Annotated in this window: 33 protein-coding genes and 2 pseudogenes; 14 read left to right on the top strand and 21 right to left on the bottom strand. The window is 58.3% G+C overall.

The annotated features are described in order from the left end of the window. The 3 genes and pseudogenes from K0F88_RS21450 to K0F88_RS21455 form a co-directional block, all read right to left on the bottom strand. A pseudogene (locus K0F88_RS21450) lies at nt 1–941 on the bottom strand (hypothetical protein); the annotation flags it as partial. A 390-nt stretch (nt 942–1,331) separates the two neighbouring features. After that, nucleotides 1,332–1,418 (bottom strand): annotated as a pseudogene (locus tag K0F88_RS33020) (ESPR domain-containing protein); the annotation flags it as partial. A 322-nt stretch (nt 1,419–1,740) separates the two neighbouring features. Beyond that, complete coding sequence (locus K0F88_RS21455; RefSeq protein WP_219096465.1) at nt 1,741–2,634, bottom strand: EAL domain-containing protein; 894 nt, start codon at nt 2,632–2,634, stop codon at nt 1,741–1,743. Nucleotides 2,635–3,185: 551 nt separating this feature from the next. Here K0F88_RS21455 and K0F88_RS21460 point away from each other — a divergent pair. After that, a complete protein-coding gene (locus K0F88_RS21460) occupies nt 3,186–3,497 on the top strand; it encodes a hypothetical protein (protein ID WP_219096466.1) in 312 nt (103 codons plus the stop codon). An 18-nt stretch (nt 3,498–3,515) separates the two neighbouring features. Here K0F88_RS21460 and K0F88_RS21465 read toward each other — a convergent pair whose 3' ends face one another. The 9 genes from K0F88_RS21465 to K0F88_RS21505 all read right to left on the bottom strand — a co-directional run bounded on the left by K0F88_RS21465 (nt 3,516) and on the right by K0F88_RS21505 (nt 19,466). Further along, entirely contained in the window at nt 3,516–7,166 is a 3,651-nt protein-coding gene (locus tag K0F88_RS21465) for a transporter substrate-binding domain-containing protein (protein ID WP_219096467.1), read from the bottom strand. Between the two features lie 199 nt (nt 7,167–7,365). After that, entirely contained in the window at nt 7,366–11,013 is a 3,648-nt protein-coding gene (locus tag K0F88_RS21470; protein ID WP_219096468.1) for a transporter substrate-binding domain-containing protein, read from the bottom strand. Continuing rightward, the gene (locus K0F88_RS21475; protein ID WP_219096469.1) at nt 11,014–11,640 is read right to left on the bottom strand and encodes a response regulator transcription factor; all 627 of its coding nucleotides are present in this window, start codon (nt 11,638–11,640) and stop codon (nt 11,014–11,016) included. It abuts the gene before it with no gap. Nucleotides 11,641–11,859: 219 nt separating this feature from the next. Beyond that, nucleotides 11,860–12,972: an EAL domain-containing protein gene (locus K0F88_RS21480; protein WP_257605315.1), complete on the bottom strand. Its 1,113-nt coding sequence runs from the start codon at nt 12,970–12,972 to the stop codon at nt 11,860–11,862. A gap of 204 nt (nt 12,973–13,176) precedes the next feature. Then, nucleotides 13,177–15,972, bottom strand: a complete 2,796-nt coding sequence (locus K0F88_RS21485) for an ATP-binding protein (protein WP_257605316.1) — start codon at nt 15,970–15,972, stop codon at nt 13,177–13,179. A 6-nt stretch (nt 15,973–15,978) separates the two neighbouring features. Continuing rightward, nucleotides 15,979–16,605, bottom strand: coding sequence for a response regulator transcription factor (locus K0F88_RS21490; RefSeq protein WP_219096472.1), 627 nt, complete (start codon nt 16,603–16,605; stop codon nt 15,979–15,981). Nucleotides 16,606–16,753: 148 nt separating this feature from the next. Then, nucleotides 16,754–17,947 (bottom strand): EAL domain-containing protein, encoded by a 1,194-nt coding sequence (locus tag K0F88_RS21495; protein WP_219096529.1) that lies wholly within the window; start codon nt 17,945–17,947, stop codon nt 16,754–16,756. Between the two features lie 291 nt (nt 17,948–18,238). After that, nucleotides 18,239–18,469, bottom strand: coding sequence for an Arc family DNA-binding protein (locus K0F88_RS21500; RefSeq protein ID WP_219096473.1), 231 nt, complete (start codon nt 18,467–18,469; stop codon nt 18,239–18,241). A 127-nt stretch (nt 18,470–18,596) separates the two neighbouring features. Further along, on the bottom strand, nt 18,597–19,466 hold the full coding sequence (locus K0F88_RS21505; protein WP_094468157.1) for a LysR substrate-binding domain-containing protein: 870 nt from the start codon (nt 19,464–19,466) through the stop codon (nt 18,597–18,599). A gap of 96 nt (nt 19,467–19,562) precedes the next feature. Here K0F88_RS21505 and K0F88_RS21510 point away from each other — a divergent pair, with 96 nt between their 5' ends. Continuing rightward, on the top strand, nt 19,563–20,468 hold the full coding sequence (locus tag K0F88_RS21510) for a DMT family transporter (RefSeq protein ID WP_219096474.1): 906 nt from the start codon (nt 19,563–19,565) through the stop codon (nt 20,466–20,468). Nucleotides 20,469–20,555: 87 nt separating this feature from the next. Next, on the top strand, nt 20,556–21,989 hold the full coding sequence (locus tag K0F88_RS21515) for a hypothetical protein (RefSeq protein ID WP_141213431.1): 1,434 nt from the start codon (nt 20,556–20,558) through the stop codon (nt 21,987–21,989). A gap of 354 nt (nt 21,990–22,343) precedes the next feature. On the opposite strand, the gene K0F88_RS21520 is transcribed toward K0F88_RS21515, so the two are convergent. After that, nucleotides 22,344–23,057: a FadR/GntR family transcriptional regulator gene (locus K0F88_RS21520; protein ID WP_094468161.1), complete on the bottom strand. Its 714-nt coding sequence runs from the start codon at nt 23,055–23,057 to the stop codon at nt 22,344–22,346. 280 nt (nt 23,058–23,337) lie between these two features. Here K0F88_RS21520 and K0F88_RS21525 point away from each other — a divergent pair, with 280 nt between their 5' ends. Together K0F88_RS21525 and gudD are read left to right on the top strand one after the other, a co-directional pair. Next, nucleotides 23,338–24,684, top strand: coding sequence for an MFS transporter (locus tag K0F88_RS21525; protein ID WP_219096475.1), 1,347 nt, complete (start codon nt 23,338–23,340; stop codon nt 24,682–24,684). Nucleotides 24,685–24,708: 24 nt separating this feature from the next. After that, complete coding sequence (gene gudD / locus K0F88_RS21530; protein ID WP_219096476.1) at nt 24,709–26,052, top strand: glucarate dehydratase; 1,344 nt, start codon at nt 24,709–24,711, stop codon at nt 26,050–26,052. Nucleotides 26,053–26,325: 273 nt separating this feature from the next. On the opposite strand, the gene K0F88_RS21535 is transcribed toward gudD, so the two are convergent. Beyond that, on the bottom strand, nt 26,326–27,198 hold the full coding sequence (locus tag K0F88_RS21535) for a LysR family transcriptional regulator (protein WP_219096477.1): 873 nt from the start codon (nt 27,196–27,198) through the stop codon (nt 26,326–26,328). A 160-nt stretch (nt 27,199–27,358) separates the two neighbouring features. Here K0F88_RS21535 and ampC point away from each other — a divergent pair, with 160 nt between their 5' ends. After that, a complete protein-coding gene (ampC, locus tag K0F88_RS21540) occupies nt 27,359–28,525 on the top strand; it encodes a class C beta-lactamase (protein WP_094468165.1) in 1,167 nt (388 codons plus the stop codon). A 131-nt stretch (nt 28,526–28,656) separates the two neighbouring features. On the opposite strand, the gene K0F88_RS21545 is transcribed toward ampC, so the two are convergent. Together K0F88_RS21545 and K0F88_RS21550 are read right to left on the bottom strand one after the other, a co-directional pair. Beyond that, on the bottom strand, nt 28,657–29,034 hold the full coding sequence (locus K0F88_RS21545) for a DUF6124 family protein (protein ID WP_094468166.1): 378 nt from the start codon (nt 29,032–29,034) through the stop codon (nt 28,657–28,659). Between the two features lie 417 nt (nt 29,035–29,451). After that, nucleotides 29,452–30,015, bottom strand: a complete 564-nt coding sequence (locus K0F88_RS21550) for a DUF4174 domain-containing protein (RefSeq protein WP_094468167.1) — start codon at nt 30,013–30,015, stop codon at nt 29,452–29,454. A 180-nt stretch (nt 30,016–30,195) separates the two neighbouring features. Here K0F88_RS21550 and K0F88_RS21555 point away from each other — a divergent pair, with 180 nt between their 5' ends. Continuing rightward, nucleotides 30,196–30,564: a VOC family protein gene (locus K0F88_RS21555; RefSeq protein ID WP_219096478.1), complete on the top strand. Its 369-nt coding sequence runs from the start codon at nt 30,196–30,198 to the stop codon at nt 30,562–30,564. Nucleotides 30,565–30,583: 19 nt separating this feature from the next. Here the strand turns inward: K0F88_RS21555 and K0F88_RS21560 are convergent, their stop codons facing one another. Together K0F88_RS21560 and K0F88_RS21565 are read right to left on the bottom strand one after the other, a co-directional pair. After that, on the bottom strand, nt 30,584–31,369 hold the full coding sequence (locus K0F88_RS21560; protein WP_219096479.1) for a sulfite exporter TauE/SafE family protein: 786 nt from the start codon (nt 31,367–31,369) through the stop codon (nt 30,584–30,586). Between the two features lie 262 nt (nt 31,370–31,631). After that, nucleotides 31,632–32,381: a hypothetical protein gene (locus tag K0F88_RS21565; RefSeq protein ID WP_094468172.1), complete on the bottom strand. Its 750-nt coding sequence runs from the start codon at nt 32,379–32,381 to the stop codon at nt 31,632–31,634. A gap of 252 nt (nt 32,382–32,633) precedes the next feature. Between K0F88_RS21565 and K0F88_RS21570 the strand changes: the two genes are divergently transcribed. The 3 genes from K0F88_RS21570 (at nt 32,634) to K0F88_RS21580 (ending at nt 35,223) form a co-directional block, all read left to right on the top strand. Further along, complete coding sequence (locus K0F88_RS21570) at nt 32,634–33,782, top strand: aldose epimerase family protein (RefSeq protein ID WP_219096480.1); 1,149 nt, start codon at nt 32,634–32,636, stop codon at nt 33,780–33,782. A 118-nt stretch (nt 33,783–33,900) separates the two neighbouring features. Then, the gene (locus tag K0F88_RS21575) at nt 33,901–34,722 is read left to right on the top strand and encodes an aldo/keto reductase (RefSeq protein ID WP_219096481.1); all 822 of its coding nucleotides are present in this window, start codon (nt 33,901–33,903) and stop codon (nt 34,720–34,722) included. Between the two features lie 30 nt (nt 34,723–34,752). Further along, on the top strand, nt 34,753–35,223 hold the full coding sequence (locus K0F88_RS21580) for a DUF1810 domain-containing protein (protein ID WP_094468175.1): 471 nt from the start codon (nt 34,753–34,755) through the stop codon (nt 35,221–35,223). Here K0F88_RS21580 and K0F88_RS21585 read toward each other — a convergent pair. Beyond that, the gene (locus K0F88_RS21585) at nt 35,188–37,548 is read right to left on the bottom strand and encodes a DNA polymerase II (protein WP_219096482.1); all 2,361 of its coding nucleotides are present in this window, start codon (nt 37,546–37,548) and stop codon (nt 35,188–35,190) included. The genes K0F88_RS21580 and K0F88_RS21585 overlap by 36 nt on opposite strands. A 333-nt stretch (nt 37,549–37,881) precedes the next feature. On the opposite strand from K0F88_RS21585, the gene K0F88_RS21590 reads away from it, so the two are divergent. Continuing rightward, nucleotides 37,882–38,322 carry a CBS domain-containing protein gene (locus tag K0F88_RS21590; protein ID WP_007944798.1) on the top strand — a complete coding sequence of 147 codons (441 nt, stop codon included), beginning with the start codon at nt 37,882–37,884 and terminating at the stop codon, nt 38,320–38,322. A gap of 128 nt (nt 38,323–38,450) precedes the next feature. On the opposite strand, the gene K0F88_RS21595 is transcribed toward K0F88_RS21590, so the two are convergent. Beyond that, nucleotides 38,451–39,074, bottom strand: coding sequence for a glutathione S-transferase (locus K0F88_RS21595; RefSeq protein ID WP_094468177.1), 624 nt, complete (start codon nt 39,072–39,074; stop codon nt 38,451–38,453). Nucleotides 39,075–39,234: 160 nt separating this feature from the next. On the opposite strand from K0F88_RS21595, the gene K0F88_RS21600 reads away from it, so the two are divergent. From K0F88_RS21600 to K0F88_RS21610, 3 genes are all read left to right on the top strand, one after another. Then, nucleotides 39,235–39,756, top strand: a complete 522-nt coding sequence (locus tag K0F88_RS21600) for a DUF3455 domain-containing protein (protein WP_219096483.1) — start codon at nt 39,235–39,237, stop codon at nt 39,754–39,756. 92 nt (nt 39,757–39,848) lie between these two features. Continuing rightward, entirely contained in the window at nt 39,849–40,376 is a 528-nt protein-coding gene (locus tag K0F88_RS21605) for a sigma-70 family RNA polymerase sigma factor (RefSeq protein ID WP_094468179.1), read from the top strand. After that, the gene (locus tag K0F88_RS21610) at nt 40,373–41,092 is read left to right on the top strand and encodes an anti-sigma factor domain-containing protein (protein WP_094468180.1); all 720 of its coding nucleotides are present in this window, start codon (nt 40,373–40,375) and stop codon (nt 41,090–41,092) included. The genes K0F88_RS21605 and K0F88_RS21610 overlap by 4 nt, the downstream gene beginning before the upstream one ends. 6 nt (nt 41,093–41,098) lie before the next feature. Here K0F88_RS21610 and K0F88_RS21615 read toward each other — a convergent pair whose 3' ends face one another. Next, entirely contained in the window at nt 41,099–41,719 is a 621-nt protein-coding gene (locus tag K0F88_RS21615) for an isochorismatase family cysteine hydrolase (RefSeq protein WP_094468181.1), read from the bottom strand. Nucleotides 41,720–41,967: the final 248 nt, after the last annotated feature.

Here is a 41,967-nt window from a genome sequence, read left to right on the forward strand (position 1 = left end):
GTCGCCGACGAGTAAGTGGCGCCGCCGCCCAGGGTGCTGGCCGAGGTGTTACCCAACGTTGTGGTCTGGGTCACCCCATTATTGACGGCAGTATTGGTGGTAAACAGTTGGCTGCCGTTAACTGCATCAGTGCTGGTGCCGTTCAAAGCTCCGGCAGTCAGGTTGGTGATTTTCACCCCACCGGCCGGTGCGCCTGCTCCGCCGGTCGCCCCGAGGGTGATGGCGTTGCCGCCGATCGCGTCATATTTCACCGCGATATTGGCGGTGTTGGTCACGCTGGTACTCAGATTGGCCAGTGCTGCGCCGACGTTGCCGCTAACCAGCGGACCGGTGTTGGCGCCAGTAACGCCAATGCTGTTGGTGGAATAGCTCGGCGCAGTCCATACCCCGGTGGTCGCATTCAGCACCGCGCCGCCGCCCAGGGCGGTCGCCGTGTCCTGCCCGACTTTATTCAGTTGGCTTACATTGACGGCATCCGTCGCACTGGCACCGGCGGCAAGACCGGTAATGCGACGGCCATTGGCGCCGTTGGCGATGTTCACTTCGCCGCCCGCCGTGGCGGTCCCGCCGATCCCGTAGGCAGCCGTACCTAATGTCGCGCCAGTAGCCGATGAGTTCGAGCCAAGCGCCACGCTGTTGATCCCGGTCGAGGTCACGGTAGCGGAGCGTCCGATTGCAACACCGGAAGTGGCCCCCAACTCCACTGTTGATTGGCCACCCAGAGCGATAGAATCGTCGGCTTTGGCCCACGCCCCACGGGTTGTGTTACTGCCGATGGCCACAGCGCCCGCGCCGGACGCTGTGGTGGAGTCGGCCAGTGCAAGCGAAGTAGTGCCGGCCGCATTAGAGGCCGAACCACCGATGGCCACGCCATTGAGACCAGTAGCATTGCTTCCGTAACCCAAAGCGGTGCTTGCAATACCCGCAGCAGTGGTGTCCAACCCTATCGCAGTGGCCCACTTCCCGGCACTGGCAGAATAGCCAAATGCCGCACCACCGACCCCGCTCACGTCGGATAAGCTGCCCCAAACAGTGGCTCCAAGGTTCCCCCCACCGGTTGAATTGCAACCGGCAACGTTTGAAGAAAAGCCGGAGGCGCTAGTTGGATCTACAGGTGTCCCGGTGAAGCTTGTCCGACCCACGACGACACCACTTTCGGGGTCCTTACATGTGGTGTTAGTAGTATTATTAGGAAAATATAGCCATGCGTACCCTGGCTCAGACCATCCAACAGTCAGACTCAAAGCCACCGCCAGCACACTCAGCGCACGCGATTTCCCCTTCAATTCAAGAAGCGGGTTAAACACCCGTTTACGCAGCCCCGCAGGCCCACTCTTGGTCTTCTTGCTGGCAAGTTCCGAAGCAACTACCCAGCAACACATTGACGTGTTCCAGACAACAGAAAATATTTTATTCATCAATGTATTGGCGTCGAGCCAACCTCCGAAACTGCGTCATCCATGGCGTGATGACGTCCGCTTTTAATTCAATCCTTGATATATAAAACCCCGTTTTTAAAACGACGCCCAACCCTGAAAACGACAAGAATCAGCACTTCGCCTTATGTAACAAACAGGGCCCACCCAGGAACTACGAGATTCTATTGTCTCGACTTACCCAGCGAATTAAGTTAGGAAATTTCCTGCTGCCTGTAGGAAATTTCCTGCTAAATCGATATCAAGAAACCTCACAAAAGCTGACAAGGCGAAAACTTTACAAGATGGTTCAATAACTTACGGATCAACTAAGGGCAGCCATTGACTGAAGCTCCAGCCAATTCAATAAATCCGCCGCCATCATTGGTCGCGCACACAAATAGCCCTGCCCTTGAGTGCACCCAAGTTGCAGCAATACCTGACGTTCTTCTTCAGTTTCGATCCCTTCGATCACCACCGTCATGCCCAACGCCTGGCCCAGCGCCAGCGTGCTGCTGATAACGGCGCGGCAACGCGGCTCTTGCTTGAGCCCGCGAACGAATTCAGCGTCGAGTTTGATTTCGTTGAACGGTAACTGACACAAGCGCTGCAGCGATGAAAACCCGGCGCCGAAATCATCGATCGACAGATCACACCCCATCATCCGCAGGCGCACCAGGTTTTCCAGGCTGGTCGACGGCGCTTCGATCAGCCCCGTTTCGGTCAGCTCGAATGTCAGCCCTGAACCGGGCAATTCATGAACGCAGAGCATCGTCTTGATCCGCCCCGCGAGCTCGGCATTGGCCAGTTGCGCAGCCTGCAGATTGAACGCGACGTTCAGCGAGAATCCCTGATTAAGTGCCTGGCGCTGGAGCCGCAACCCTTGATCCAGCTGAAAGAACAGCAAGTCATCCATCCACCCGCACTGCTCGATCACCGGCAGGAACACCGACGGCGGCAATACCCCTTTGAACGGATGGTGCCAACGGGCCAGGGCTTCGACACTGCACACGTCACCGGTCAGCAGGTTGAATTTGGGCTGAAAGTAAGTCTGCAACTGCTGGTCGCTGAATGCGCGGCGCACCTCTTCTTCCGTGGCCAGCACCGCCACTGGCGGCACGACCAGCGCGTCTAAAGGTGAGCCCAGCATGCTGGCCGCCATCGAGCGATGGAAGGCGTTGTCGCCAAATACCGGAACGCGTAACGGGAGCATGGGCATGGGAGCGGCTCACTCTTAAAGGGATGAGCCAATTGTCCGCGCCAGACCTGTGGGTATCTCTAGGAAACTTCCTTCTGAGTGTAGGAAATTTCCCAAGGTGATGATTTGGAGTATTCCGACAGAGCGCTGGTGGATTGTTTGCTCCTTGCGAAATTTCCTACAGACAGGTCACAGCTTCCATCACTAATGTTTAACGCAAGTTAAATTCGGGTATCGGCCCACTTCCCCAAGACAGAGTCCGACGTGATGAAAGAGCGAAAACAACTGCGCATCTTACTCAGGCGACACGAAGAAAACCTTAAATTATTAACCGCGCACAGCGAATCGTGGCGAGACGAAGATCGTGACAGAGGCGCCGCAACTCTCCAGAACCTGACACGACAAATGGAAAGATTGTTGCAGCAACTTAACAAGCGACAGGGGTGCAAACTTTCGGAGTAACCCCGCGCATGACTGACGCAAGCATTAACTTTTATAGAAACGTTTAAACCATGAATAACCCAGCACTTCTCCCACAAAAAACCTCACACGAAAACCCATTGGAGTATGCAGTGAGTGACGAGATCAAACTTCACCCGCGCGAAATCATTGCTGCCGACCTTGAAAAGTATAAAGAGCAGTTTTTTGCAGCCGGGAAAACCATCCAGGACATTCCCCCCGGCCACAGCGGGGTTCATTCAGTACGGCATGCCGCTGGCCATCACAAGACGCAACAAGTCGCCCGCACAAAACTCGCACGAGCACTGCGCGAGCATGCTGAAGCCGGGCGCACGCTCAAGGAGGCTGCCAGAACCATGAGGATGAAAATCGATAAAGCGCGAGTGATCGCCAGAGAAGACGGGATCGTTTTCAACGTCGAATAGCCAATGCCGGGCGTGGACCTACATTGCCGGATCACCAATGCGCTGCTCCAGCGTTTGCGCCAACCGCTCCATCGCTTGCTGCAACGCATCCACCGCCTCTGTCAACACCGTGGAGTCCGCCCCCATACAGGCGGCTTCCAACTGCTCGCAGCACTGGATCAAACGGCTCGCCTTGATGATCCGGGCGCCACCCTTGACCCGATGGGCCAGATCGGAAAGTCCCGGCAAGTCATGCTCGCCGAATAATTTGATCAGCCGCAACATGTCCTCTTCGTTACTGGTGCCCAGATCGCCCAGCAAGTTCTGGATCGCGGCGCCATCGCCACGGGTCAGTTGCTGCAGGCTGGCCAGGTCGATGTCGTCTTCAATCTCGTAAACCTTCCCGCCCACCGCCACTGACTCGGCGCCAGGTTGAACCGAGGCGAGCCGGGCACTCAGGTCCCCGAGACTGATCGGCTTGAACAGGCAATCGTTCATCCCTTCTGCCAGGCAGCGGTCCTTTTCGTCCGGCTGGGCATTGGCGGTGAACCCCAGGATCAGGCAAGGCTCGGCACCCGAAGACCGTTCGTCATCACGAATCGCCCGGGTCAACTCATAACCGTTCATGACCGGCATGTTGCAGTCGGTGATGACCACATCGAAGTGGCCGTTGCGCCAGGCGCGCAGGCCGTGGGCACCGTCCTCGGCATCGCTGACGTCGTGACCGAGGAAGGACAGTTGCTGGGAGAGCAGCAAACGGTTGGCCGGGTAATCGTCGATTACCAGGATGTTGAGCACCCCGGCCTGGGACGCCAGTTCGGACGCCGGCAACTCGGCAGCGGGCATGGGTTTCAAGACAACCAGGTCAAGGCAGATATCAACCTGCGTGCCCTTGCCCGGCACACTGGTCAGGTGCAACTGCCCCTGCATCATTTCACACAGGGTCCGACTGATGACCAGGCCCAGCCCCGAACCGCCCCGCGCCGACTGGTGATGATTGCTGGCCTGACCGAAAGGACTGAACAACTGCTCCTGATCCTTGGCGGAAATGCCGATGCCGGTGTCCTTGACTTGCACATGCAGCGCCAGGCGCTCGCCGCCCGCGCCGGGCACGGCCTGCACGCTCAAACGCACCTCGCCTTCATCGGTGAACTTGATCGCGTTGCTCAGCAGGTTGGAAAGAATCTGTTTGAAGCGCAGCGGATCGATCAGGACATCGCAACTGGCCTTGAGGTCGAAATCCAGCAACAGCCGCAGACCTTTCTGCCGTGCCACCCCTTCGAACATCCGCACCACCGACTCGACCAACTCGCGCAGGTTGGCCCGCTCCGGAGCCAGGGACAGGCGACCGGATTCAATGCGGGCGATATCGAGAATGTCACCGATCAGGTCCAGCAACCCCCGGGCCGCGCCAGAGGCGACTTCGATGGCGAACCGGTCCATGACACCTTGGTCAGCCTTCATCATCGCCAGTTCGAGCATGCCGATCACGGCATTCATCGGCGTGCGGATTTCATGACTCATGGTGGCCAGGAAGGTGGTTTTCGCCCGATTGGCGTCATCGGCACTTTTCTTGGCGTTCTGCAATTCATCGAACAATCGCTGACGGTCGCTGATATCGATCCAGCCGGCGATGATTCCCGCGACCACGCCGTCACTGGTGTGATACGGCAACATCCAGTGATACACCGTGTGTACCACGCCATCTTTGTAGGTGTAGGTACGATCCTGTATCCATCGCGTACCCTCCTCCATCACCCTCAGGTACTCGGCCTGAAAGGTCTGACCATCGGAATGATCGGCCAGTACGCTGTCGCTGATCGGCTGGCCCATCACCGTCTCGCGCGGAACGCCCAGCACGTCCAGGTAAGCAGAGTTACAACTCACCAGGCGCCCCTCACGATCACGGACATAAATCGGGTGAGGCGTGCCGTCGATCAGGACGCGCATGAACTCCATCTGATCATTGAGCGCCAACTCGGCTTTTTCGCGTTTGCACATCAACTGGCGCAAGTAAATGATCCAGCCGACGGCCACCATCAACAACAGCGCGAACAGGACAAACCCCTGAATGACCGCTGTGCGATTGTGCAACCAGCTGCCATTATCGATCACCACGTCGTGGTGCCACCGGCCCGTCAGTTCATCCAGTTCTTCCGGGGGAATGCTTTGCAGGGCCTTGTCCAGGATCGAATACAGCTCCAGCGCCCCACGATCGGTGGCGAAGCCCGTCTGGACCAACTGCGAACCGACGATGCCGGCCATGCGCAGACGATCGCGGTACTCACGCAAAATCAAGTAACGCCCGTTGATCAGCGAATTGATGGCACCGTCCGCCTCCCCTTTGGCCACCAACGCCATGGCTTCGGCCGCCGTCGTTGTCTTGATCAGTTGTATGCCCGGGAATTTCTGGCCGATGAAATCAAGTAGCGCGTTGCCGCGCCTGATGGCCAGTTTTTTGCCGATCATGCCCTCCAGTGTTTTCGCACTGCCCGATTCGTCCCGAGTGATCAGCACAAACGGGTTGGTCAAATAGGGTCGGGTAAACCGCAGCTGGCTTTCGCGTTCGGCACCGGGAATGAACGACGCGATCAGATCGGCCTCACCGCTTCTGATTTTCTCGATCAACGGGTTCATCGAATCGCCGCGCAGCACGTCGAATTTCAAACCGGTGCGCTGGCTGATCTTGGCCAGGACTTCGGCACTGATCCCCCGGAACTCACCCTGCTCATCGAAGAAAGACACTGGGGCGAGGCTATCGTTGACGGCCACGGTCAGACGCGGATGTTTTTTCAGCCAGCGTTGTTCGGCCGCACTGAGCTGAAGTGGATGCAGGCCGGTCATGCTCATGTCACCCGCGCTCCAACGGCGCAGAATCGTCATGCGATCCGTTGTGGGGATCACCGCCAACGCGGCATTGACAATGGGCAGCAGTCGACCACTGCTCTGGTTGACGGCGAAGGAGAAATGCGTGGTGTACACGCCCGGCAGCGTTGCCAGGCGCACCTCATTGAGGAAGTGTTTGCTGACCAGATAGTGAGAACTGATGAGATCACCCAAGAAGGCGTCCGCCTGACCAAACGCCACCGCACCAATTGCGCCCTGAGCCGAAGGGTAAAGCTGCAGCTCAGCCTTGGGATAAGCGGCACTGACGCTGTCTGATGGCTGATAGTGGTCAAGTATGGCCAGGCGACTGTCGGCGAGGTCTGGCGTGAGCACCGGGTCGACGCCTCTGCGGGTGACCAGCACCGACGGGGTGTCCGCATAGGCGCTGGTCAGCGCCAACGCTGGATCTTGCGCATCGCAACCATTGGCAGTGCCCACCAGATCCAGCTCACCGAGTTTGAGGGCCTGGATCACCTCGGCCCGAGAGTCATACCGACGAACCTCGATCTTGATGTGCAACATGGCGGCCAGCAGCGCGGCGTAATCAGCCGTAATCCCCTCGTAATCCTGGCCATTGGTGACGATATCGAAAGGTGGATATTCCGGTGCCGAAACGCCCAGCCTCAGTGAGCCCTTGTCGCGCAACCAACGCCAGTCGGCGTCATCCAGAGGGACGGCATAACGCTCGCCATTCGAACGGCCAAAGAGGTTCAGGGGCTGCACCTCGGCCTGTACTGTCGAAATACCTCCCAATGTGGCGAGCAAAAGCACCGCAAGCAGATAGTTACGCAGGAGAATTTTCATTCAGATCAGACTATTCGCTTGGCGAAGTCGGCAAGACCGAATTCACGTTGGTTTTGTGGTTTTCAGGGACTGACCGTTGCCCGGATGAACGATGCCGAGGGTCCGGACTTGCACTGAGTATCTCTGGAAATTTCCTTTATGAATGTAGGAAATTTCCCAAGGACAGGCGCGCGTTCCTTGGCAGCGCGACCGCCGGGAACTACAGGGCCGGATCGACCAGACGCTGCTCCAGGGTTTGCGCCAACCGCTCCATCGCTTGCAGCAACGCATCCACCGCCTCGGTCAACAAGGCCGAGTCCGCCCCCAGACAGGCGTCCTCCAATTGTTCGCAGCACTGAATCAAGCTGCATGCCTTGACGATTCGTGCGCCACCCTTGACCCGATGGGCCAGACTGGAAAGTCCCGACAGGTCATGGGCGCTGAACAGTTTGATCAGCCGCAACATGTCCTCTTCGTTGCTGGCGGCCAGATCACCCAGCAAACGGTCGATGGCGCTGTGGTCGCCATGCGTCAATTGCTGCAGGCTACTGAGGTCGATGTCGCCTTCAATCTCGTACACCCTGCCGCCAGCCGGCCGTGACTCGATGCCGGGCGGGACCGAGGCGAGTCGGGCACTCAGATCGCCGAGGCTGATCGGCTTGAAGAGGCAGTCGTCCATCCCCTCTGCCAGGCAGCGGTCTTTTTCATCCGGCTGGGCATTGGCGGTAAACCCCAGGATCAAACAAGGCCTGGCGCCCGAAGCCTTTTCCTCATCACGAATGGCTCGCGTCAGCTCATAACCGTTCATGACAGGCATGTTGCAGTCGGTAATGACCACATCGAAGTTGCCGTTGCGCCAGGCACGCAGGCCATGAGCACCGTCTTCGGCGTCGCTGACGGCGTGCCCCAGGTAGCTCAATTGCTGGGAGAGCAGCAAACGGTTGGCCGGATAATCGTCGATCACCAGGATGTTGAGCACCCCCGCCTGAGACACCAGTTCGGCCGCCGGCAATTCGGCGGCGGACAAGGGTTGCAGGATCAGCAAGTCGAGGCGGATATCAATCTGCGTGCCTTTGCCCAGCACGGTGGTCAGGTGCAAGTGCCCCTGCATCATTTCACACAGGGTACGGCAGATGACCAGGCCCAGCCCCGAACTTCCCCGTGCCGACTGGTGATGATTGCTGGCCTGACCGAAAAGACTGAACAGCTGCTCCTGATCCTTGGCGGAAATACCAATGCCGGTATCCTTGACTTGCACATGAATCGCCAACCGCTCGCCGCACACGTTGGGCGCAGCCCTCACGCTCAAACCCACCTCGCCTTCGTCGGTGAACTTGATTGCATTGCTCAGCAGGTTGGAAAGAATCTGTTTGAAGCGCAGCGGATCGACCAGGACATCGCAACACGCCTTGAGGTCGAAATCCAGCGACAGCCGCAGGCCTTTTTGCCGTGCCGCCCCTTCGAACATCCGGACCACCGATTCGACCAGCTCACGCAGGTTGGACCGTTCCGGGGCCAGGGACAGGCGGCCGGATTCAATACGGGCGATATCGAGAATGTCGCCGATCAAGTCCAGCAGCCCCCGTGCCGCGCCAGAGGCGACTTCGATGGCGAACCGGTCCATGATGCCTTGATCAGCCTTCATCATCGCCAGTTCGAGCATGCCGATCACCGCATTCAACGGCGTGCGGATTTCATGGCTCATGGTCGCCAGGAAGGTGGTTTTTGCCCGGTTGGCGTCATCGGCAATTTTCTTGGCATTCTGCAATTGATCGAACAGAAGCTGGCGTTCGCTGATATCGATCCAGCCGGCAATAATGCCGGTGACCACGCCGTCACTGGTGCGATACGGCAACATCCAGTGATACACCGTGTGTATCGAGCCGTCTTTGCGGGTGATGGCGCGATCCTGTATCCATCGTGTACCGTCCTCCATCACCTTCATGTATTCGTCATGATAGATCTGAGCATCGGCACGACTGAGCAGTTCGCTGTCGGTTATCTGCTTGCCCATCACCGTCTCGCGTGAGACGCCCAGCACTTCAAGGTAAGCAGAGTTACAACTGACCAGCCGCCCCTGACGATCACGGACATAAATCGGGTGGGGCGTGCCGTCGATCAGGACGCGCATGAACTCCATCTGATCGTCGAGCGCCAACTCGGCCTTTTCACGCTTGGACACCAATTGGCGCAAGTAAATGATCCAGCCCACGGCCACCATCAACAACAGCGCGAACAGGACAAAACCCTGGATGACCACCGTGCGATCGCGCAGCCAGTTGCGATTATCGATCACCACGTCGTGGTGCCATCGCCCCGTCAATTCATCCAGTTCTTCCGGGGGAATGCTTTGCAGGGCTTTTTCCAGGATCGAATACAGCTCCAGCGCCCCGCGATCGGTGGCGAAGCTGATTTGCGCCGATGACAGGCCGACGATACTGGCCAGACGCAGGCGGTCGCGGTATTCACGCAAGATCAAGTAACGCCCGTTGATCAGCGAATTGATGGCACCGTCCGCCTCCCCCTTGGCCACCAACGCCATGGCATCGGCTGAAGCCGCCGTCTCAATCAACTGAACGCCCGGAAACTTCTGGCTGATGAACTCATGCAGTGCATTGCCGCGCCGCAGTGCCAGTTTTTTTCCAGCCATGTCCTCCAGTCTTTCGGGGCTGCCTGATTCGTCCCGAGTGACCAGCACAAACGGGTTGGTTAAATAAGGGCGCGTGAAACGCAGCTCGTTTGCTCCTTCAGTACTGGGAATGAACGCCGCGATCAGATCGACTTTTCCTTTTTCGATCAGCTTGATCATGTTGTCCGTCGAACTGCTGCGCAGCACATTGAATTTCAAACCGGTACGCTGGCTGACCTTCGCCAGGACCTCGGCACTGATGCCCCGGAACTCCCCTTGCTCATCGAAAAACGATATGGGAGCGAGGCTATCGTTGACGGCTACTGTCAGGCGAGGATGTTTTTCCAGCCATCGTTGTTCGGCCGCACTGATATGAAGTGGATTCAGGTCGGAAATGCTCATGTCACCCGCACTCCAGCGGCGCAGAATCGTCATGCGATCCGTTATGGGGATCACCGCCAGGGCGGCATTAACGATATGCAGCAAACGACGATCGCTCGGCTGTAGGGCAAAGGAAAAATACGTTGCATACACGCCCGGCAACGTCGTCAGACGGACGTCATTGAGGAAGTGTTTGTTAATCAGATACCGGGAGCTGATGAGATCGCCCACATAGGCATCAGCCCGACCGAACGCCACCGCACCGATTGCGTTCTGGGCCGAGGAGTAAAGCTGCAGCTGCGCCTTGGGATAGGCCGCACTGACGGCGTCCGTCGGCTGAAAGTGGTCAAGCATGGCGAGGCGGCTGTCAGCCAGGTCTGGCTTCAATACTTGGGCGCCGCTGCGGGTCACCAGCGCCGATGGGGCCTGCGCATAGGCACTGGACAGCGCCAACGCTGGATCGGCCGCATCGAAGCTGTTGGCAGTACCCACCAGGTCCAGCTCACCGAGCTTGAGTGCCTGGATCACCTCGGCGCGAGCGTCGTAACGAAGAACCTCGATCCTGGTGTGCAACATTGTGGCCAGCAGCGCGGCGTAATCAGCCGTGATCCCCTCATAATCCTGGCCATTGGTGATGATATCGAAGGGTGCATACTCAGGCGCGGACACGCCCAGGCGCAGTGAGTTCTTGTTACGTAACCAACGCCAATCCGCCTCGTCCAGAACGACGACGTAGTTCTCGCCATTCGAGCGGCCGAAAAGGTTCAGGGATTGCGCCTCGGCCTGTGCTGTCGAAACACTTCCCAACTGACCGAATAAAAGCACGGCAAGCAGATAGTTGAGCAGAAGAGTTTTCATTTAGACCAGATTATTGCGCTTGGCAAAGTCGGCCAGATACACCACCGATTTAACGTTGAGTTTTTCGATCAGGCGGGTTTTATAGGTACTGACGGTCTTGTTGCTTAACAACATGGCATCGCCGATTTCCTTGTTGCTCAGGCCTCGGGCAAGTTGCTGCAAAATAATCAGTTCACGATCGGACAGTTCGCGAATCATCTCCATCTCGGTGCATTCGACATCACATTGACGTACCGAATTGCCTGCCAGGTTGGGAAAGTAGGTATAACCGGCCATGAGCGCCTTGATCGCTTTGCTCAATTCGCTCAAATCATCGGTTTTCGAGATATAACCGGCAGCGCCGGCCTTCATGCAGCGCATGGCATAAAAGGACGCTGACTGGGCGGTCAATATCAGGATCTTGCTCGATAGCTTCAATGCGCGAATCCGGCTGATGACTTCCAGTCCGTCAAGGCCAGGCATGGCGATATCCAGCAGAATCAATTCGGGAGCATGTTGACGCGCCAGTTGCACCGCATCGACGCCATTGCCAGCCTCGACGATGACTTCGAATTGCTCACGTTCAAGCAACACTTTTACCGCCGCCCGAATGAACGGATGATCGTCCACAACCAACGCTTTATGCATATGAGCCTCTCTGCAAGACGAACCGGAAAATGACGGCGACTCAAAGGGTCATGCATTTAAAGAGTATGGTACAAATCCCCCGCTAATGTGGCGTGCATCATTCAGAGATACGGCAGCCAAAGCGAAGTCGGCCAGGCCGGGCGATCGTCGTTTTAAAATGGGGGATTGCGGGTTATGCAATTACGGCATGCGTCGCAGCACATTCAAGCAAAACATCGATCAGCTAGTCACCGAGAACCTGTTGCTGGCCGTCTGCTGAAGGTTTAGCCAGTGCAATAAATCCGCTCCCGGCATTGGCCGTGCGCACCAATAGCCTTGCCCATGTGTACACCCAAGTTCGAGCAGCAATTGACGTTGTTCTTCGGTTTCGATCCCTTCGGCTACCACGGCCATACCCAACGCATCGCCCAGCGCCAGGGTGCTGCTGATTACGGCGCGGCAGCGCGGCTCGTGCATCACGCCACGAACGAATCCGGCGTCGAGTTTGATTTCGTTGAAAGGCAACTGACACAGCCGTTGCAGCGACGAAAACCCCGCGCCGAAATCATCGATCGACAGACCGCAGCCCATCAATCGAAGAAGCGTCAGTCTTTCCAGGCTGGCGGACGGCACTTCGAGCAGCCCCGTTTCAGTCAACTCGAACATCAGCCCTGAACCGGGCAAATCATGGACATCCAGAACCATACGGATCCTGGGTATGAGATGGGGATTGGCAAGTTGCGAGACCTGTAGATTGAACGCCACCGTGAGCGAGAACCCTTGCTCAGATGCCTGCCGCTGGAGGTTCAGGCCTTGTTCCAGTTGCATGAAAAGCAGTTCATCGAGCAAACCACACTGCTCGATGGCCGGTATGAACACAGAGGGTGGCATGACGCCTTTGAAGGGATGATGCCAGCGCGCCAACGCTTCGATGCTGCAAACCTCCCCCGTCAGCAGATCGAACTTGGGTTGGAACCAAGTCTGCAATTGCCGCTGGGCAAATGCCTGGCGCACGTCTTCCTCATGGACCAACGCAGCAACAGGTGGCGAGACGGGTACCTCGAAAGAGTTGTTCTTCTGTTTTTCAAGCAATGCCTGCAATGGGCGCAACGGCGAATATTCATTGAAATCACCCAGCAGGACCATCCCCAACGGCGAAACAATCTGTCTCACTGCCCGAAGCACTTCTGCTGGCAGTGGACTGCAGATAATGATCGCCCCCATCAGGCCCGATCGGCCGACGCTTTGCAGTAACTCCAGGTTATTCACCCCCTCGAAGCGCAAGTCGCACAGCGTGATATCCATCGGCCCCACCTGCTCGATAATCGCGAGGGCGTGCACCCAGTCAGCCACTTCGAATATCTCCTGGCAATCTGGCTGCGAACGCATTTTGCCCGAGATCAATCGCTGAAAGTGGGGGGCACCAAGAACGAGGATACGTAACGGACGCATGGGCATTGGCAGGGGCTCACAATCGAAGATGTGAACGCATTGTCGGGACTTGGCCGATGCGGATCTTTAGGAAATTTCTGCTTGAGCGTAGGATTTTTCCGACAATCATCCCGCCACAACTGACAGCTGTTGTACGTCAGCACTCATGTGCAACTCGAGGGTTTGTGCCAATTGCTCCATCGCTTGCTGCAATGCATCCACCGCTTCCGTCAACGATGCCCATTCGCCCCCCATGCAGACTGCTTCCAGCTGCTCGCAACACATGATCAAGCCGTATGCCTTGATGATTCGCGCCCCACCCTTGACCCGATGTGCCAGATCGGACAGCCCCGGCAAGTCATGCTCGCCAAACAGCCTGATCAGACGCAACATGTCCTCTTCGTTACTGACGGCCAGATCACTCAGCAAATGGTCGATGGCGCAGGGATCGCCACAGGTCAGTTGCTGCAAGCTGCTCAGATCGATAGTGCTGCCTGTCTCGAAAACGTTCCCGCCACGGGGTAATGGCTCGGTGCAGGGTTGTACCGAGGCCAGTCGAGCACTCAAGTCCGCAAGGCTGATGGGTTTGAACAGGCAATCGTCCATCCCTTCTGCCAGGCACCGCTCCTTTTCCTCCGGCTGGGCGTTGGCGGTGAACCCCAGGATCAGGCAAGGCTTGGCGCCAGACGATTTTTCCAGATCGCGAATCGCCCGCGTCAATTCATAGCCGTTCATGACCGGCATGTTGCAATCGGTAATCACCACATCGAAGGAACCGTTGCGCCAGGCACGCAGGCCATGAGCACCGTCTTCGGCGTCACTGACTCCATGACCGAGATAGGTCAATTGCTGGGACAGCAACAGCCGGTTGGCCGGGTAATCGTCGATCACCAGAATGTTCAGCGCCCACTGCTGGGCCTCCAGTTCGGTCACCAACACCGCGGCAGCGGGCAAGGGTTGCAGGACGAGCAGATCGAGCGAGATATCAATCTGCGTTCCTTCACCCGGCGCGCTGCTCAGGTGCAACTGCCCCTTCATCATTTCACACAGGGTACGGCTGATGGACAGCCCAAGCCCCGAACCACCGCGCGCCGACTGGTGATTATTGCGGGCCTGAGTGAAAGGACTGAACAACTGCTCTTGATCCTGCGCGCAAATACCGATCCCGGAATCCTGGACCTGCACATGAATCAGCAGCCGCTCGTCACAGTTACCTGGCGCGGCTTGCACGCTCAAGCGCACGCTGCCTTCGTCGGTAAACTTGATCGCATTGCTCAACAGATTGGACAGAATCTGTTTGAAACGCAGCGGATCGATCAGCACGTCGCGACTGGCCTGCGGATCGAAATCCAGCAGCAGGCGCAAGCCTTTTTGCCGTGCCACCCCTTCGAACATACGCGTTACCGATTCCACCAACTCGCGCAAACCAGCCCGTTCCGGCGACAGGAAAAGCCGTCCGGACTCAATTCGGGCGATATCGAGTATGTCGCCGATCAGGTCCAGCAATCCTCGTGCGGCACCTGATGCAACCTCGATGGCGAACCGGTCCATGATGCCTTTGTCAGCCTTCTTCATCGCCAACTCAAGCATGCCGATCACGGCATTCATCGGGGTGCGGATTTCATGGCTCATGGTCGCCAGGAAAGTGGTTTTCGCCCGATTGGCGTCATCGGCACCTTTCTTCGCATTCTGCAATTCATCGAACAGACGCTGACGTTCGCTGATATCGATCCAGCCACCAATCATACCCTTGACCACGCCATCGCTTGAACGATAAGGCAGAATCCAGTGGTAAACCGTATGGACGGCACCGGTTCGCCTTCTCAGGACCCGATCCTGAATCGCCCGGGAACCCTCATCCATCACCCTCAGGTACTCTTCGTGAATGGCCGCGGTGTCGGCATAAAACAGCTGCGGGCTGTCGGTTATTTTTTTGCCGATCACCTTCTCGAGACTGGATCCCACCACATCAAGGTAGACCGAGTTGCAACTCACCAGCCGCCCTTCGCGGTCACGGACGTAGATCGGGTGCGGGGTGCCATCGATCATGGCGCGCATGAATTCCATCTGGTCGTTGAGCGCCAACTCGGCCTTTTCGCGGGTAACAATCAACTGACGCAGGTAAATGATCCAGCCCACGGCTGCCAGTAACAACAGCCCGAAGAAAATGAAACCTGGGACGACTACCGACCGACTGTGCAGCCAGATGCCGTTAACCGCGATCACGTCGTCGTGCCAACGCCCGGTCAACGCGTCCACTGTTTGCGGGGGAATGCTTTGCAGGGCTTTATCCAGAATCGAATGCAGCTCCACTGCCTTGCGGTCGGTGGCGAAACCCACCTGGACGGCCAGTAAACCGAAGGTACTGGCCATGGCCTCCCGCGCTTGCGGGCTTCCCGTCTCGTCCCGATTGATAAGCACATTCGGGTCGGTCAAGTAAGCTCGGGTGACCCGCAACTCTGCGTCCTTTTCACCGCTGGCGTTGAACGCCGCGATCAGATCGGCATCGCCCTGCTTGATCTGCCTGATCAACTCGCCCATCGAATGACCGCGCACCACATCGAATTTCAATCCGGTACGCTGACTGATTTTTGATAGAACATCGGCGCTGATCCCCCGGTACACACCCCGCTGGTCGAAGAAGGACACGGGAACGAGGCTGTCGTTGACGGCCACTTTCACTCGAGGGTGTTTTGCCAGCCAGCGTTGTTCGGCCACACTGAGCCCCAGCGCCGAAACGTCCGGTTGCAGTGGACTCTTGCTGCGCAGCCAGTTCGAGTCCGATTTATGCGAATCGAGGATGAAGCCCTCATCACTGGAACGTCCGGAAAGTTTCAGGGTTTGCGCACCGGCATGTGCTGGCGAAATACTGCCCAACTGGCCGAGCACAAAAACCGCAAGCAGATAGTTACGCAGAGGCATTCTCATTCAGATCAAGTTATTCCGCTTGGCAAAGTCGGCCAGATAGACCACCGACTTGACATTAAGCTTTTCGATCAATCGGGTTTTATAGGTACTGACCGTCTTGTTGCTTAATAACATTGCATCGCCTATTTCCTTGTTACTCAGGCCCCGCGCAAGTTGCTGCAGAATCATAAGTTCACGATCGGACAGGCAACGAATCATATCCAGCTCAGTGGCATCGATATCATTTCGTCTTACGGAATTACCTGAAAGATTGGGGAAGAACGTATACCCAGCCATCAGCGCCTTGATTGCTTTACTCAGCTCACCTAATTCATCGGTTTTCGAAATATAACCAGCCGCCCCCGCCTTCATGCAGCGCATGGCATAAAAGGCCGCCGATTGAGAGGTCAACACCAGTATCTTGCACGGCAGTTTCAGCGCACCAATCCGACTAATGACTTCCAACCCATCCAGTTTCGGCATTGCGATATCCAGCACGATCAGCTCCGGGGCATGCTGGCGAGCCAGTTGCACCGCATCCGCACCATTATCTGCCTCGACGATCAGCCCGAACGCCTCCCTCTGAAGCAGAATTTTTACCGTTGCCCGAATGAATGGATGGTCGTCCACAACCAACGCCTTATGCATTTGAACCTCTCAGTAATACGCACCGGACAACACCGATGACGGGAAGCTCATGCATCAAAAAATAACGAAATATAAAGCCGGACAATGAAGCTCACCTCTACATCATTCGCCAGTCGTATCGAATTACGTTCCGACACCGGGATCGTTATTATTGTTTTCGCAATTCCCGAATCTGCAGCCATTGCATAAGCCTTCCGGCGTCCATTGGAGGGGCCAAATGAAAACCCTGGCCCAACAAGCAGCCGAGTTCCATCACTCCATCACGAATGACCTGGCTGCTGACCCCCTCGATCACCAGGCTCATGTTCAGCGAACGGGAAAGTGCCAAGGCACTGGAGATCATTGACCGGGTGCCCGACTCGGTAATGTCCTGGACGAGTTGGCCGGCGAGCTTCAATTGATTGAAGGGTGACTGGCAGAGCAGCTTCAGCGAAGAGAAACCCAGGCCGAAGCCATCGATGGAAAGCCCGCATCCCATTGCGCGCAGGCGCAACAGGTTGTCCTGGGCAATCCGAGGGGCGCCGAGCAAACCATTTTCAGCCACTTCGAACAACAAGGTCGCTCCCGGAAAATCGTGGCACTTCAAGCGACCCAGAATATGGTCGGTCAGGTCATTACGGGTCAGTTGCGAGGCGTGAAGATTGAATCCGAATTGCAGACCAAGGCCACGCTCGCGCAGTGCAAGTAACACGCTCATCCCTTGCTCTAGCATTTGCTTGAACATTTCATCGATGAGGTCATAGGCCAGCACGGCAGCCAGGAAATCCTTGGGCAGCAGCAGCCCCCTGACCGGATGTTCCCAGCGCGCCAGCGCCTCAACTCCCACCACCACACCACTGCTCAACTCGAACTTGGGTTGGAACCAGGCTTTGAAATCCCCAGACGCCAGGCCCTGACGGACCTCATCTTCACTGGGCAGCTTGTGCAGCGGTGACGGCTCGGTGGCCGACGCGTGCCGTCGGTGCCTGTAGCGATGGAGCACGCCTTGCAATGAACCGGGCTGCATGGGTTGGCTCAGCTCCCCGAGCAATTGCAATTTCGAAAAACAGGTCATCTGTCCAACGGCACGACGCATTTCTGGTCGTACTTCGTTGCTCAGCGCGACAGCGCGAACCATGCCGTTCTGACCGACCGTGTGCAAAAAGCCCAGGCAGTTGAGGGCCGTATTACGCAGGTCGCAAAGCACTATATCCACGCCCCCGGGTCGATTGATCTTCGTCATAGCCCGTTCGGTACTATCCGCCTGCAAGATATCGATGACCCCCAGGTGTTTTAGCGCGTTGACCAATACACCACGCTGAATCGTTTTATCTTCTAAAACAAGGACGCTAAGTGAGTCCATCTTCACTAGTTGCTCTACCAAAACTGAAGGCAGAATTGTCGCAACGCACTACAGGCTCAGACGAAGGATTCATCCTCCTAGCTTGTAGGAAATTTCCCAGCAGAGCTTGAGTGTATTTAGAAGGCATATGATTTTCCAGCGTATGGCAGAAACAACGACGGTCGGTTTTTGGATCCACTTTAGCCAATTCGATAGAACGGAACGAACTAAGGCACCGATATTTTTCCACGCATGGACATGACTCGACTCCAACCGTAGAACACTTCATCTGGTTAAAACGAAGTTGAGTGCTCAGTCGAAGTCAGCCCAGCGTTGAGTCGTTTCAGTCGAGCTTTCCAAGGCAAGTACTTCACGAATCAACAAGAATCTAATTTCATCATCAAGTTCACTCATGGATACGTCTGCTAATGCGCGCTCCATTCGAGCGACAATTTCGCCATTCAAGCTTCGCCTGTTTGCCTTGGCAGCGCGTTTTAACTTGAGACGTAAACCTTCAGGTAGCCGAAGAACAAAGGTCGCCATTACCGAATCCTGATAAAAAAGAATCCGCTAATTGGGCGCCCGAATGCTGGCGTTTTATGTAGGGCTTTTCCTGCTACGGATCGAGAAATTTCCTGCAACAAGCGGCGTCTAGCGCAATAACTGCGGCCTAACCGGGCAAAAACTCCTCACGCAACATCGCCACAAACGCTTCCCGCGCCGGGTGAACCCCGGCGTTTTCATGCCAGTAAAACAGGTTGTCGATGGCCGTCAGCTCAGGGAACTCAAACCCCGCGCACCCCGCCCCTTTGGCGTACTGGTCAAACACCCCTTTGGGCACCAGCGCGACACCGGCCCCGGCGCTGACACACCCGACTATCGCGCCATAACTGGCCAGGCTGACAATCGGCAGCGCCTGTCCCTGTCGTAACAACCAATGCTCCAGCGCCGCCCGGTAAGGACAGCCTTGGGGCCACATGAACACGGTCTTGTCCTGCAAATCCGCGATATCGCGTACCGGCCCCAGGGATGTCGAGGCTATAAGCAGCAGTTCTTCACGGTACATCGGCGTGCGCTTTAGCTGCGAGCGCTCGACATCCACCGCGACGATGGCGCCGTCGAGCCGATGATTGAGCGTGTCATCGAGCAGCTGGCTCCAGGTGCCGGTGGTCAGCTCCAGCGCGACGCCGGGATATCGCTTGTGAAACTTGGCCAGCAGGCGCGGCAGACGACCGGTGGCCGAGGACTCGATGGCACCGATACGCAGCGGGCCGGATGGTTCGGCCGAAGGGTCCACCGCCCGTTTGGCTTCAACGGTCAGCGCCAGAATTTTCGAGGCGTAAGACAGAAACGTCTGGCCCGCCGGGCTGATACGCAAGCCTCGGCCCTCGCGTAGAAACAGCGCCACCCCCAACTCGGCTTCCAGCGACTTGATGCGTGCGGTGATATTCGAAGGCACGCAATGCAACAGCTCCGCCGCCCGGGCGATGCTGCCGACCTCGGCAACGGTCTTGAACATGCGAATCTGCGCCAGCTCCATACATCATCCAAAGTGAACAGTTGCCGCAGTATAAGTCAGTTGTGGCGAATGGTCAGGCTTCCGATACTCGGTGCATCAACCCACCGGTAATCGACCATGAAGCCCTCAACGCACACCGTCAAAATTCTCCTGGCCATGGCGTTTGTCGTCGCCTGCTGGGGCTTCTCACCGACCGGCATCCACATCGGCTTGCAGGCCTACGACCCCGGCCACCTGGCGCTGCTGCGCTTTCTGATCGCATCGGTGTTCATGGCGGTCGTCGCCGCATTCAAGGGCATCAGTCTGCCGAAGCTTGGCGATCTGCCGTTGCTGTTCGTCCTTGGTTTTTTTGCCGTGAGCCTGCACCACGTCGCTTTGAACATCGGCCAGCAAAATGTCAGCGCTGGCGCTTCCAGTGTGCTGGCACAATCGACGCCGTTATTCAGCACCCTGCTGGCGCGTTTCGTGTTCAAGGACCAGGTCAGCGCCTGGCGCTGGGGATGTGTCTTGTTGGGATTGATGGGCGTGGTGATTGTGGTGGCCGGTGATCGAGGGCTGGGCAGCATGGATGCGCACGGATTGCTGATCTTGCTGGCGGCGGTGTCGTGGAGTTTCTACTTCGCATTGCAAAAGCATCATTGCGCTCGCTACGACGGCTTGACGCTGGTCTGCTACACGGTCTGGTCGGGCACGGCGCTGTTGCTGATTTATCTACCGGGGTTGGCCGGCAAGGTCGCCAGCGCGCCGATGCAGGTGCAAATGGCCGTGGTTGTCTTGGGCGTGTTTCCCAGCGCCCTCGCCTACCTGGCCTGGGCGTTTGTGCTGGCCCACATCGATTTGAGTCGGGCGACCATGACGCTGTATCTGATTCCGCCCACCGCCATGGCCATTGCGGCGTTTGCCTTGGGCGAGCAGCCAACGTTGATGATCGGGATCGGTGCCGTGGTGGTGCTGATCAGCGTGCTGGCGTTGAATCTGGAGCGGCGCCCTGCGGTCATCGCGGCGCAGCCTGCCCGGCCATGACTGCACGCCATGCAGAATTAAAGAATCGCCTTGCGATGCCGACGTCCTCTGTTCACAAGAACGTGACGCCATCGCCTGGAAATGCTTATGAACCGTTTCGCTGCTGCCTGTGTGCTAGGGATGTTGTCCGGTTGCGCCAGCCCGCCACCCGCGACTCCCGCCCCACCTCCCTACCGGCAGCCGGTTCTGACAGTGCAAGAAGTGTTCAAGAAAACGCCACTGGAAAACTCAGTGATGCGTAACGGCGATGCGCTCAGCTATCAGGTCCACACCCCGGCTTACACTCGCCATGGTTTACCGAGCGTTGTACAGCTGCAAGCGGACTGCAAGGTGCCCGATGTCAAACTGCTGTTCCTCGACGACTTCCCGATCGCGACGACGGATGGCAGCCACCAGCACACACCGTTGACGGTTCTGATTCCCAAGGAACTGGCAGCCGAGCTGGCCAGCAAGCCGCACTTCAGCGAAGCCTGTACGCGCACCGCAGCGTCGGACTGGCGCATTGTCCATCGCACTGAAGCCGCTCGCTGGGTGATGATCGACGTCAACAGCCTGAAAACCGAGGGCAACGTCAGGCGGTTCTGGGGCGGGTTCGACGAACCCGTGCTGCTCACCGACAAGCCCAACCTGCAACTGTTCGGACAGACTCGCGAGCGCTACGAAGTCGATTGCGCACGCAAAACCTATCAAGTATTGAGCTCATTCCAGCTCGGCCCGAATGATCGGGTGTCCATGGGCGGGGTACTGAACAACCCGTCGCAGGCCTTCGTACAGGGCAGCGCGGACACCCAGACCTTGCTGAACGCTGCGTGCGCCGCACCCTCGCAGCGCTCGACACTGCCTGCGTATGTCGCCCGCGCCAAACTTGCGCTGAGCTACCAGATAGAACCTCTGTCCACTTCAGTACTGAAAGCTATCACCGATTTAAAGCTCGCACCGCCCACCCGGACACTCAAGCGCACGGTGTCGAAGATCAATAACACGCTCTTATATTTTTCAATCTCAAGCACGGAAAATGCGCTGGTGTTCGACACCGACGCTCAGAGCGGACAATTGCGCGAGCGCCGGGAAAAGGCTCCCGCCGGCCGGTACATCGTCAGTTTCAGAGGCTTGTTGCCACTGGCAGAACACTATTCGCTGACAGAGAGCACGCGAAACAGACCACCGTTATCCACCGTCACCGACACTCAGCAATTGAGTTTCACCGGCGACTGGCAACGCATGCCGGTGGGTGCGTCACTGGAAATGCGCGCCAGCAAACGGGAACGAAGCACCCTCGATGGCGAAACAATGAAACGGGAAAGTGTGCAGTGCATCGTGCAGCGTGTGCTCGACGCAGCCCAGGTCAACAGCGAGTTGAAAGGTCCCGCCAAAGAACTGCGCTGTCAGTTTGACCTTGGCCAGAAACTCAAACGTGACAGCAAGATTTTCTACCTTGAAGACTACGCTTACTTCTTTCTGTCCTCGTCCATGTTAGGGGGCACAGAGAGTCGAGTCAGGCTGGTCAAGGTCGAAGAATAAAGAAAAACCCGGCACAGTGGCCGGGTTCTGTTTATCGCCTGTCATCGGATAAAGGGGTTGGCTCATCCGCTGGCGGTACGTCCTCGTCAGCGGCCGGATCCTTCCAGTCTTCAGGTCGATCGGCGTCTGCGGCAGCCGGGTCCAGCGAAGGGTCCCTGCCGGGTTGAGAATCGTGATCCAACGTCGGCTCGTCGGTGCCGGGCATCGGTCTGGTCGGGGCGGTATCGGGTGTTCCACCTTGGAACATTGAGTCGTTAGCCATGACGCACCTCACTGATGAGGTCCAGCAAATCTGGGCCGTACTCGTTGGAAGCGGGCGCAGGAATGGCGTGCTATCGACTGGACAAACGGTTGTCAGGCGCCGGCCGAAAACCGGTCGCGACTGTTGGTCAGGTGCAGCCACATGGCGGCGCGTGCGGCGTCCGGGTCCTGCCGTTTGATCGCGTTGAGAATCGCCTCGTGCTCGAGGTTGGCCAGTTGCCCCAACTTGCTCAAATCCGCCGCGCCACGCTCGGCGGCATTGACCCGGGTCCGGGGAATCATGGCGCTGCCCAGGTGCTGCATGATTTCGGTGAAGCACACGTTGCCGGTGGCTTCGGCGATCAACAGGTGAAAGCGCTTGTCGGCCTCGACGCAGCTGTCGTTGTTGGCGAGCAGGCTTTGATAGTCGTCGAGTGCTTCGCGCATCTGCAGCAATTGCTGATCGGTGCGACGGCTCGCTGCCAGCGCGGCGGCCTGGGTTTCCAGGCCCATGCGCAACTCCAGAATGCTGCGCACCCCCAGCGCGGTATCGACATTCAATCGAAGCCCCTGCTCCGGCGCGCGCTCCAACACAAAGGTGCCGATGCCGTGACGGGTTTCCACCAGGCCTGAGGCCTGCAACTTCGAGATCGCCTCACGCACCACAGTGCGGCTGACCCCGTGCTCCTGAACAATCGTGTTCTCCGACGGCAGCTTGTCTCCCGGCAACATCTGCCCGAGCAAGATGCTTTGGCTCAGCTTGGCCACCAGGTCATGGGCCAGGTTGTGGGTGCGCTTGCGCGCGGGCGCGTCGAGGTCTTCTTGCATGGCGATCATCCGGAAGCAGGGCTAACGGAATCGTAGCACTGCGCTCGGCTGGAATCCCCAACAAAACAACTCAACTTGTATGACAACACTCAACAAATGGTCGTAAATGACTTCCACCTAGCCCCTACAAAACCACAAACAAAATAAAAAATAGCCGGTGAAGCGCCATTTATCTGGACGCAAGCGCTTGCAGGACAAAAAAACCTAGTTGTATGATGTCTATCAACATAGCAACACCCCGTCACACCCCGCATAAAAATAATCAGTGGGAGAAAACCAAGTGAATACCTCCATATCCGTGATGCACGAAGGCGCCGATTCGGTCCTGAAGTCCGCCATCTCGAAAGTCAAACGCCATGTCCTGCCGCTGTTCGTCATCATGTTCATCGTCAACTACATTGACCGCGTGAACATCGGCTTCGTCCGCGCCCACATGGAGCAGGACCTGGGCATCGGCGCTGCCGCCTACGGACTCGGCGCCGGCCTGTTCTTCATCGGCTATGCGCTGTTCGAAGTCCCCTCCAACATGCTTCTGCAAAAAGTCGGCGCCCGCATCTGGCTGACCCGCATCATGCTGACCTGGGGCCTGGTCGCCGCCGGCATGGCCTTCATCCAGAACGAAACCCACTTCTACATCCTGCGATTCCTGTTGGGCGTGGCTGAAGCCGGGTTCTTTCCCGGGGTGATCTATTACTTCACGCGCTGGTTGCCAGGCGTCGAGCGTGGCAAGGCGATTGCCATTTTTCTCAGCGGTTCGGCGATTGCTTCTCTGATATCCGGCCCGCTGTCCGGGTTGCTGTTGCAGATCAGCGGATTCGGGATGCATGGCTGGCAGTGGATGTATTTCATCGAGGGGATGTTTTCAGTCGGGCTCTGCGTCTTCGTGTGGTTCTGGCTGGACTCCAAACCCCACGACGCCAAATGGCTGACCCGCGCCGAGCAAGATGCGCTGGTCAAAGCCATCGATGACGAACAACTGGCCCGGGAAGCGGCGACACCGATCAAGCCGTCGTTGGGTACGCTGCTCAAAGATCGCCAGATCATCCTGTTCTGCCTGATCTACTTCTTCATTCAATTGACCATTTATGCCGCGACCTTCTGGCTGCCGAGCATCATCAAAAAGATGGGCGACCTCAGCGACATTCAGGTCGGGCTGTTCAACTCGATCCCGTGGTTGCTGTCGATCGTCGGCATGTACGCCTTCGCATCTTTGTCCGCCAAATGGAAACACCAGCAAGCCTGGGTCGCCACTGCCTTGCTGATCGCGGCGGCCGGGATGTTCATGTCCACCACCGGCGGGCCGATCTTTGCCTTCGTGGCGATCTGCTTCGCGGCGTTGGGCTTCAAGTCCGCGTCGTCGTTGTTCTGGCCGATTCCTCAGGCATACCTGGACGCGCGAATCGCGGCGGGCGTGATCGCGTTGATCAACTCGGTGGGCAATCTGGGCGGCTTCGTTGCGCCGACCACGTTCGGCCTGCTGGAAGAACACACCGGTTCCATTCAGGGCGGGCTGTATGTCTTGGCCGCGACATCGATCATCGCCGCGATCATCGTCTTCGCCGCGCGCAACACACCGAAAACCGCACCCGCCGTTGCCCTGGGCAAACCAGCGCCCAATCACGCCTGAATCACTGTGTTGAAGGACAAGACAATGAACCCACAAGACACCGCCAAAGCCCCGATCATCACCAGCATGCAAGTGGTGCCGGTGGCCGGTCACGATGGCATGCTGCTCAATTTGAGCGGCGCCCACGGCCCGTTTTTCACCCGCAATATCGTGATCCTCAAGGACAACGCCGGTCACACCGGCGTCGGCGAAGTGCCGGGGGGCGAGCGCATTCGCCAGACGCTGGAAGATGCACGTTCGCTGGTGGTCGGCAGTCCGATCGGCACGTATCAGAAGATCCTCAATCAGGTGCGCCAGACCTTTGCTGACCGTGATGCTGGCGGTCGCGGTTTGCAGACGTTTGACCTGCGCATCACCATTCACGCGGTCACAGGCCTGGAAGCCGCCCTCCTCGACTTGCTCGGCCAGCATTTGGACGTGCCGGTTGCGGCCCTGCTCGGTGAAGGCCAGCAGCGTGACGAGGTGAAGATGCTCGGTTACCTGTTTTATGTCGGTGATCGCAATGAAACCGATCTGGCCTATCGCAGCGAACCGGAGGCCGACAACGACTGGTTCCGCGTGCGTCACGACAAAGCCATGACCGCCGACGCCGTGGTGCGCCTGGCCGAGGCCGCGCACGCTCGCTACGGTTTCAAGGACTTCAAACTCAAGGGCGGCGTACTCAGCGGCGACGAGGAGATCGAAGCCGTCACCGCCTTGGCCGAACGGTTCCCGGACGCGCGCATTACCCTCGACCCGAATGGAGCATGGTCACTCAAGGAAGCCATTCGACTGTGCCGCGATCAGCATCACGTACTCGCTTATGCCGAAGACCCGTGCGGAGCGGAAAACGGTTATTCGGGGCGAGAAGTCATGGCTGAATTTCGCCGTGCCACGGGCCTGAAAACCGCGACCAACATGATCGCCACCGACTGGCGGGAAATGGGTCACGCGATTCAGTTGCAATCAGTGGACATTCCGCTGGCCGACCCGCATTTCTGGACGATGCAGGGTTCGGTTCGTGTGGCGCAGATGTGCCACGAATGGGGGCTGACCTGGGGTTCGCATTCCAATAATCACTTCGACATTTCCTTGGCGATGTTCACTCATGTCGCCGCGGCTGCGCCGGGTGAAATCACGGCAATCGACACCCACTGGATCTGGCAGGACGGCCAGCGCCTGACCAAGGCTCCGTTGCAAATCGTCGGGGGTTGCGTGCAGGTGCCGAAGAAGCCCGGGCTAGGGGTTGAACTGGATCTGGATCAACTGGCCAAGGCCCATGAGTTGTACAAAGGCATGGGACTGGGCGCGCGGGATGACAGCGTGGCGATGCAGTTTCTGATTCCGGGGTGGAAATTCGATAACAAGCGGCCGTGCCTGGTGCGCTAATTCTTCGAAACCACCTCACCCCCTGCGGGAGCGAGCTTGCCCGCGATGAGGGACTGACATACAACATTGATGTTGACTGACAGGCCGCCATCGCGGGCAAGCCCGCTCCCACAGGTATCGAGGGGTGTTGCCAGATTTTTTGAATGTCGCCAAACCCCTGTGGGAGCGGGCTTGCCCGCGATGGAGGTGTAACAGTCAATGATGAGGTTGAATGTTATGACCTCATCGCGGGCAAGTCGAACCGTCACACCGCCGCCCCCACAGAATTTTGTATCAGCCCGAAGCTTGCAACAACCACTCCTTGAACATCGCCATCGCCGACGTTTCAGGGCGCGACTGCAAGCGGGTCAACCAATAGCTGCCAGTGGTGATACCGATGTCGAATGGTTGCTCGATCGCCCCCGCCGCCAGTTGTCGGGCGAACATCAGCGGCGGCGCCAAGGCAATGCCGGCGCCTTGTAGCGCCGCCTCCATCATGGCCAGCGAGGAGTCGAAGACGATGCTCTTGGGCGGTGGCGTATTGGCCGGTAACCCCGCGGCCAGAAACCACTCGGGCCACTCGTCCGTGCGATAGGAACGCAACAGCGTCTGCTTAAGCAAATCCGCAGGTTCTTGCAACTGCCCGGCTATTTCCGGGACGCAGAGCACCGACAACGGCGCGTCGATCAGCTTTGACGCCTCGATCCCGTGCCACGCTCCGGCGCCAAACCGGATGGCGTAATCCAGGCCTTCGGCAGCCACATCCACCCGGTTGTTGTTGGTCGACAGGCGCAAATCTATGAACGGATGTTTCGACTGGAAGTCCGCCAGTCGCGGCAACAGCCATCCCACCGCAAAGGTCCCCACGGCGCCCACGGTCAACACTTCACGAAAATGCCCGCCCTCGAAACGCTCAAGGGTTTCGGCAATCCGGTCGAAGGACTCGCGCAATACCGGCAGCAAGGTTTCGCCTTCACTGGTCAGCATCAGGCCGCGGGGCAAGCGCTTGAACAGCGTTACGTTAAGCTGGGCTTCGAGGCTTTTGACTTGATGACTGACGGCCGCCGGCGTGACGAACAACTCCACCGCTGCCCGAGTGAAGCTCAAATGGCGCGCGGATGCCTCGAAGGCACGTAATGCATTCAGCGGCAGATGAGGACGAATCATGCCCACTCCCAAATTTTTCTAATGGCTAACCCGAAATATCGTCGTTTGTCGATTGCCGCCCGACTGCCTAGATTTGGCGCGCCCGTCAGCCGTCCGGTGTTGGATCCGGTCGGAGTGTAGCGGTTAAAGTAATGGCAACTCATGGAGAGTGGTTCCAATCATGTTCAAATTTCATCTGCCAAGACTGGCGTCCCTCAGCACTTTCGCCCTGTTACTCAGCGCAAGTCATTGTATGGCCGCCACAAAATCCGACGATCAACTCGACGCCCTGGTGAAAAACGCCATCGGGCCGGTCATGCAACAACAGAATATCCCTGGCGTCGCGGTCGCGATCACCTTGAAGGGTCAGCAGCATTACTTTAACTACGGCGTGGCGTCGAAAGAGGACGGTAAACCCGTCAACAAAGACACGCTGTTCGAAATCGGCTCGGTGAGTAAAACCTTCGCCACCACGCTGACGGCCTACGCCCAGGCCAGCGGCAAACTGTCCTTGTCTGACCGGGCCAGCCAGGTGTGGCCTGAGCTGCGCGGCAGTGCATTCGACACCATCAGCGTATTGCAACTCGCCACTTACACCGCTGGCGGGTTGCCGCTGCAGTTCCCTGACGAGGCCGATCATCCAGACAAAATGCTCGCCTACTTCAAACAGTGGAAGCCCGTTTATGCACCAGGCACCCACCGTCAGTATTCGAACCCCAGCCTTGGGCTGTCCGGTTATCTGGCGGCCAAAAGCATGGGCCAGCCGTTCGATGAGTTGATGGAAAAAACCCTGCTGCCCAAACTCGGCCTCAAGCACACTTACCTCAAGGTGCCGCAGGAGCAGATGGGGCTTTACGCCCAGGGTTACGGCAAGGAGGGCAAACCGGTGCGGGTGAGCCCGGGAGCGCTGGATTCGGAGGCGTATGGGGTGAAAACCAGCGCGGCGGATTTGCTTCATTATGTTGAAGCGAACCTGAAACCGGAGACGCTGGAGAAACCAATGCAGCAAGCGATTGCCCTCACTCACAGCGGTTACTACACCGTGGGCGAGATGACGCAGGGCTTGGGTTGGGAGCACTACCACTATCCGGCCAGCCTCGAAACGTTGCTGAGTGGCAACTCGACGGAGATGGCGATGGAAGCGCACAAAGTCCAGTGGCTGAACCCACCGCAACCTGCGCAAGACGCGGCATGGTTCAACAAGACCGGGTCGACAGGTGGCTTCGGCGCTTATGTCGCGTTCGTACCTTCGGAAGACATCGGCATCGTTATTCTGGCGAACAAGAATTACCCGAACGCCGAACGAATCAAGATTGCTCACAACATATTGAGTGCCCTACTCAAGTAAGAGTCAGTTCACTTCCTTCAGGCCGGTCAAATACCTGTGGCGGGGGGGCTTGCCCCCTCGCCATAGGATCGCGTGCTCGCAATAAAATGGGCGACCTTTTTGGGGTCGCCCATTGTCGTTATTACGTCAGTTCAATGCCGAGTCGGCGCAGGAGCGTCAGGCGCATCGTTCCTCGGATCGAGATTGTCCCGAGCCTGATTCACCAACAACTCCGCAATCCCCGCCAACTGCTGAATCGCTCCCAGCATCACCCGGTTCGAGCCATCCAGCTTGACGGCAAAACTCACAAGCACCGCATTCAGGGACGCAAGGGTTTCGCTGGCCTGATGCAAAAGGGTGAGGGTGTCGACGCCCGGGGCAACAGACAAGATCTGATTGATCGGGACGGAACGCCTGGGCTTGCGCACTCGAATGCGGGTGTCGCGCTCGGCCGTTTCGCCCAGCCGGACAAGCTTCAGGTGAGTGGCGTCGGTTGGGCGTTGCGGATCATTTTTGCCGATCTTCTTCATAGACGAGGCTCCTTTCTGGCCATTGGTTATTTCGTCCCTGGATCCCTCAGTGTTGCGGACTCCCACGTCCGACCGCGATGGTTGCGGTGGCTGACAAAGGCTAACGGCGCGCTCTGACAGAAACCAGTTCATGAAGTCCGACAGGACTTGCAGGAAATTTCCGAGACCAATGAAATCAATACCTCCCCGCCCGGAACACGCGCCTTTTTTTAGCCGCAGCCGAGCAAAAAAAATGGGCGTCCCCTTGAGGTCGCCCATTGTCGTTGCCCGCCACCTGTGGGAGCGGGCTTGCCCGCGAAGGGGCCAGTCCATTCAACATCAATATTGCCTGTCAGATCGCTTTCGCGAGCAAGCCCGCTCCCACAAGGGTGATGGCGGCGTACACAAAGACCGAATCCTGCCGGGGTCAGTCAGTGTTCAATCATCCGGCATTTCAGGGGGCTTGGCGGGTTTGGCGGGTTTGCCCGGTTTTTCACCCTTGGCACCTTTGGCGGCCGGTTCGGCAACCACGGGGGTCGCGACTGTCGGCGGTGCGGCTTCTTTCTCGGTCGCCGGCAAGGCGTCGATGGTTTCGAATATCTTCTTCAAATCGACCGACTTTGATTCATCCCCCGAACTCTCGAACTTCTTCTCGCCGTCCTTGCCCACCAGGATGACTTTGGGCAACGCCCCCGCGCCGAGTTTCAGCGAGCGGATCAGTGCCATGGTGTCCTGCTGGCCGAGATCCTTGCCGTCGAGCTGACCGAACATATTCAGCACGGTGTACACCCTGATATTGCGCTGGGCGACACCTTCCTTGTTGGCCGGATCGTTCAGCGAATTCTTGAGGCCCACCCAGACGGGGTCAACGGTGCTGGGAGCAATCACAATCAGTGGCCGGGCCCTGCCCTTGTCGATGTCCAGCGGTGAGCCGTCTTCGGCGGCGAGCAAGGGGCCGGCGAAAGCCAGCAAGGTAGTCAGGGTCAAAGACCTGATGAGCATGCGCATCTCCTTTTGATATCCACGCTCTAATGATTGCGCATCGCGGCGATCGTTCCGGGTGACGTACCGCAATTGTGTTCCGCCTTGACCCAAGCTTAGGTCAGGGCGGTCATTGCGCAACAGGCTGAGCTAATCTCATCACTCATAACGAACCACCTGATCCGCCGTGAGGCCCTCGCCATGAGCGCTCAGTTGAACCACACCATCGTCTGGTGCCGAGACAAGCAGATTTCGGCCCATTACCTCGCCGAGATCCTCGGCTTACCCGCTCCCGAGCCGTTTGGGCCGATGCTGGTCGTCAAGTTCGACAATGGCGTGTCACTGGATTTCTACGACAACGATCCGCCGATCGCTTCGCAGCACTATGCGTTTTTGATCGACGATGAGGATTTCGATGCTGCCTTCGCTCGCCTGCAAGCGCGCCAGCAGCGCTGGTGGGCCGATCCCGGCAAGCAACGGCCCAACGAGATCAACGATTACGGCGGCGGCCGGCGGGTGTATTTCGATGACCCGGACGGGCATCTGCTGGAGATTCTCACGCGTTCCTGATGCAGCAAGCGATGCCGGCTCAAAACGCCAGTTTGTAGCCGATCAATACCAGCATCGTGGCCAGGCAAGGACGCAATACCTCGTCGGAGATGCGACCGGTCAAGTGACTGCCCAGGTAAATCCCTGGCAGCGAACCCACCAGCAAATAACCCAGCACCTGCCAATCCATGTTGCCCATGCTCGCGTGGCCCAGGCCGGCGACCAGGGTCAGGGGCACGGCGTGGGCGATTTCGGTACCGACGAGGCGGCGTGTCGGCAGCAGCGGATAGAGGATGAACAGCGCCACGGTGCCGAGGGCGCCGGCACCAATCGAGGTCAGCGCGACCATGGTGCCCAGGACCAGACCGGTGATGACCGTCAACACATTCAAGCGCGAACCGCTGGGGTTGTACTGACCGCCCGCCCGCTTGTGGGCGAAGTCGAGCAGGCGCTTCTTGAAGAAAATCGCCAGTGCCGTGGCAAACAATACGAAGCCCAGCGCCTGTTTGATGACGGCGTTCATCGCGTCGGGCGAGGTCTGCAAACTGCTCAGGAACCACAGCGTCAGTGCCACCGCCGGCACACTGCCGAGGGTCAGCCAACCGGTGATCGCCCAGTCGATGTTGTTGTTCTTGCGATGAACCAGCACACCACTGGATTTGGTAATGGCCGCGTACAGCAAGTCGGTGCCCACCGCCGTGGCCGGGTTGATACCGAACCAGAGCAGAATCGGGGTCATCAACGAACCACCGCCCACACCGGTCATACCGACGATAAAGCCCACGACCAACCCTGCAACCACCAACCCGAAGTTAACGAAATCCATTAACACGCCCGCAAAAAACACATGAAAAAACTGGCCCGCAGCATAGCGATTTTTCTTATAACCACTTATATCGATGCGGACTATCGTTATTCCACAACACACCTATCTTCCTGTAGACACAATCCCTGAGGGAGCGAGCTTGCTCGCGATAGCTGTCTGACATTCAACACTTGTAGTGGCTGATAACCCGCAATCGCGAGCAAGCTCGCTCCCACAGGGGATTTGCTGAGTCAGTGAAGGCTGGGCCAAATTGAAGCGGGATCTACTGCACCGGCAAAAAATTCAAAAACAGCAAGCTCTGCGCGTAGTTCAGGCCGATCCGCCGATAACGCTCGTCCAGCATCTGCGTCAGCAGGTCCAGCCGCGCAACGATCTTTCCGAACTCCACGGCAAAACTCAGGTTGCTGCCCTCCTCCGAAATTTCGTTGGAGAACAGCAAGGGCTCACCGCTTTTACTTTGCCGCTGACTCAAGATCCAGGTGGCTTTCTCGATGTTGCGTGCGGCGTTGCTGACGAAGGTCGGGTTGATCGCATCGGTCATGTAGAACTCGAGACGATTGCCGTGGGCGGTGACCAGCATGCTGCCAATGGCGTAAATGAAAGCGCCGACCCGGTCGCCGAGAAACTCCGGGCTCATGGCGTAGCTCAACGCCGCGAGGTCTTTCTTGCCACCGAGAGTCGGCAGCGGCTGTTGTTGTTCGATGGCCAGGCGCACTTGTTTACCGGCGGTGCGGGCGTCGAGGAAGCCGGATTTTTTCAACTCGTCCGGGTTACGCAGGTAGAGCTTGCTCATCAGCAAGTAGAGGCTGTCAAGGTTGTCGCGCATCGTCAGGGTCGCCATACGGTCGACGCTGGTCTGGAGGAATTCCTGGGGCGTGCCTTCGCGGAACTGGCTGACGATGTCGCTGCCCTGTTGCTGGCTGCAACCGCTGGCGAAGAGCATCGACAGGCTGGCCAGCAGCAGGCATCGGCGACGTAGAGGTGAAGCAAAGAAGGGTAAAACTCGAGCCATGGGTGCTTGAACTTGGGCATTGGCCGACGGTGGGGATCGCCGCAGGCTGGCCAAGGATAGAGCCGCCAAAGCTGAAAAAGTGCAGTGCCGATGGTCCGTAAACGCTGCCCCCTAGAACGAACACCGAGACATTAGTCATACTTTATAGTTGCAACACTCCGCATATCAGCTATAAATCCTGCCTTAATCGATGATCAAAATCGATTATTAGTATGACTACATGCCAAAAACAACAAAAAAGGAAGGTCAACCATGCTGCACTCCCGACACCTGCTCTCCGGCCTCGGACTGTCCCTGATGATCGCCACACTCCCCACTCAAGCGGCTGGCCTGTCCAGCGAACACAAAGCCTTCGGCAAGACCAACGACGGCACCCCCGTCGAGCAATACGTCTTGAGCAACAGCCATGGCCTGCAAGCCACGATCATTACCTACGGCGGCATTTTGCAGTCGCTGAAGGTGCCGGACAAAAACGGCAAGCTCGACGACGTGGTGCTGGGTTTTGATGACGTTCAGGGCTATCAGAGCGGCACAGCGTACTTTGGTGCGACCATCGGGCGTTTCGGCAATCGCCTGGCCAACGGCGCGTTCGAACTGGACGGCAAACGCTATCAGGTGCCGCTCAACGACGGTTCCAACTCGCTGCACGGCGGCCCGCTGGGGTTTGACAAGCACGTGTGGAAAGCCCAGCCAAGCAAAGGCAAGGATTCGGTGGGCGTGACCCTGACCTATCTGTCGGCGGACGGTGAAATGGGCTTCCCCGGCAACCTTAAAACCGAAGTCACTTACAGCCTCACCGAAAACAATGAGTTGCGCATCGACTACAAGGCCAGCACTGACAAACCCACCGTGCTGAACCTGACCAACCACAGCTATTTCAACCTCGCCGGCGCGGGCAACGGGGATGTACTGAATCAGCTCGTCACCCTGCATTCGACCCACTACACGCCGGTCACCGCCAAGCTGATTCCGACCGGCGAACTGGCCCCGGTCGCCGGTACGCCGATGGACTTCACACAGCCCACCGCCATCGGCAAAAACATCAAGGCCGATCACCCGCAACTGAAATTCGCCGAGCCGAAGCAGGGTGGATTCGATTTCAACTGGGCCTTGGATGCCAAGGGCGATGTGGGCAAGCTGGCCGCCGATGTCAGCGACCCAGTCTCCGGGCGCCGCTTGCAGCTCTACACCACTGAACCCGGCGTGCAGTTCTACACCAGCAACTTCCTCGACGGCACGGTCAAGGGCAAGGGCGGCAAGGTTTATCCGCATTGGGGCGCGTTTACCCTGGAGACCCAGCACTACCCGGACTCGCCGAACCAGCCGAACTTCCCGTCCACCCGGCTTGACCCAGGCAAGGTCTATACCCAGAGCACTGCGCTGAAGTTCTCGGCCCACTAAACCTCCAACATCCACAATCATGTGGCAGCTGCCGAGCAGCTGCTACACGTCTACGGAACCACCGAGGTATTCTGCTGCCAACCGGAGAGTATTTATCGATTCGAAAAAGGAGGTTTTCATGCGGACCCTCGAACTGGCCGGCGTCAACGTACCGGTCATCGGCCAAGGCACCTGGCGCATGGGCGAAGATCCCTCGCAACACAACAAGGAAGTCGCCGCGCTGCGCCTGGGCATCGAGTTGGGCATGACCCTGATCGACACCGCCGAGATGTACGCCGAAGGCGGCGCGGAGGAAGTGGTGGGTGAAGCCATTACAGGCCTGCGCGACAAGGTCTTTCTGGTCAGCAAGGTCTACCCGCACAACGCCAGCCGCAAAGGCATCCCCCAGGCCTGCGAACGCAGCCTGCGACGCTTGAACACCGATTACATCGATTTATACCTGCTGCATTGGCGCGGCCAGTATCCGCTCGAGGAAACCGTCGCAGCCTTTGAACGCCTGCGTGAAGACGGCAAGATCGGGCGTTGGGGCGTGTCCAATTTCGACGTCGACGATCTGCAGGAGTTGAACTCTGCGGACTGCGCCACCAACCAGGTGCTTTACAACCTGGAAGAGCGCGGCATCGAATTTGATCTGCTGCCCTGGTGCCAACGGCATCAGCAGCCGTTGATGGCATACTGTCCCATCGGTCAGGGAGGAACGATGCTGGCCCACCCGGCACTCAAGCAGATTGCCACCCGTCACTCGGTGACGCCGGCACAGGTAGCACTGGCATGGATTCTGCGACAGACAGGCGTGATCGCCATTCCCAAAGCGGTCAGACCTGAACATGTGCAACTGAATGCGCAGGCCGCGCAATTGCGGCTCGGAGACGAGGACCTGAAGGCGCTGGACCACGCGTTTCACGCGCCACAACGCAAGCACCGGTTGGCCATGGTCTAAGCCATCGCGGTTCTGTCAGAGGGCTTCTGCATGAGAAGCACTGATCAGCTCGACGACTTTAATTTGCCACGCTTTATCCAGGCTCAAGACCCGGTGTTCAATCGGGTTCAAGAAGAACTGCGTGCGGGCCACAAACGCAGTCACTGGATGTGGTTCGTCTTTCCGCAGTTCGCCGGGTTAGGCGGTAGCGAGATGTCCCGGCACTTTGCCATTCGCTCCGTCGAGGAAGCCGTGGCTTACCTGAATCATCCGCTGCTGGGTTCACGACTGCGTAGCTGCACAGAACTGGTGCTGAGCATCAAAAAAAGCTCAATTGCCGGCATATTCGGCCATCCCGATGACCTCAAGTTTCACTCGTCCATGACACTGTTCGCCCAGATTGCGCCCCAGGGCAGTGTCTTCCACAAGGCACTGGATCAATACTTCCACGGCATACGGGATGACTGGACGCTGCAGCTGCTGGACTCAAAACAAGCCCAGTTGCCCACCAATCAAGGTTGAGAAGTCGTCGTCCACGAAGGGCAGAATCGCATCCGCCACCGGTTGCAATTGCCGGGTGACGTAATGATCGTAGTCGATGGGCGCGCTGCGAATCTCCAGCGGTTCGGGCCCGGCGACACTGATCACGTAGCTGATCCAGCCGCCGTTCTGGTATTGCCGGGGGCGGCCCTGCTGATCGTTGTAGTCATCGGCGATCCGCGCCGCACGGACGTGGGGCGGCACGTTGCGTTCATAGTCATCCAGGGTACGGCGCAGGCGCTTGCGGTAGATCAGGCGGTCGTCGAACTCGCCGGCCAGGGTTTTACGCACGTAGTCGCGCACGTAATCCTGATAGGGCTGGCGATGGAAAATCCGTGAGTACAGCTCCTGCTGGAATTGCCGGGCCAGCGGCGACCAGTCGGTGCGCACAGTTTCCAGGCCCTTGTAGACCATTTCGTCAGTGCCATCGGCGCGGGTGACCAGCCCGGCGTAACGCTTCTTGCTGCCCTCTTCGGCGCCGCGAATGGTCGGCATCAGAAAGCGTTTGTAGTGGGTCTCGAACTGCAATTCCAGGGCGCTTTCCAGCCCGTATTCCTGTTGCACATGCTCGCGCCACCATTGGTTGACGTGGTCCACCAGCGCGCGGCCAATCTGCGCGGCCTCTTCCTGGCCGTGGGCACGACGCAGCCAGACGAAGGTCGAGTCGGTGTCGCCGTAAATCACCGTGTGCCCTTGGGCTTCGATCAACTGCCGGGTGCGCAGCATGATCTCATGGCCGCGCAAGGTGATGGACGACGCCAGGCGTGTATCGAAGAAGCGGCAGCCGCTGGAACCGAGCACACCATAGAAGGCGTTCATGATGATCTTCAGCGCTTGCGACAGCGGCGCGTTGTGCTCGCGCTTGGCGGTCTCGCGACCTTCGGCTACCCGCGCGACAATCGCTGGCAGGCAATGCCGGGTCCTGGAAAAGCGCGCACCGCGAAAACCCGGCACGGACTCGCTGTCATCGGGATGCTGCAAGCCTTCGATCAACCCCACCGGGTCGATCAGGAAGGTGCGGATAATCGACGGATAGAGGCTTTTGTAATCAAGCACCAACACCGACTCGTACAACCCAGGTTGCGAGTCCATGACAAAACCGCCGGGGCTGGCCTGCGCGGGCTTGTTCCCCAGATTCGGCGCGACGAAACCCTGGCGGTGCATCAGCGGCATGTAAAGGTGGGTGAACGCCGCCACCGAACCACCGCTGCGGTCCGCCGGCAAACCGGTGACGCTGGCCCGTTCCAGCAGGAAGGTCAGCAGCTCGGTCTTGGCGAAAATCCGCGTCACCAACTCGCAGTCCTTGAGGTTGTACTTGGCGAGCGCCGGCTTGTCCTCGGCGAACATGCGGTTGATTTCGTCCATGCGCTGGTACGGCGTGCTGATCGCCTTGCCCTCGCCGAGCAGGGTTTGCGCGACGTTTTCCAGGCTGAACGAGGGGAAACTCCAGGTCGCCGAGCGCAGGGATTCGATGCCGTCGATGATCAACCGGCCGGCGGCCGAGGCGAAGTAATGGTTGCGACTGCCGTGTTCACGCCACTGCATTTCTTCACCGCCACGCCCCAGTTTCAGCGGCACGCCGAGCTGACGGGCGTGTTGGTGCAGCACGCGCAGGTCGAACTGCACGACGTTCCAGCCGATGATCGCGTCGGGGTCATGGCGGGCGAACCATTCGTTGAGCTTTTTCAGCAGCACGGTTCGCGAGTCGCAGTAGTCGAGCTGGAAATCCACCGCGCTGTCGTCCCCATTGGGTGGGCCAAGCATGTAGACCTGGCGCTCGCCGCAGCCTTCCAAGGCAATGGAATATAACTCGCCCTGAGCGGTGGTTTCGATGTCCAGGGACACCAGTCTGAGGTTGGGCCGGTAATCGGGAGCGGGTTTCATCTGCGCGTCGAGCAGCAGGCCTTCGTCGCCAGGCGTGCCACCAAACAGAACAGGCGCGGTAATGAACCGCTCCATCATGTAGCGTTCCGGCGGGCGCACGTCGGCTTCGAACATCTCGACGCCGGCTTTGCGCAGCGCGGTTTCCAGGCGCATCAACTGACCGTGCTGCTGGCAATACAGGCCGAGCACCGGGCGGTGTTCAAAATCCTGAAGGGCCAATGGCTTGAGCTCGACATTTTTTTCGCCGCGCAAAACAGCCTCGGCCTGCTCGCGCCGGGCCGCCGGGATAAATGCCACCGACGGTTGATGAGGCAGACGGATACGTTGGGGACCGGTATCGGTCGCCAGCCAGAACTCGACTTGCGTACCGGCCGGGGTGTCGCGCCAATGCCGGGTCAGGACGAAGCCCTGCTGTAAATCCACCACTGCAACCTCAAGATTTGATTCAGGCGACAATTCTACGCGTCATCGCGGGGGATAGCCCTCTCTGAGCTGAATGCAACCCCTGTGGGAGCGAGCCTGCTCGCGATGGCGGTGCATCAGTCGCCACTTGTATTGGCTGACCCTGTGCTATCGCGAGCAGGCTCACTCCCACAGGGGATTGAGTTCAGCCCATGGATCAGCGTAAAACTTCCGGTTAACTGAAGAAAATCCGCCGAATGACGTTTTTTGCGCGTTATCTGCCGCTTTCCGCCTTGCCCTCGGCGTCTGGGTCTACGATTCTTCAATAACAACGACAACACCTGAGAAGCCATCATGAAAACCGTCGCCCAACTGCTCAAGTTGAAAGATCAGAAAAATCAGGAAGTCCACCAGATCAAACCCGATCACATGGTGCTCGAAGCCCTGATGAAGATGGCCGAAAAGAACGTCGGCGCCTTGCTGGTGGTGGAGAATGACGAAGTGCTGGGCATCATCAGCGAGCGGGACTATGCGCGCAAACTGGTGCTGCATGGCCGTTCTTCGGTGGGCACGCCGGTTCGCGACATCATGGTGTCGCCGGTGATTACTGTGGACACCCATCAAACCGTCGATACCTGCCTGGGCATCATGTCCGACAGACGCCTGCGCCACCTGCCTGTGGTGGAAAACGGCAAGTTGATCGGCTTGCTGTCGATCGGCGACCTGGTCAAGGAAGCCATCGCCGAACAGGCTGAATTGATTCGTCAGTTGGAGCAGTACATTCGCGGCGAGTGATTCCAACACACCACATATCCCCTGTGGGAGCGGGCTTGCTCGCGAAAGCGGTGTGTCAGTCGACACTGTATTGACTGACACACCGCTTTCGCGAGCAAGCCCGCTCCCACATTTGATGTGTGGTGTTTTCAGGTTGGCCAATGCCGGGCGAAGACCGGTGCCAGGGTCGGGTGGCGGTCGATCCGTATCAGCCAGGCATAAAAACCGGGCCGGGCATTGCGCAGATGCTCGCGACTGCCCGCCCATCGCGTCACCACCGCCGCCAGCACATCCAGCGCACCTGGCGTCTCATCATCCAGATACAACTCGCCCGAGAACTGATCGGCAAACACCTCCCAACTCCAGTGCAACCGTCGACGGGCGCCGGCCATGAGATTTTCCATGGTTGATTGATTTGCCTCGATCAGCCAGCGCTCGGGGTAATCGATGATGCCGATGGCCGCGTAGCAATTGCTGACGATGTACACCAGGCCCCGGATCGCCTGATCACGCTCGGCGGGCGTGTTCGACAGCAGGTTCGACTCGGGAAACGCGAGCCCCAGATGAATCAGGATCGCCGCGCTTTCGGTGAGGATGCTGCCGTCGGGCAATTGCAAGGTGGGAATCTGCTTGAGCGGGTTGAGTTTCTCCAGGGCTTTGGCAGCCTCCGCAGACGACTCGACGTCGATGAAGCGATAAGGGATTTCGCAGAGTTCAAGGGCGGCCTCTATCGCGGCGGCGCCGGAGTTCTGGTGTCCGTAGAGCTGGTACATAAGCACCCCCCTTTCAAGAGTGTCTCTTTGTAGCATCTGATACTGACCATGCTGGAAAATTTCTTTTTATGCCACTGCATCCAAATCGCTTTCCGATGGGTAGTACCAATAGCAGCCCCTGAGGCTGCCGAGCAGATTACTCATTTACGGAGCACTATTCATGAACGCCAAACAGCTGATTTGCCTTGCCGGTTTGTTCGTCGCAGGCCCCATGGCCTACGCCCAGTCAGGTCTGCCCGACAGCATCAAGGTCCCGGACGGGCACAAGGTCGCCCTGGAAACCACCGGTGTCGGCGAGATCACTTACGAATGCCGTGACAAGGTCAATGCCGCCGGCCAGACCGAATGGTTCTTTGTCGGGCCCAAAGCGGTACTCAATGATCACAACGGCAAACAGGTCGGCACCTACTTCGGGCCACCTGCCACCTGGCAAGCGAAGGATGGCTCGAAAGTCACCGGCACCCAGCTGGCGGTCGCACCTTCGAGTCCGGGCAACCTGCCCTATCAATTGGTCAAGGCCAACCCGGCCGAAGGCAAAGGCGCGATGACGGGCGTCAGCTACATCCAGCGCGTCGCCCTAAAAGGTGGCGTGGCCCCGAGCACTGAATGTTCGACGGCCAATAAGGGCAAGCAAGAAGTGGTGAAGTACCAGGCGGATTACATTTTCTGGGCAGCCAACTGAAACCAGGCCTGCAGGAATTTGGTCTACGCTGCTCAGCACTGGCCCCGGTCCAATGGCCCGGGGCTGCTGCCCATTATTGACGGCTGAGATCAGTGTCCTTACCCGAAACTCTTTTCGATTACGAAGCCCACATCGCCACCTGCGCCCGCGGTGAACGTCAGGCCCTGCGTGATTTGTATGTGCAGGAGAGTCCGCGCCTGCTGGGCGTTGCCAAACGCCTGGTGCGTGACACTGCGCTGGCGGAAGACATCGTCCACGACGCCTTCATCAAGATTTGGAAGGGCGCCGCGCAGTTCGACCCGGCGCGAGGGTCAGCGCGGGGCTGGATGTTCAGTTTGACGCGGCATCTGGCACTGAACTTCATCCGTGACAACAGCCGCGAAATTCAAGGCGATTTCGATGAGGTGGCCGACACGGCAACATTCGATGCTCAGGCTCATTCCGGGCGCATTCATCAATGCCTGGAACAACTGGAGCCCGCAAGGCGCGCCTGTATCCTGCATGCCTACGTCGACGGATATTCTCACGCTGAAATCTCACACAAACTCGGCACCCCGCTGGGCACCGTCAAAGCCTGGATCAAGCGGAGCCTGACGGCACTGCGGGAGTGCATGGGATGATCAGCAAACCAACGAATGAAACCCCGGAAGAACGCGACGAACTGGCCAGCGAATATGTGCTGGGCACGCTGTCGGCAGAGCTTCGCACCCAGGTCCAGCAGCGCCTGCGCGACGAACCTGAGTTACGGTCCGCCGTGGACGCCTGGGAGCGTCGCCTGCTCGGCCTGGCCGATCTGGCCGGACCTCACACGCCGTCACCACACCTTTGGCAGCGTATCGAGCGCAGCGTGAACAACGTGACTCGGCCACCTTCGCCGATCGCGGCTCAGTCTTTATCCTGGTGGAATCTGTTACCGCTCTGGCGCGGGCTCGCCGGTGCGGGGCTGGCGGCCACGTTGCTGCTTGGCGCATTGATGCTGACGCAAACCACCGTCAAGCCTACCTACCTGGTGGTGTTGGTCGGCCCTCAGGACAAGGCACCTGGTTGGGTGATCCAGGCCAGCAACCCGAGGGAAATCCAGCTGATTCCGCTGGGTGTCATTGAGGTCCCGGCCGACAAGGCGCTCGAGTTCTGGACCAAGGCCGACGGCTGGCAAGGACCGGTGTCTCTGGGGTTGGTCAAACCGGGACAGACTCTGTCGATCCCACTCGACAAATTGCCGCCACTGCAACCCAATCAGCTGTTCGAGCTGACCCTGGAAAATCCGCAGGGCTCACCGATCGGCAAGCCGACCGGGCCGATTCAATTCATCGGTCGCGCAGTGAAAGTCATCTGAGCGCGATCAACCGAGCGCCGCGATCAACTCCGCCGTCGTGACAATCGAGTGGGCATACGTCGGCCCGTTAATCTCATGCGCCGCGTGCATGGCCTCGGCACTGAAAGCGGCCGTGGCGTCGCGCACCAGCGTGACGTGATAGCCCAGTTCGGCGGCGAATCTTGCAGTGCTTTCGATGCACGTATTGGCGAGCATCCCCACCACCACGACCTTGTTGATCCCGTGCTGTTTAAGCAGGTAGTCCAGATCGGTGTTGGCAAAACCACTGCCACCCCAGTGCTCCTTGACGATCACGTCACCGGCCTGTGGCTGGAAGTCCGGGTGCCATTCCCCGCCCCAGGTTCCAGCGGCAAATACCTGCGCACGGCTGGCACCTTGCTGATAGGGGCTGGGGTGTTTCCAGCGCGCCAGTTCGTCGGGTTCGGCGCGGTGATGCGGAACATAGAAAATCTGGATGCCAGCCTTGCGAACAGCCGCCACCACGGTTTTCAGATTGGCCAGCGTGCCGACGCTGTCAGCCACCGGTTGAGCGCGGCCATGCAGTTTGCCGCCTTCGCTGAGGAAGTCGTTATAAGGATCCACCAGCAGCAGGCCGGTGTGCTCGGGAACACAGGAACTGGCATTCATGATCGACTCCTCGAAGGCAAAGGCACGCGCCAGCTAACCAGTGTAGAAGCGCCGATCCACCCCGCCGCCGCCATCCGACGACTGAACCATCACGCCCGCATGAGGGGTTTCGTGTCACCTATCAATGCCGTCGATGTTCAACATCACATCAATGAAGTTCTCATAAAAAATCCGCGGCGTAACATCGCCTCCATACCAAACAACTACCCCCCGGAGCACACCATCATGAAACGCCAAATCCTTCTCAG

This window comes from Pseudomonas sp. UMAB-40 (genome assembly GCF_900095275.1).
Taxonomy (GTDB): Bacteria; Pseudomonadota; Gammaproteobacteria; order Pseudomonadales; family Pseudomonadaceae; genus Aquipseudomonas; species Aquipseudomonas mandelii_B.

Excerpts from the sequence above, each read along its gene's own strand:
- K0F88_RS21595 (WP_094468177.1), bottom strand. The coding sequence starts at position 39,074 with ATGTACCAGCTCTACGGACACCAGAACTCCGGCGCCGCCGCGATAGAG.
- K0F88_RS21550 (WP_094468167.1), bottom strand. The coding sequence starts at position 30,015 with ATGCTCATCAGGTCTTTGACCCTGACTACCTTGCTGGCTTTCGCCGGC.
- K0F88_RS21570 (WP_219096480.1), top strand. The coding sequence starts at position 32,634 with ATGCTGCACTCCCGACACCTGCTCTCCGGCCTCGGACTGTCCCTGATG.
- K0F88_RS21510 (WP_219096474.1), top strand. The coding sequence starts at position 19,563 with ATGAAGCCCTCAACGCACACCGTCAAAATTCTCCTGGCCATGGCGTTT.
- K0F88_RS21615 (WP_094468181.1), bottom strand. The coding sequence starts at position 41,719 with ATGAATGCCAGTTCCTGTGTTCCCGAGCACACCGGCCTGCTGCTGGTG.
- K0F88_RS21555 (WP_219096478.1), top strand. The coding sequence starts at position 30,196 with ATGAGCGCTCAGTTGAACCACACCATCGTCTGGTGCCGAGACAAGCAG.
- K0F88_RS21485 (WP_257605316.1), bottom strand. The coding sequence starts at position 15,972 with ATGCCTCTGCGTAACTATCTGCTTGCGGTTTTTGTGCTCGGCCAGTTG.
- K0F88_RS21465 (WP_219096467.1), bottom strand. The coding sequence starts at position 7,166 with ATGAAAATTCTCCTGCGTAACTATCTGCTTGCGGTGCTTTTGCTCGCC.
- K0F88_RS21565 (WP_094468172.1), bottom strand. The coding sequence starts at position 32,381 with ATGGCTCGAGTTTTACCCTTCTTTGCTTCACCTCTACGTCGCCGATGC.
- K0F88_RS21600 (WP_219096483.1), top strand. The coding sequence starts at position 39,235 with ATGAACGCCAAACAGCTGATTTGCCTTGCCGGTTTGTTCGTCGCAGGC.
- K0F88_RS21575 (WP_219096481.1), top strand. The coding sequence starts at position 33,901 with ATGCGGACCCTCGAACTGGCCGGCGTCAACGTACCGGTCATCGGCCAA.
- K0F88_RS21590 (WP_007944798.1), top strand. The coding sequence starts at position 37,882 with ATGAAAACCGTCGCCCAACTGCTCAAGTTGAAAGATCAGAAAAATCAG.
- K0F88_RS21560 (WP_219096479.1), bottom strand. The coding sequence starts at position 31,369 with ATGGATTTCGTTAACTTCGGGTTGGTGGTTGCAGGGTTGGTCGTGGGC.
- gudD (WP_219096476.1), top strand. The coding sequence starts at position 24,709 with ATGAACCCACAAGACACCGCCAAAGCCCCGATCATCACCAGCATGCAA.
- K0F88_RS21475 (WP_219096469.1), bottom strand. The coding sequence starts at position 11,640 with ATGCATAAAGCGTTGGTTGTGGACGATCATCCGTTCATTCGGGCGGCG.
- K0F88_RS21535 (WP_219096477.1), bottom strand. The coding sequence starts at position 27,198 with ATGATTCGTCCTCATCTGCCGCTGAATGCATTACGTGCCTTCGAGGCA.
- K0F88_RS21500 (WP_219096473.1), bottom strand. The coding sequence starts at position 18,469 with ATGGCGACCTTTGTTCTTCGGCTACCTGAAGGTTTACGTCTCAAGTTA.
- K0F88_RS21580 (WP_094468175.1), top strand. The coding sequence starts at position 34,753 with ATGAGAAGCACTGATCAGCTCGACGACTTTAATTTGCCACGCTTTATC.
- K0F88_RS21610 (WP_094468180.1), top strand. The coding sequence starts at position 40,373 with ATGATCAGCAAACCAACGAATGAAACCCCGGAAGAACGCGACGAACTG.
- K0F88_RS21495 (WP_219096529.1), bottom strand. The coding sequence starts at position 17,947 with ATGGACTCACTTAGCGTCCTTGTTTTAGAAGATAAAACGATTCAGCGT.
- K0F88_RS21470 (WP_219096468.1), bottom strand. The coding sequence starts at position 11,013 with ATGAAAACTCTTCTGCTCAACTATCTGCTTGCCGTGCTTTTATTCGGT.
- K0F88_RS21545 (WP_094468166.1), bottom strand. The coding sequence starts at position 29,034 with ATGAAGAAGATCGGCAAAAATGATCCGCAACGCCCAACCGACGCCACT.
- K0F88_RS21505 (WP_094468157.1), bottom strand. The coding sequence starts at position 19,466 with ATGGAGCTGGCGCAGATTCGCATGTTCAAGACCGTTGCCGAGGTCGGC.
- ampC (WP_094468165.1), top strand. The coding sequence starts at position 27,359 with ATGTTCAAATTTCATCTGCCAAGACTGGCGTCCCTCAGCACTTTCGCC.
- K0F88_RS21515 (WP_141213431.1), top strand. The coding sequence starts at position 20,556 with ATGAACCGTTTCGCTGCTGCCTGTGTGCTAGGGATGTTGTCCGGTTGC.
- K0F88_RS21455 (WP_219096465.1), bottom strand. The coding sequence starts at position 2,634 with ATGCCCATGCTCCCGTTACGCGTTCCGGTATTTGGCGACAACGCCTTC.
- K0F88_RS21520 (WP_094468161.1), bottom strand. The coding sequence starts at position 23,057 with ATGCAAGAAGACCTCGACGCGCCCGCGCGCAAGCGCACCCACAACCTG.
- K0F88_RS21490 (WP_219096472.1), bottom strand. The coding sequence starts at position 16,605 with ATGCATAAGGCGTTGGTTGTGGACGACCATCCATTCATTCGGGCAACG.